Genomic DNA, 41,490 nt, shown 5'->3' on the forward strand with positions numbered 1-41,490 from the left:
GCTGCACTACCACAAGGTGGTCGATGGATTCTTCGCCATCCACTTCGTCCGCAATGAGGGCATTGCCTTCGGCCTGTTCCATTCCAATCCGTCGGCGTGGAAACCGGTGATCCTTTCCGTCCTGGCCGTCGCGGCGGCGGTCATGGTGTTGTATTACATCTGGACCAGCCCTCCCGAGGAAAGAGGCGTCCAACTGCTCATGGGGCTCCTGTTGGGAGGGATCCTGGGGAATTTCTGCGACCGGCTGTGGCGTGGGTATGTCGTCGATTTTTTGGATTTTCATTGGCAGGACCGTTTCGCCTGGCCAACCTTCAATCTGGCTGATGCCGCAATCACCTGCGGAGTCGCGGTGATTCTCTACCAGGGCTTTTTCGGAGCGGGCAGCGGAGACCGGGCATCGAGCCGGCCCAGCCGGAAAAACTCCGGCTCTTTGGGCGCGTTTCTCCTGGCGGGACTGCTCTCGGCGCCCCTGTTGGGAGAATCGGCCTCTCCCGGCGCGCTGGAAATCGTGGACCGGGTCCAGGCCCGGTACGATCGGGTCGAAAGCTTCTCCGCCGATTTCCGGCAGGTCTTCCAATCGCAGGGGGTCTTTTTCGAAAGCGACTGGGGCGAGGGGGTCCTGCTGATGAAGCGCCCTGGAAAAATGTACTGGGAGTACCGGCGCCCCACCAGGAAGCTGTTCGTGGCCGACGGCAAGCAGACCTTCTTCTACGTCCCCGCCGAGAACCAGGTGACGATCGCCGACCTGGACCCGGAGACTGCGGATACGCCGCTGCTTTTCCTGCTGGGACCCAAACGGATACGGGACGATTTCATGGTGGAGTTCGAAACCGGGGAAGGACCGTTGGAGGAATCCAACCTGCTCCTGCGGTTGACGCCCGTTCAGGCCCGGCCTGAATTCAGCTATCTGCTCTTGGAACTGTCCTCCCGGACCTGGCTCATCCAGAGATTGTCCGTAATCGAGCCCATCGGTAATCGCAACGACTACATCTTCAGCCGTTTCCGGGAGAACGTCAGGATTCGGGACAAACAGTTCCGCCTGGAGTTGCCGGATGGAGTGGAGATCATCCGAATCGGATCCGGCGCCGGCCGGAGGCCGGACGGGGAGCCGGGCCGGTTTCTTCATCGCAGCGGGATCGAGACCGCGCTGGAGTTCACAGTCCGTGACGACTTTTGCCACGGTCGGTTAAGGAGAGTGCCGAGTTGAGCGAAATTCGGGCGAACATAACGGCCGTGGGGATGTACGTTCCGGAGAAGCGCGTCACCAACCACGACTTGAGCCGGGTACTGGAAACTTCCGACAAGTGGATCCGAGAGCGAACCGGGATCTCGGAGCGCCGAATCGTCGGCAAGGACGAGGCGAACAGCGATCTCTCGGTTCGAGCCATCCGAGACGCTCTGGAAGGCACGCCACATCGTCCTGAAGACATCGATCTCATCATCGTCACCACCGTCACGCCGGACATGATGTTCCCTTCGACCGCTTGCCGGATCCAGGAGAAGATCGGGGCCACCAACGCGTGGGGGTTCGATCTTTCCGGGGCCTGCTCCGGATTCCTTTTCGGCCTCTCGACGGCTGCGCAGTTCATTCGGACGGGGACCCACAAGAAGGTCCTTGTGGTGGGAACCGATGTGATGAGCTCCATCATCGACTTCGAGGACCGGGCCACCTGCGTGCTCTTCGGAGACGGCGCCGGGGCGGTCCTCCTTGAGCCCACCGAAGAGGAGGATGTCGGCATCCTGGACGCGACCCTGGGATGCGACGGGTCAGGAGGCAAGTTCCTGTACATGCCGGCCGGAGGGAGCCAACGCCCGGCAAGCCATGAAACCGTGGACAAGCGGATGCACTATGTCCATCAGGACGGGAGGAACGTCTTCAAGTTCGCGGTTCGGGTCATGTGCGACACTTCCGTCGGATTGCTCCGGCGAAACGGCATTCCCACCGATCAGCTTTCGCTGTTCGTCCCCCATCAGGCCAACATGCGAATCATCAAGTCTTCCATGTCGCGCCTGAAACTGGGCGAGGAACAGGTTGCCGTCAACATCGACCGCTACGCCAACACCACGGCGGCGACCATCCCCACCTGTCTGGCGGAAGCTCACCGGCAGGGACGACTGAAGAAACGGGACAAAGTCCTCATGGTCTCCTTCGGAGCGGGATTCACCTGGGGAGGCATCCTGCTCGGCTGGGGAATGGATCCGCCGTAACTCGGAATACTTGGCGGGAGCCTCGTCAAAGAGACACTCCGGCCGGCGGCGTCAGATGAAGAGTTCCTCTTCGGGCGACTTGGTTGTGGTCTTTTTCTCTCGCCGCCCCAACAGAAACGACAGTCCCGACTGGATCCCCTTGAAGAAGGAACCGATTTCCAGAATGGGTTTCAAGACGTCCTTCTGAATTACTTCGCTGGTCTGCTCGAACTTCTCGACCGTGTCGGTGACCAGTCCGTCCACTCTCTGGGCCTGTTCATGCCCCAGACGGATCACGTCCTTCACCAACACGTCCACCTCTTCGGTGGTTCTCCGGAAGGCGCCCATCACGAAGCGGACGTTGTCGTTGAACTCGTTGCCGAGTTGCCGCACCGGCTCCAGGCTCTCGGACACCTGGGTCAACTTGGCGCTGACGGAATCGACGGCGGCTTGAAGGTTCCGGGTCTCCTTTTGCAGCTCCTCGGCCACCTTTCGAACCGTCTTGGCCGCCCGCCACACGGAGAGGGCCTGCAGGCTCATGGAGAGGGCGGTAATGCCGATGAACAGGATCAACAGGAGTTCAGCGCTCACGTGCATTCCCCGCGGTTGCGACTGGATTGCCGGAGGGCAGGCGCGCCCTCCCCGGAATCGGGAAGCTTGGCTTCTGTCCGGACCTCAGTCGGCGGACTCTTCCTGCGTCCGCGACTCGCCCCGATAGGTGCGTCGCGCGGCATCCAGGACGACTCCGAGTTGCTCCTTCTTCTTCCGGAGGCTCTCCCGTTCCCGGTTCAGGGTCTCACCGGCCCGGCCGGCAAGCTCTCGCCCCTTTTCCTCCAATGTGTCCCTGCCGTCCCGGAGCCTCCGGCCGACCCTGTCGGCACCCTCCCGGGCCTTGCCTTCCAACAGCTCCCGAGTCTGTTCACCCGATTGGGGAGCCAGCAGCAGCGCCGCACAGGCACCCACAAAGCTGCCGATGAGAAAATAGACCAGCTTGTCTCCACTTGAGGCCATAGCTGTTACTCCTTCCCGTCCCGGCCAGGATTCATCCGTTCAAGGTTATCATAGCCATGACGGGGCGTGGCGAACTCGGGCCGCGGCCCGGTTTGTGGAGGCGGACGGGTCTCGGGTAGAATACCCGGCTGTCAGGGAAGGATGCTGCGGTGATCAAGGATTTGCTGCCGAGACAGGTCGTGTGCAACGAAAAAAACGCCAAGGGCAAGGCCTGCCACGGCAAGTTGAAGCGATATTATCCGTTTGCCGGATACTACAACGAGCCCGATGAATCGCTCCGGCAGGAAATCGAGAGCGAGTTCGGAAAGAAAAAAACCTTGGTGCTGATCAAGTGCGAGGAGTGCGCCGTCGTCTTCCGGCTGCCGGTGGAATTGAAGGTCAAGTTCGGCTGAACGGAGTCCGGACCCCGCACCCAATTACTGCGTAGTACCGTTTCTGCCTCTATCAACCGGGACTGCTGGCCGGGTCTGCCGCCGGCCCGTGGCTTCATTCGCGCTCCAGATGAAGATCTACACCGATTTCGACGGAACCATCACCGATCGCGACTCCATCGTCCTGCTGGTTCAGGAATTCGGAGGGGGCGACGGCTATCGGCGAGACCTGCTGTCCGAATTCGAGAACGGCACGCTGTCGGCAGCCGAGGTGATTGCCGAGGAGATCGCCTCGGTTGACGCCTCCTGGGAAGAGGTCGCCGCCTGCCTCAAGGAAATGGTCCGAGTCGATCCTACGTTTCCCGGATTCGTGAACTGGTGCCGAGAATCATCGATTCCCCTCTGCGTCGTCAGCTCGGGGCTGGAGCAGATCATCGCCTTCATGATCGGAGACCTGGGGGTTCCGGTCGTGGCGCATACGGCCCGGATTGAGGGCCGGAGTTGGCGCTACCATCGGCGGCCGGAGTCGGAGAAGGAGTTGGTGGTGCGGGCGGCCAGCGAGGCCGATGAGGTCGCCTTCATAGGCGACGGCATATCGGACATCTGTGTTCTTCCCTATGTGGATCGCGTCTTCGCAAAACGCTACCTGGCGAAGTATTGCCGGAAGCGGGGCTTCGACTTTTTCCCCTACGATACCTTCCGGGAGGTCCGGAACCGGTTGCAGGACGAGTTGCAGGCGGACTGATTTCAGACCGGCCAATACGGGTTCAGGACGGGACGGATCTGATCCATATAGGGCCCTGAATTGGGACTGGATTCCAGTTCGGGACCCGCTTCCGGCGGATCCAGGCCGGCGGCCACCGTCGTCTCCACCGACGCCGCCAGGGCCTTCAGGTTGTAGCCCCCTTCCAGCACGTAGAGAATCTTGCCGCCGCAGATTTTCGCTGCCGCACGGTTCAGGTCCACTGCCATCCCGGCATAGCCCCGCTCATTCAACAGCATGCCGGCCAGGGGATCATCCCGGTGGGCGTCGAATCCCGCTGAGACCAGGATCAACCCGGGTTCGTAGCTGGCCAGGATGGGCAGCACCATGCCGGCCAGCAGGGAGGAATAGAAGCCGTTGGTCTGACCGGCGGGAATTGGGAAATTGACCGTCATCCCCTTGCCCTTTCCCACGCCCACTTCGGTGTAGTAGCCGGTTCCCGGGTAAAGCGGGTGCTGGTGCAGGGAGACGTACAGGACGTCGTCCCGGTGGTAGAAGGCGGCCTGGGTGCCATTGCCGTGGTGGACGTCGAAGTCGACGATGGCCACGCGCCGAACCAGGCCCTGGTCCAAGGCCCACTGGGCGCCCACGGCCACGTTGTTGAAGAGGCAGAAACCCATGGCCTTCCCCGGTTCGGCGTGGTGGCCGGGCGGCCTGATGGCCGCGAACCCGGAGTCGAGGTCTCCTCGAAAGAGAAGGTCGATCATTCGAATGACGCTCCCCGCTGCCAACAGCGCCACGTCGTGCGAGGCTCCGCCCGAATAGGTGTCCCAGTCCAGGGGATGGAGCGGCTGAAGCCGCGTTCCCCGGATGTGGGCCAAATGATCTCGTGTGTGGACCCGAAGGATGGCTTCCTCGGCGGCCGGAGCGGGGGACACCTTCACCAGCCGTTTGAACGACGCCTGGGCGGACAGTCCCTCTGAGATGGCTCGCAGCCGGTCCGGACGCTCGGGATGTTCAGGTGGGACCCGGTGTTCGAGGAAGACCGGATCCAGAACCAGGCCGTAACGCATCAGACCCCCTTTGCCTCGGCTCCCCAGAAGATCTTGTGCAGTTGCACCTGGATGCGGACGGGCAGTCCGTCCTCCAGGATCCAACCGGCCAGCCGGGCCGCGTCCATGCGGTTCCATTCCGGCGAAAACAGAACCAGGTGCCTCCTGGTCAGCTCCAGTTCCAGGGTCTTTTGCTTGGCCCACTCAAAGTCGCGCCGCGATGAAATCACGAACTTGATTTCATCGTGCGGTCTCAGGTGATTCAGGTTCTCCCACCGATTTCTTCCCTCCATGAGGCTGTCCGGACACTTGATGTCGTAAATCAGGACCGCTCTGGGATCCACCGGACGGATGTCCAGGCTGCCCCCGGTCTCGATCAGGACCCGCTTGCCCGCGTCCAGCAAGCTGCTGATGAGAGTGTGCGCCAGAGGGTGAAGCAGAGGCTCTCCTCCCGTAATCTCCACCAGGTCGGTGGGATACCGGTCCAATCGGGTTGTGATCTCCGCCAGGGACATGGGGACGCCCCCCTCGAAGGCGTACTCGGTATCGCAATAGCTGCACCTGAGGTTGCAACCGGTCAGCCGCACGAAGGCGCAGGGCTGTCCGCTGTAGCTGGACTCTCCCTGGATGCTGAAGAAGATCTCGGTGACGGGGAGAGTCCTGGCCAATCGGTCCGGTGCGGCGGTGCTCGTCATTGGTGGCGCCCGTAGTATACCTGGGAAGAAGAGGCGAGAGGAAAAGAGGATACGGGAAGAAGAGAACGGGAGAAGGCTCGGACGGGCTCGTGCAGTGACGGATTTCACCTCCGGCTGCTAGAATCGAATGAAAGAGGTCAAGGAGACACCGAGATGAAATGGACTGGCCGGGTGGCCGTCGGCATGGTAGCGGTCGCGGCGTTTTCGTACGTTTATCCCCGGGTCGCCCGGGAAATTCGGGACGAATACGTTCAACGCTTCGAGAACAAGGCGGTCTTTCTCAAGGTCCCGGTTCGGGGACTGCAGCAGGTGATCCATGTCCTGGATACCGGCGCCAAGCTGGACCGGGGGAACCTGAACCAGCCGGTGAGCTTTAAGGTCGGGGATCAGGTCCGGATCATCGACGTGAATTTCAGGGACAGAACCGTCCGGTTCCGGTTCTCATCGGTGGGCACGAACCGTGAGGGTTCGTTGGAATTCCGGTTTCCCGCCTCGACTCAACAGACCTTTCCCCAGAGAGAGAACTTCGAAAAAAGCTTGGCGAGCAGCCTGACCGAAGGGCTTTCCTACAAGGAATTGGAATCCGCCAAGGGAGAGTTCATCCGGGGACAGGTCAAGACTCTGGTCCGCGAATTCGCCACCACCACCAACACTTCGGATGAGGTGGTGCTGCGGACCATCGTGGAGGACAGCCCTCAGTACCAGGAACTGGAGCGGGAATTTTCTCAGCTCCAGAAGGAACACCGGACCCTCGATCGGAACGCGTCCCGTTTGGGACAGGCCAGCCGGGAGCAACGCGTGCAGATCACGGAAATGACGGTCGAACTCGACCGTCTCAGAACCCAGGTCCGAGAGCTGGAGCGGGACAAGACGCAGTCGGCCAGGACCCGCCGATCTCTGGAAGAGCAGTTGAAGGACACCCAGGTCAAGATGAGCGGGCTCTTGAGCAGCCTGAACGTCGAAGAGGCCTCGAACGCCGAGCTGGACAACAGGATGCAGTCGTTGAGTGAGGGCATCGAGTCGGCACGCCGGAAGCGGGAGGAGCTCTCGGAGGAGTTGGCGCAGGCCCGCGCCGACCTGAACGAGCGGGAAGCGGCCAATACGAGGCTCACCGCCGATCTGAAGAAGGTCCAGGGCCGCAACCGGCGGCTCTCCACGGAACTCCGGAGTCTGACCTCCAACAAGGACAGCATTCAAGCCCAGTTTCTCAAGGCCAAACGGCAGAGCGACGCCATGGAGATGGCCTCACGCCTGAGTGCCGGCTTGCGGCTGGAGCGATCGGTCCAGGAGCGGGACGGTCAGCCGTTGGATATTGCCGACCTCTATCTGCTTTCCAAGCGGGTCGGCCGGCTCCAGATCGAGACTCCGGAACACCCGGGACAGATCTGCCGGGTGAAGTTCCTATTGGAGTCTCCGGATCGGGTGGAATTCCAGGAGGAAGAGCGGGTCCTGTTTGATTCCCTCGGTGGCACTTTCAAGGTTGAGCCCTCCTGGACCTTCGACAGCGACCGGCTGAGGGCGGTTCTCATGGAGGGGGAGGTGGCCCGGGAGGCCAAGCCCCGGGAGGAGATCGAGTGGGCCTGGATCCTGGACGGTGAAATCCTGGAACCGGAGCGGGCTCAGTTGCGGGTTGAACTCGTCAACTCGGACGACCAGAAAATCTCTCTGGATCCCCATGAGTTCTACTTGACGCCGCCGGGCCTCATGTCCTACCTGATCCGGAGCTTTTCTCCCATCTCCCTGGGGGCGGGGGTGTTCGTGGGTCTGGTTTTCGCCGGGATTGCCGGGGTCTTTCGGAGACGGTCTTCTCGCCGGCCTCCCAGAACTTCCAGGCCTTCCAAGCGCAGGACGACTCCTCCACCGGATGCGGAAGAGCCGGATCGCGAATACGTGATCCAGAAGAAGCTCTAGTCCGGCGCACTATGATCAACCGAAAGGAAGCTCGCCGCGTCTTTGAGATCATCCGCCTCTTGGAGCAGGAGTACGGCGAGGCCACCTGCGCACTCCATCACGACGGTGCGTACCAACTCCTGGTGGCCACCATTCTTTCCGCCCAGTGCACGGACGCCCGGGTGAACATGGTGACCCCGGCCCTCTTTCGCCGATACCCGGACGCCCACGCAATGGCAGAGGCGGATCTGGACGAGCTCCAGGAGATCATTCGGAGCACGGGTTTCTTCCGAAACAAGTCCAAGAGCCTTCACGGGTCCGCCACGAAGCTGGTCGACGAGTTCGATGGAGAAGTCCCATCGAACATGCGGGATCTTCTGAAGCTCCCCGGAGTGGCTCGCAAGACGGCCAACGTGGTGTTGGGAACCGCTTACGGCATCGCCTCAGGGGTGGTGGTGGATACCCACGTGGGTCGTCTCTCACGGCGTTTGGGGCTGACCCACCAGAAGACGCCGGTGAAGGTGGAGAAGGACCTGATGGGCATGATCCCCCGGGACGAGTGGATCAACTTCGCGCATCGGCTGATCCACCATGGGAGACGCGTCTGTCAGGCTCGGCGTCCCCGATGCGAAGAGTGCGCGTTCGCCGACCTCTGCCCGAGAGTCGGAGTGACTGCCCCGAAATAAGAGAACATGAGGAGTGTTCCTCCTCGACTCTTCGACTATCGTTTCCCATCAGTTTCCCAATGCATGGAAATGTCCCAGTGGTCCGCTCCCGGTTCCCAGGCGCAGGGAATGGCGGATCGCCTCCGTGACGTAGTCCTTGGCGCGGCGAACCGATTCCTCCAGTCCGCTTCCCCTGGCCAGATGCGCGGCGATGGCGGAAGCGAAGGTGCAACCGCTGCCGTGGGTGTCCCGGGAGGAGAGGCGAGGCCCCTTCAACCGGACCCGGCCGGCGCCGGTGAAAAGCAAGTCGGTCGAGCTCTCCGGGTCCCGGAAGTGGCCCCCCTTGATGACGACGGCTCGGGGGCCCATGTCCAGCAGCAGGCGAGCCGCTTGGACGGCGTCTTCCTCGGAGCGGATCTCTCGTCCGGTCAGCAGCTCCGACTCGTGCCGGTTGGGAGTGAGGACCAGGGTGAGGGGAAAGAGGAGAGATTTCATCCGTGAAACGGCTTCCCCGCCGGCCAGCGCATGGCCGTATCCGCTCCGGATGACCGGGTCCACCACGATCCGCTCCAGGCGATGGAATCGGATCCTGTCCGACACCGCTTCCACGGCCTCGGGGGAGGGGATCATCCCGGTCTTGACGGAATCGACTCCCGGGTCCCCGACGGCGGCATCGATCTGGCGGGCGACATGGTCGGGAGGCAGGGGGAGAATCTCATGCACCCGGCGGGTGTCCTGCACCGTGGACGCCGTGATGGCGCTCATCCCGTGCACTCCCAGCGCCGCGAAGGTCTTCAGATCGGCCTGGATTCCGGCACAGCCGCCGCTGTCGGAGCCGGAGACCGTGAGTGCGCAGGGAATCGGCCTCACCGGGGCCGGTTCCCGGATCGCCCCCTGCCGCTGCGCAGCCGCAAGAGCCGGCGACGGGCCTCGGCCAACACGTCCATGGTCTTGCAGTAGGCGAAGCGGATGAGTCGTTTTCCCTGCTGCCTGCCGGGGCGGTAGAAGCTGCTGCCGGGGACGGCCGCGACCCCGTAGTCCCGGACCAGCTCGGCGGCGAAGGCCACGTCGTCCTTGTCGGTCACCTGGGAGATGTCGGCCATGATGTAGTAGGCTCCGGCCGGTTTCCAGACCCGGAAACCCAACTGGACCAGCGCCTCCATGAGGAAGTCCCGGCGTTCGAGATAGTCTCGGGCCAACTGGTCGTAGTAGCCGGATTCCATCGCCAGAGCCGTGACTCCCGCCTCCTGCAGCGGCGCCGGGGAACCGACCGTCAGGAAGTCGTGCATCTTCCGGATGGCTCCGGCGAGGTGGCCCGGTGCGATGGTGTATCCGACGCGCCACCCGGTCACGCTGAAGGTCTTGGAGAGGGCGCTGATGGTCACCGTCCGCTCTCTCATTCCCGGAAGCAGCGCGATGGGCTGGTGGACGTGCCCATCATAAAGGATGTGTTCGTAGATCTCGTCGGTGAACACATAGAAGTCGTAGCGGACCGCCAGCTCGGCGATCCGATTCAGCTCGTCGCTGTTGAAGACCTTTCCCGACGGGTTGTTGGGCGAGTTGAGGATGAGGGCCCGCAGCCGGCCCCGGTCGCAGGCATCGCGGATGGTTCGTTCCAGCACGTCGAAGTCCAGAGCCCAGTCCGACTCCGACTCCAGGGAAACATAGATGGGAGTCGCTCCGGCGATGATGGAATCGGGACCGTAGTTTTCGTAGAAGGGTTCGAACACCACGACCTGTTCGCCCGGATTGACCAGGGCCAGCATGGTGGAAATCATGCACTCGGTGGAACCGCAGGCGACCGTCACCTCCACGTCGGGATCGACGTCCCAGCCGTAGACGCGGCGGTACTTTTCGGCCACGGCCCGGCGAAAGGACGGGGCCCCCCAAGTGACGGCGTATTGATTGATGTCCTCCTGGATCGCCCGGCAAGCGGCATCCTTGACCACCTGAGGTGCGGCAAAATTCGGATAGCCCTGGGCCAGGTTGATGGCGCCGTGTTCGTATGCCAGACGGGTCATCTCCCGAATCACCGACTCGGTGAATCGGGAGGCCTTCTCACCGATGTATTTGTTCAATTCAACTGCCTCGAATCCGGACCACGCGGTCCCGAAAAGCGCCGCGCTCCGGGGACCTCCCGAAAAGAGTACGCTTGCAATGGTCCGTCCCGCAAGAGCCCGCCGGGCGAGTGCCCGCGGATGGGATCTGCCGCCGCCGAAACTTGACTAACCCTCGCCGGGTTGGCTATGTCATGGGCCGGAATACGCGGTCGCTTGAGTGGGTCTGCGGAGAAATGCCATGAGGAACCTGACGATTCTGGGGGGAGGGAATACCGCATTCGCCGCTGCCGCCAATTTGAGCCTGCGCGGCTTCCAGGTGACGATCTGCGAGCATCCCGACTTCGCTTACACGCTCGACCCGGTCCGGAACGGGGGCGGGATCGTGCTGGACGGCGTGGCGGCTCGCGGCCGAGCCCGCATACACGCCCTGACCACCGATTTCCAGGAGGGGCTGCAAAACGACCTGCTCCTGCTCATCGTTCCCGCGTATGCCCACCGCCCCTTCGCCCTGGCCTGCGCTCCCTACCTGAGAGAGAGCCATACCCTGGTCCTGCTTCCGGGAACGCTGGGGACGCTGGAGTTCCACACCCTGTTGCGGGAGAAGGGCCGGGATCCGTCGCGGATCACCCTGGCCGAGACCGATACGGCGCCCTACGTCTGCCGGAAGCTCACCCCCGACTCGGCCCATATCTGGGGAGTCGTCTCCGCGTTGGGTCTCGGCGTGCTCCCGGCGTCGGAAACGGGCCGGACCAGGGACCTGCTGCGGTCCATTTTCACTGTCGACGGTCTGGGTGAGCCGGACGGGGAGGACAACTCGGCCGTCTCCTGCTACGGCAACGTTTTCGAGTGCGGTCTGAGCGCCATGAACCCCGTGGTTCACCCTCCCGGAGTCCTCATGAACGCCGGCCGGGTGGAATATTCCAGAGGAGATTTCTACTTCTACGAAGAGGGCGTCACGCCGGGCGTGTGCAATGCCATTTACGGCGTCGACCGGGAACGCCGGCAGGTGGGCCGGGCACTCGGCTTCGAGCTTTCGGTCGTGGACGAGGCCTTTTTCCTCGCCGGTTTCGGTCCCCGGGGCGACCTCTGGAGCACCATCAACGGCAGTCGCATGCTGACCCAGTTGAAGGCTCCCGGCGAACTGAACACCCGCTGGCTGACCGAGGACGTGCCCTATGGACTGGGAGCATGGAGCTCTCTGGGCCGGCACTTGGGTGTGGCGACCCCACTCATGGATGGATTGGTGGCGCTCGCGTCAGCGGCGCTGGGTGAGGATTTCAGGGCCTCCAGCCGGACCGTCCGGCGGCTGGGAATCGCCGGGATGGGACGGGACCAGTTGCTCCGCTTCGCGGAAACCGGGGAGATGCCGGGATGAGAGCGTGCCGGATCGCCGAGTCCAGCGTCGGCGGGATCAAGAGCCTGGTCCTGGAGAACGGGCACCTGGAGGTGGTCGTCCTGGCGGGGAAGGGGACGGACATCTTCTCCTTTCGCCACCGGGCCAGCGGTACGGACTTTCTTTGGAAGGCTCCTTGGGGGGTGCGAGATCCCGCCACCACCATTCAGGACACGGCCAACCCGGCTTCTTCCTTCCTCGACTACTACTTCGGAGGCTGGCAGGAGCTCTTTCCCAACGCCGGGGCCGCCTGCACCTATCGGGGTGCCGAGCTGGGAGTTCACGGCGAGGCTTGCAAGGTGCCCTGGACCTGGCGGATCGTGGAGGAAACCTCTCGCAGGATCTCGGTCCAATTCCGGACCCGCATGGTGCGGACTCCCTTCTTGCTGGAAAAGCGGCTGACCCTGGAGGCCGGCCGGGCCACGCTCCTGATCGAGGAGACGGTGACGAACGAGGGTGCGGACGCCGCCGATTTCATCTGGGGCCACCATCCGGCCCTGGGGGCTCCCTTCTTGAGCGAACATTGCCGCCTTTTTACGCCGGCGCGGATGGTGGAGACGGATGACTCCAACCTCTTCCTGGCCCCCGGGCGGCGTTTCGAGTCTTATCCCATGGTCGAGACAGTGGACGGGGAGCCGTTTGACGTCTCCCGGATCCCGCCCCCGGCGGCGCGGGTCACCATGCAGAGCTTCCTGCGGGAGTTCCCGGAGGGTTGGTACGCCCTGGTCAACCAGGAGAGCGGACTTGGGTTCGCCATGTCCTGGGACCGGGAGGTGTTCCCCTGCCTCTGGCTCTGGGAGGAGCTGTGCGGTTCCGCGGACTATCCATGGTGGGGACGATGTTACGTGGCCGGGATCGAGCCCAACACCACGCCGGCGGGCGGAGGTCTGGCCGAGGCGGTGCAAAACGGGACCCAACACCGGTTGCCGCCGGGAAAATCGCTCCACTCCGTTCTGTGCGCCACGGCGTTCGAGGTCCAGGGAGAACCGCGGCGCGTCGACCCCGAGGGCCGGATCGAGTATTGAACCTGAGGCCGCCGCCCTGGAGGCCGGCATCAAGGCGCAACTAGGGAGGATCTGATGCAGAGCAGAACCGGGTTTCCCCTGCTGGCCGGCATATTCCTGTTTCTGGCCGGCTCGACCGAGGTTTCAGGCAGCGAAGTGCGGCACCTCGGCGGACGGCTGCAACTGTTTCTGGATGACTGGCTCGTCGAGTCTGCCGATAACGTTCGCCGTGTGCTCCACCGTCCCGAGCGCCGCGAGGCGGCGATTCGGGTCGACCGGCCCTGGGAAGACATCTACATGTACAACCCGGTGGTCATCAAGGACGGGCATCGCTACCGCATGTGGTACCGCGCCAAATACCTGGCAAGGCCCTTTCTGACCGCATACGCGGAGAGCCTGGACGGGATCCATTGGGTGAAGCCCAACTTGGGACTCATCGAATTCGACGGTTCCCGCAACAACAACATCATCTGGCCCATTGCCGGGGCGGACGGGAGGTCGTTCTCCGTTTTCAAGGACGAAAACCCCGATGCGCGGGCCGATGCGCGGTACAAGGCCATCACCAATCTGAACGAGATCACCGAGTCGGGGAAACGGCGGGCGGTGATCTACGGACTTGCTTCGCCCGACGGCTTGCAATGGCGGCATCTCCACAAGGAGCCCATGGTGAAGGCTCTGGTGGAAGACCCGCAGTTCGATTCCCACAACATCGCACTCTGGGACTCGGTGCGCCGGCACTATGCCATCTACGCGCGGGGCTGGTACCGGAAGGGCTTGCCTCCCCCGGGATCGGACCGGGTGGGCCGCACTGCGCACACGGTGACCATGAAGCTTCCGTCGGGCGAGACGCGGGAAATGACCCATATCCGGGACATTCGCCGGTACGTCTCCAAGGACTTCGCGAATTGGTCGCCACAGGAGTACATCGGATTGGGCGGAGCCCCGTTGGAGCACCTGTACAAGAACTCCGCGACTCCCTACTACCGGGACCCCGGCCTCCTGCTCATGTTCCCGAAGCGGTTTCTTCCCACGCGAAAAGCCGATCCGGACTGGGAACACGTCGGTCTTTCCGACATCGTCTTCATGTTCAGCCGGGACGGCCTGAACTTCGACCGCCGATACATGGAGGCTTTTCTCCGTCCGGGCCGGGACCCGTTGGCCTGGCACGAACGTTCCATCCACGTGGGCACCGGCCTGGTCCCCACCGGAGAACGGGAAATGTCCCTCTATTTCATCGAGCACGGCAAGACAGCTCGGATGTCCATCCGGCGGGGAGTGTTGAGAGTGGACGGCCTGGCATCGCTGCGGGCGCCCTATTCGGGAGGGACGGTCCTGACCCGTCCCCTGACCTTCTCCGGTTCCCGCCTGGTGCTCAACTACTCCACCTCGGCCGCCGGCCAAATCCGGGTTGAGGTCCAGGACGAAACGGGGGCGCCGTTGCCGGGATTCGGGATGGAGGACTGTCCCGAGATCTACGGAGACGAGATCGAACGGGTCGTCGCCTGGCGGACCGGTTCCGACCTGACCTCCTTGGCGGGGCGCACCGTGCGCCTCAGGATCGAGATGAAAGACGCCGAACTGTTCTCCCTGCGGTTCCGGTAGGCGAAAGGAGTCCTCAATGAATGCAGCGACGCGATTCCAACGCCGCCCTCTGGCCGGGGACCAGGCGACCGGCGCCGGAGGTTCCAGGGGGAGGAGGATCTTCCTGAAGGCCGCCGGACTCGGGATCTTCGGCGTTGCCGCCCGACGCCTGCGGGCTCAGGTTCGAGGCCACGAAGGACCGGCCTGGTTTCCGTTGGAGGATCTCTACCGCCGGATCCGGCGGTTGGGCCGCGAGCACGGAGACTTTCTGAGGCTGGAGGATCTGGGGAAGAGCGTCCAGGGCCGTCCCCTGGTGGCGGTCCGTCTGAGCGACTGGTCCATCTCCGGCGAGCACAAGGAGCACGTCCTCCTCACAACGCTCCATTCCGGAGGCGAGCGGATCGGCCCCAGCGCCATGTTGGAACTGGTGGAGTGGCTGCTCTCCGGCCATCCCCTGGCCCGGCGGATCCTGGCCCGCCAGGAGGTGGTATGCGTCCCCATCGTCAATCCGGACGGATACGTGAGCGGCAGCTTCCACAATGCCAACGATCTGGACCCGTACAACAACTGGACCCTGGACGGCCCGGTGCAGCCCGAGAAGCATCCGGAGGCTGTAGCCGTCCGGCGTCTCATGGATGAACTGCAGCCTGAAGTGCATGCGGACATGCACGGCTCCTTCCTCGAGTTCTACGGCTCCATCCACGCGGATACGGCGGCCGCCTACTCCAACGTCTCACTGCGTCCGTATCATCACGAAATCATGCGGCTCATGAACGAGGCGGCGTTGGAGGAGGGCTACCCGGCCGACTGGCTGGAGGAGGACTCGGAGCGCATGTTCTGGGGTCCCGATCTGGACGGGATGCGGGAGAAGACCTGGAAGGGCCGGCCCCGGGTCTATGCCGCCACCTATTGCTACAACCGGTACCACTCCCTGGTGACGGCCAACGAGAATGCGTGGGAACGAAGCGCCCTGCTCCGCTATCGCCGGCTGCTCCAAGTGGGGAACGAAGTCTGGCCTGGGGAGTACTATCCCGGTTATCCGACCCGGGTGATGATGGGCAACGACCTGCATCGCCTGACCGCCTACGGAACCACGGCGGGCGACCGCCGGAGGAGCCGGGTGGAGCTGTGGAACAAGCTGCGTCAGCTCAGCTTCGGGTTCGACTGGCCGGAGGTCGAGGGCATGGCGCTTTGCGTCTGCGCCACCTCCCGGGAAGCGGCCCGCAAATGGTTGGGAGACAACACGCTCCTGGACATGCTCTCCCGTATCGAGGGTCATCCCGGGATGAACCTGGAGCCCATCCGTAGCTTGGTCCATCGTCATCCCCTGGACGACGGCAAGCGCCCGGCGCGTTTTCTGGTGGAGGGGGGAGGCGCCAAGTTCTACCGGCAGGACTCGGGACCCGACCGCCTGGAGACCGGGGAGAGCGGCCCCGTTCGCCACGGAATCTGCGTGCGGCTGCGAATCCCCTACCAGAACGCCCGGATTCTCGACCTCAGGCTCAACGGGCATGTCGTGGACCCATCCGAAACGGATGGGTTCGTCACCTGGGTGGCCCGGGGGTTCACCCATGTCCAGGTCGCGATTCCTCCCCGCACGACACGAGCCGGGGAGATCTTCCTGGTGACCTGTGAATACGACCCCCGGGAGAGGCGCCGGCAGGGGAAGGTCCACTTCACGAACTGAAAATCACGAATAATGATGGGCGGAGAGACGAGACAGGTCATTGAGGAGAATGGAGTTCGAATATCCGGGGTGCACGGGGCGGTGCCTCGTAATCCGGAATGACCCTGAGATCCCGCGTCGATCCGCATGAGATGAACCCATCGAAGTAAAGGTTGAATCGTGGCTGCAAGCGAGTCCAAGAACGGCGTCATCGCCTTCCTCTTCGAAAACTCCCTCTTTCTGATCGCCGGAGCGTTCGGCGCGCTGGTGTGGGCCAATCTGGACCACGACTCCTACCACCACCTGGTCCACCTGAAGCTGTTCGAGGACACGTTGTTCGGGACGCTGAAACCCGACGGCACGCGTGTCTTCGACCTCCACTACCTGGTCAACGATGTGCTGATGGCGTTCTTCTTCGCCATTGCCGGCAAGGAGGTCTGGGAAGCCACCCTTCCCGGCGGTCCTCTCAGCAGTCCCAGGCGGGCCGCCGTGCCCCTCGTCGCAGCGGTGGGGGGAATGGTGGCGCCGGCCGTCCTCTACCTGTTGGGCGCGGCTCTGGTCGGTCGCTTCGATGAACTGGCCAACGGCTGGGCCATTCCGTGCGCCACCGACATCGCCTTCAGCTACATGGTGGCCAGGATCGTCTTCGGCGCCGGCCATCCCGCGATTCCGTTCCTGTTGCTCCTGGCGATCGCCGATGACGCCATGGGCCTGCTGATTCTCGCGGCCTTCTACCCGCAGGGGGAAGTGCAGATGCTGTGGATGTTCCTGGCTGTCGCGGGTGTGGGAGTCGCCTTCCTGTTTCAGCGCCTGCGCCTCCGCAGCTTCTGGTGGTACCTGGCCATTCCCGGCTCGCTGTCGTGGATCGGGTTCGCCATGGCCGGACTGCATCCGGCTCTGGGCCTGCTGCCCGTCATTCCCGCCATGCCTCACCACCACTCCGACCGGGGCCTCTTCGATTGGAAGGAACTGGAGGCGACGGACACGCTGAACCAATTCGAGCACTGGTGGCAGAAGCCGGTGGAGTTGATCCTGATGCTCTTCGGCCTCTTCAACGCCGGCGTGCTGTTGAGCGCCGTGGATTCCCCCACCTTCCTGGTCCTGATCGGGCTCCTGGCGGGCAAGCCCATCGGCATCTGGGGCGGAGCCATGCTGGTGGCCAGAGGGTTCCGGTTGGGACTCCCCGAGGGGATCGGCTCCCGGGATCTGGTGGTTGTGGGGTTCGCCGCCGCCATCGGGTTCACCGTGGCGCTCTTCGTGACCACGGTGGCATTCCCGCCGGGACAGATCCAGGACGCCGCCAAGATGGGCGCGCTGGGTTCCTTCGTCGCGGCCCTGCTCACATACGTCGTGGCCCGGGCCACGGGCATCAAGCCGAATCCGGTGAAATAGACGTCGTCCTGCGGCGTTCGGACTACGCCAGCAGGGGCTTCACCACTTCCCCGTGGATGTCGGTGAGCCGGTAGTGGCGTCCCTGGAACTTGAAGGTGAGCTGGGTGTGGTCGATTCCCAGGCAGTGCAGGACGGTGGCCTGGAAATCGTGGACGTGGACCGGATCCTTCACCACGTTGTAGCTGAAGTCGTCCGTCTCTCCGTAGCTGATTCCGGGACGGATGCCGCCTCCCGCCATCCACATGGTGAAACAGCGGGGGTGGTGGTCGCGCCCGTAGTTGTCGTCGGTGAGCTTCCCCTGGCAATAGACGGTTCGCCCGAACTCGCCTCCCCAGATGACCAGCGTCTCGTCCAGCAATCCCCTCTGCTTCAGGTCGGTGACCAGCGCCGCCGAAGCCTGGTCCGTATCTTCGCACTGCCCCCGGATCTGGGCGGGGAGGTCGTCGTGCTGGTCCCAACCACGGTGGTAGAGCTGGACGAAGCGGACGCCCGCTTCGCTGAGGCGGCGGGCCATGAGGCAGTTGGCGGCGTAGGTTCCGGGCTTTCTCGAGTCGGGGCCGTAGAGCTCGAAGATATGGTCCGGCTCGTTGGAGACGTCGGTCAGCTCGGGGACCGAGAGCTGCATCTTGTAGGCCATCTCGTACTGGCTGATCCGGGTCGTGATCTCCGGGTCGCCGAAGGCCTCGGCCCGCAGCCGGTTGATCTGACCGATCCCGTCCAGCATCCGTCTCCGGCTGCGGTGGTCCACGCCGGGCGGGTTGGACAGGTAAAGGACCGGGTCCCCGACGCCCCTGAACTTGACTCCCTGATGGTCGGAGGGAAGGAAACCGGAGCCCCAGAGGCGGGAGAAGATGGGCTGGGGATTGGTCTTGATCCGGCCGATGGAGACCATCACCACGAAGCTGGGAAGATCCAGGCTCTCGCTGCCGAGCCCGTAGCTGAGCCAGGCGCCCAGGCTGGGGCGGCCCGGCTGCTGGCTTCCGGTCTGGAAGAAGGTGATGCCCGGGTCGTGATTGATGGCTTCGGTGTGAAGCGTCTTGACGATGGCGATGTCGTCCACGATCTGCGCGGTCCGCGGCAGGAGTTCGCTCACCCAGGCTCCCGACTCGCCGTGCCGGGAGAACTTGAAGAGGGAGGGAGCCACGGGAAGGGTCTTCTGCCGCGAGGTCATGCCGGTGATCCGTTGTCCCCGGCGCACCGAGTCGGGCAGGTCCGTCCCCCGATGCTTCTCCAGTTGGGGCTTGTAGTCGAGCAGGTCCATCTGGGCCGGCGCGCCCGACTGGAAGAGGAAGATGACCCGCTTGGCCTTGGGAGCGAAGTGGGGCAGGTCGGGCCGGATGCCGTGAGGAATCCCATTGCCGGTCCGGCCTGAGAACAGGTGGGGATTCAGGATCGAGGCCAGCGCGGCCGTGCCGATGCCGGTGCTGGTCCGGCCAAAGAACTGGCGCCGCGTGATCTCCAGCGGCAATCGATTTTCCGGGTCCACGTTTCTCACTCCCGGGTAATGGTTTCGTCCAGGTTCAGAATGCTGCCGGTCACGGTGGTCCACGCGGCCAACTCCACCGGGTCCAGGCTCGGATCGAACGGGGATTCGCCCACCTCGATCAGACGCCGGGCCGCCTCGGGATCGGACCTGTAGTAGCTTCGCTGCTGTTGGAGGATCCGGTCCAGGATCGGGGCCTCTCGCGGGTCGGGCGCCCGTCCCGTCGCCAGACGGAAAGCGAGGCGGATCCGATCCTCCGTGTCCGAGGCCGTTCCCTTCAGAGTGCGTTGGGCCAGGGATCGGGCCGCCTCCACGTAAGTCGGGTCGTTCAGCAGGATCAGCGCCTGCAACGGAGTGTTGGTCCGCGGCCGCCGCATGGTGCAGGTTTCCCGGTCGGGGGCGTCGAATGCCATCAACGTGGGCGGAGGAATCGTCCGCTTCCAGAAGGTGTAGAGGCCACGGCGGTAGAGGTCCGGTCCCTCTCCCTGAACATATTCCTGGGCCGTGTACTTCTCGCCGTAGGCCATCTCCTTCCACAGTCCGGGGGGCTGGTATGGATAGACGCTGGGTCCACCGATCGTGTTCACCAGAAGGCCGCTGACTCTCAGGGCGTTGTCACGAACCAGCTCGGCCGGCAACCGAAAGCGGGAGGCCCGCGCCAGCAGCCGGTTTTCCGGGTCCCTCTCCAGCAGCTCCGCCGTGACGCGGGAACTCTGGCGGTAGGTGGCGGACGTGACCAGGAGCCGTTGCAGGCCCTTCACGTCCCATCCTGAGCCGACGAACTCGGTGGACAGCCAGTCCAGAAGTTCCGGGTGGCTGGGTTGATCTCCCTGGGAGCCGAAGTTCTCCGCCGATTTGACGAAGCCGTTGCCGTAGTACATCTGCCAGAACCGGTTCACCGTGACTCGCGCCGTCAACGGGTGGTCCGGGCCGACCAGCCAGCGGGCCAGGCCCAGGCGGTTGGGAGGCGCATCCTGCGGGAATGGCGATAGCGCGGCAGGAACACCCGGCTCGACCTTCTCCCCGCTATTGCGGTAGTCACCCCGATCCAGGACCATCGTGTCCCGCGGTTCTTCCATCTCCTCCATCACCATGATGGTGGGGACGGCCGCCTGCAGCTTCTGCTCGTTCCTGCGAAGCTCCTCCTGCTCCCGGTGCAGTTGACGATAGAGGGCGGGAGCGTCTCTATCCAGGTAAAACCGGAGCAGATCCTCCTGCTTCTGTTCGGTCCGATCCTCTTCCGGTTCCCGCAGGATGGCCCGGATGGGATGGTAGACGGCCAACTGCTCCACTTCGTTCGCCGACAGGGTCCGATCGTAAATGCGCACCTCGTCCATCCGGCCGTCGAACATCCCCTTGGCGTGGCGCCGGCCCAGCAACAGTGGGCGCTCGGACCGGATGGATCCGGTCAGGGTGTCGTTCAGGACCTCCACTTCCTGAAGCTTGCCGTCCAGGTAGAGGGCCACGCCGGAGGCTCTTCCGGAGCCGTCGTAGGTGAAAGCCAGATGATGCCATTCGTTCAAGGACACCGGGGTGAGCGAGCGGACCTTGATGGCGTTGTCCGGCCAGGCATGAACCAGGTGCGCCATGAGGAGGGGCCCGCTGTATTTGGGGCCCTCGTGCTCCTTGAAGTCTCCGACGAAGAGGTCGTAGCCGCGGAGACCGTCCAGATCATCCATCCGGGCGACGACGGCCTGGTCCCCCTCGTTCCTGAGCCGGACCCAGGCCAACAGAGAGAAGGCGTCGGTCCGCTCGAACCCGCCCAGGTCGCCCAGGTCCACATGGCTGCGAATGGTGAATTTGAGGGCGCCGCCGACCTTGCCCTCGGCCGGGACCAGTTCCTCGCCTCTGGGTTTTCCGTGACGGTAATGGCCGCTGGTGTCCGAGGTGTGGTGATCCAATTCGTAATGGGCCAGGAGGCCCTGGCGGGGACTCTCGGGAAGCTTGGCCGAGGTGGGAGCCTCCCACTCCCGGACCAGGGACTTCAAGCGGCTCTCCGGCATCTGGTTCTCGATGGCCTCCAGCCTCTCCCGCAACTCCTGCAGACGGCTTGCCTGGTCGGGATAGGGCATTTCCATGACCGGCGCCGCGTTGCCTTTCCGTCCGTCCAGGCCCTTTTCGGGGATGGTGTTGAAGAAGGCCGAAAAGCGGTAGAACTCCCGCTGCCGAATGGGGTCGTACTTGTGGTCGTGGCAGCGGGCGCACCCCATGGTCAGGCCCATCCAGACCGTCGACGTCGTGTTGACCCGGTCGACCACGTACTCCAGCCGGTACTCCTCGGGAATGGCGCCTCCCTCGAAGTTGATCATGTGGTTGCGGTTGAATCCGGTGGCCAGCTTCTGTTGGGACGTGGCCTTGGGGAGCAGGTCGCCGGCCAGTTGTTCGATGGTGAATTCGTCGAAGGGCTGGTTCCGGTTGAAGGAATCGATGACCCAGTCCCGCCAGAGCCACATGTCCCGGTGGCTGTCGATGTGGTAGCCGTGAGTGTCGGCATAGCGGCTGGCGTCGAGCCACTCCAGGGCCATCCGCTCACCGTAGTGCCGGGAGGCGAGGAGTCGTTCCACCACCTTCTCGTAGGCTCCGGAGCTCCGGTCCGCCAGGAAGGCGTCCACCTCCGCCGGTGTGGGCGGCAGTCCGGTCAGGTCCAGCGTCACCCGGCGGATCAAGGTGACGCGATCCGCTTCGGGTGACGGTTCGAGCCCCTCGCTTTCGAGACGGGCCAGGATGAACCGGTCGACAGGATTGCGGACCCAGGAGACGCGTTTCACCTGCGGGAGGGAGGTCCGGCGCGGCTTGACGAAGGCCCAGTGATCCCTGGCCTCGGCGCCTTCGCTGATCCAGCGCCGAATGAGGTCGACCTGGTTCCGGTCCAGCTTCCGGTCGAATTCGGGCGGCGGCATCCGCGCCGCCTCGTGGTCCGCCGAAATCCTCTGGTACAGGCGGCTCGAATCGGCGTCTCCCGGAGTGACGATCCTGTACCCGTCCCGGTCCTGGAACAGCGCTTCCTTCGAATCGAGGCGCAGGTCCGCCTGCCTCACCTTTTCGTCCGGGCCGTGGCAGGCGAAACAGTGGTCGGAGAGGATGGGGCGAATCTGGCGGTTGTAGTCGACGGCAGTGGCCGCCGGCTCGGCGTGGACCGGTGGCGCAATCGCACCGGAGACGAGCACGCCTGCCAGAACCACAGTTCTCGCCGTCCGTTTTGCGATGCCGGCCGTCACGTCTGATTGACTCATGATATTCAGACCCGAGTGTAGCCCAAATGGGTCGGCTCCGCTCCGGGCAATGGCCGGTCGATCTGTGCGGTGAGTGTACGCCGGGCGAAGACCGCGCCGCAACCTGTGGATACACCGAGATTTCAAGTGATCTTCGCGGCTCCTTGAATCCCGCAACTTATGCTCTGGACGGTTCTTCCCCAGGTCATTCGCGGCGTGCAGGTGGCAGTGGGCGAGGCGGCCTTCCGGGACGTGGCCTTCAATCCGTTGGGCGGCGTCGATCGGGGCGAGGTCACCGTGGTGGCCGAGGCCGGCCAGGACTCCGAAGCCGCCCTGCTGGTGGAACGAAAGACGGCCCCCACCGTGAGCGACGCCATCGGCGCACAGGAGATGTCCCGGATGGTGGGATCAGACGCCAGCGACGTGATGCAGCGGGTCACCGGCGTCTCCTTCGTGGACAGCAAGTACGCCCATATCCGCGGCTTGCGAGAGCGCTACAGCTCCACCATGCTCAACGGCGCCGCACGCTGAGCATCCGGAGACGCCGAATTTCGTCGCCGGGCGACCTCAACGGCACTGGGCGCTCGCACCTCCCAACGGTTTCATTTCCCAGTGACTCATTCCTCAATTGGTTCGGAAACCGCTGCCGCCTCACAGGCGACCAACGTCCAAAAGTACCGGCCGAATGAACTGCTCAGCCGGAAAGTTGCTCGCGATTCTGGTCCCCGGGGTGGACGGCAGGTATTCTCCAAGACTACCGGCCGCGTCATGAAGGGCTCGGGAGACGCCACGTCCACGCGTTCCAGGCTGCAGCAGGAATTTGCTTGATCAGTCTTCTACTCGGCTCATTTTCGAGTTCATTTTTGGCTTGGTGGCTGTTTTTCGCCCTCTCGCCGCCGCAAGCCGGCGGTCCCCCATCAGAGCATGGTCGCCGGGTGGACGGATCGATCGCCCAACAGGCGCAGGAACAGGAAGAGGCGGCTCTGTACTTTCCGGACTACGTGGACGGAGGCGGATGGTCGGTACAACTGGCGCTCAGCAACGTCGACCCGGACGCGGCAGCCGAGGTCCGGGTCGAAGTCTACGATCCCGAAGGACAACCGGTCCTGGATCTGTTCGATTCCGATTTGACGTTGGAGATTCCAGCGCTGGGCAGCCGAGTCATGAGAAGCGCCGGCTCCGGAGCCATTCGGCGGGGTTGGATCCAGGTCGGGGCCGACGCGCCCACGATCAGTGGACTGTTGACCTACCGGCACGCCGAATCCGGAGTCGAAGTCGGCGTCCAATCCGTCGAGCTGGGGAACGAATTTGCGCTGTTCGTCGAGGAATCGACGACGGTCGGCGCCGGAATCGCCATTTTCAAGCCGGACGCCTCGTCTGGGCTCGAGCTCAGAATCCGCGACGAGGAAGGGAACGATCCCCTGGAGGGCGGGTTCGCCCCCTGGGCGGATTTCCACCAATCGGCGCTCACGCTTCCGGAATGGTTCTCGGTGGAAGGAATCGATACGGAATTCCTGAATGACTTTCGCGGCCTGCTGTTGCTGGAGACCGGGGACGAGTCTCCGTTCGCCCCGCTCGGGTTGCGGTTCGGAAAGGGGACTTCTTCGCTCTCGGCAGTGCCGGCGGTCCGGACCCGGAGTCAGGAACCTAAGGAATCTGCCCTGATCTTCCCCGACTACGTGGATGGAGGCGGATGGTCGGTGCAACTTGTGCTCAGCAACGTCGGCCCCGAGGATGCAGCCGGCGTGCGCGTTGAAGTCTACGATCCCGAAGGACAACCGGTCCGGGATCTGTTCGATTCCGATTTGACGTTGGAGATTCCCGCGCTGGGCAGCCGAGTTTTTAAAAGCGCCGGCTCGGGGACCATTCGGCGGGGTTGGATCGAGGTCGAGACCGGTACGGCAGCGGTGAGTGGTTTGTTGACCTACCGGCACGCCCGGTCGGGGATCGAAGTCGGTGTCGAGCCCGCCCGTTTGGGGAAGCAATTCGCGCTGTTCGTGGAGGAATCGGGAACCGTCGGAGCGGGACTGGCCCTCTTCAAACCGGATGCAGAATCCAGGGTCGAGCTGAGAATCCGCGACGAGGAGGGGAACGATCCGTTGAACGGATTGTTCCTCCCCTGGAGAGACTTCCAGCAGTCGGCGCTCACGCTCCCGGAGTGGTTCGACGTGCCCGGGGTGGATGCGGGATTTCTGAGGAACTTTCGAGGTCTCCTGTTTCTACGGACGGAGGATGAATCCGGCTTCGCCGCGCTGGGGTTGCGTTTCGGGAAGGAATCCTCTTCGCTCTCGGCGGTGCCGGCGATTCGGATCCCGGACGGCGGCGGCATCGGCGGCGGCCATGCCCCCCCGCCGACGGTAACGCTGTCCGCCTCTCCGAGTTCCATCGAACGAGGCCAGAGCACGACGCTGACCTGGTCTTCGACGAATGGGGAAAGCGCTGAGATCGAACCGGACATCGGTAGGGTGCCGGCATCCGGGTCCCGAAAGGTGTCGCCGAACGTCACCACGACCTACCGCATCATGGTGACGGGAGCGGACGGACAGACGGCTGCGGCGTCGGTCACGGTGACGGTGGCCGTTTCCGAGCGAGCGGCATTGGGGGCGCTGTTCGAAGCGCTGGGCGGATCGACGTGGACCCGCAGCGAGAACTGGCTGACGGACGCCCCGCTGGAGGAATGGTATGGAGTCGAGGTCGACAGCCAGGGCCGGGTGATCGTATTGCGAATGGCCGCCTGGGTCGAGACCGAAGATGGCGGCCGCGAAAAAATCGGCAACGGCTTGACAGGATCGATCCCACCGGAACTGGGCTCACTCAGCCACCTGAGGATCCTGGATCTCAGTCACAACCAACTGGAGGGGCCGATCCCGGCGCAACTCGGCAACCTCTTCAGCTTGACGTCGTTGGACCTCAGCCATAACCAACTGGAGGGGCCAATCCCGGTTGAGTTGGGCGCGCTCGCCCGCTTGAGGCGACTGTTGCTTCAGTGGAACCGGTTGACGGGGCCGATCCCGCCGGAGCTGGGCGCACTTGCCCACCTCGGGGTCCTGGATCTTAATGCGAACCAACTGGAGGGGCCGATTCCCCTGGAGATCGGCAACCTGTCCAGCTTGGACTGGATGAATCTCGAGGGGAACAGGCTCACCGGCTCGATCCCGGTCGAGTTTGGCAACCTGACCAGCCTGGAGCGTCTGTTTCTCCGCCGCAATCTATGGCTGTCCGGTCCCCTGCCCCTGTCCCTGGTGGCGCTCACGGAAATGGAGGTCTTTCGCGTGGACGAGACCGGGCTGTGCGCGCCGCTCGACGCGGATTTCCAAGTGTGGCTGGAGGGGATAACCGACGCTTCCGTGATGAATTGCGGGGAGGTGCCGAACCCAGTGCTGTCCGGCACGGTGTGGCATTCGCCGGACGTGATCACCCCTGCCGACCCTTCGGCGCTGGACAGCGTGCAATACGTCGGGCGTGGAACGCGGGGGTTCTTCGATCCGTTCGTGAAGGATTGGCGGGATGACCTGAACCTCTACCTGTTCCGCGCACGCTTCGGGCAACACGTGATGGAGGTGCAGGCGCACCCGCGTTATGGGTCCGTGGAGTCCGCCCGTGACGCCGCCGAGGCGCTCACCCCTCCATTGGGGCGGATACCGTACGCGCTTCTCGCCGGAGGCAGTGAGTTAGAGATAAGCCCAACGGAAACCGTGGGGGCGGGGGGCAATGGCTGCCACGGTGGCATTTTCCACCTCAATGGCCCCACGAGCGACGTACTGACCGGGTTCGTGGAGGAAGTGCTGCTCCACGAAGGGGCGCACGTCTCCTTGGACGACTGCAATTTTCCGGAACCGCGCACGATCCCCCGGCACAGCGGCTCGGCCGGGTGGCTTGCGGCACAGAAGGCTGACGGCAGGTTCCTCACGGCGTACGCACGAGACTATCCCAACCGTGAAGATGTGGCCGAATCGATCTGGGGTTGGTTCGTGGTGCGCTGCGTTCCCGACCGGATGCCGCCTTGGGTCGCGGAAGCCATCAAGGCTGGCATCCCCCATCGGCTGGCATATTTCGACTCGCTGGATCTCGATATGTCGCCGTACTCCTGCACCATTCCCTCGGCAATCCGGGCCGAGTCCCTCCCCGAGCGACCAACCCCGCGTGGCGGGGAGGACGAATAGAGGAGAACGGCGGGAGCTTTCGTTCAGATCCTCTCCGGCAGCGTCCAAGGCTCCCGGTACGGTTTGGTGAGCATGGCATTCGCTTCCGAGTCGTGCGGGAAGGTCTCGGTCTCGGGGTCGAACTCCAGGACCCGACCGACCCGGTACGCGATCTCGGCCAGGTGAATGACGCCGCAACTGAGATGGGCGACGTCGGCCGGAGCATTGGGCGGCTTCCGGGTCTTGACGGATTCCAGGAAGTTGGCCAAGTGGGCCTTCGAATTCTGGGCGTACTCCCGTCCCGTGATGCCTGGTCCCTTCTCCTCCTTGCGGCCCATGTAGACCTGGAAGTGGCCGCGGCGGGAGAAGATCATGTATCCCTCCGTCCCGTAAAAGGCGTTGCCGTTGTCGTATCCATGGAGCCCATAGGGGGTCCACAACCGATCCTCGTAGAGCAGCACCTTCCCTTCCGCGTACTGGAGGGCCACTGTCATGTTGTCCGGGTACTCCCGTTCCCCTTCCAGATCGATGGTGCTGCCGTGGGCCGTGATCCGCACCGGATGGGTCGTCACCCCCAGGGCCCAGCGCGCCATGTCGATGTCGTGGGCGCCGTCGTCCCCCATGTCTCCGTTCCCATAGTCCCGGTAGACGCGCCAACTCCGGTGGAAGCGATTGGGGTTGAAGGGACGCTTGGGCGCCGGTCCCAACCACCGGTCGTAGTCCACCCCGTCGGGGACGGGACCGTCGGGCTTGGGCTCCAGGGCGTTGCCGCGCTGAACGTTCCAGGCCTTGGTCATCTTGATCTCCCCCAGCAGTCCCGACTTCAGGACCTCCGCGGCCCGCAGCGTCACGCTGGTGGAGCGCATCTGGGTCCCATGCTGGACGATCCGGTCGTACTTCCGGGCGGCCTCGACCAGAAGCCGGCCTTCCCGGAAGACGTGAGATGCGGGTTTCTCCACGTAGAGGTCCTTGCCCGATTGCAGGACCGGGATGGCGATGGGTATGTGCCAATGATGGGGCGTGGCCACCACCACGGCGTGGATGGAGGTGTCGTCCAGGAGCCGCCGGTAGTCCTTCACCAGCCGCGGTTTCTTGCGATTTGCCTCCTGGACCCTTCCGGACACCTGTTCCAGAACCGCGTCGTCCACGTCGCAGACAGCGGCGATATGGACGTCATCCCTGAGGAGAAGGTTTCTCAGGTGGCCGCGTCCCATGCCGCCGGTCCCGATGAGGCCCACGGATATCTGATCGTTCAACGATGCCCGGGAGGCCTTCAGGGCCGGCGCGGCAAACGCGCCGGCAGCCGTGGTTCCGGCCAAGGCGGTGAGGAATTCTCTTCGAGCTACGGATTTCATGCCGAGTTCCTTTCCGATTGCGAAGTTCAACGGACCACAGGGACGAACGGACGAAAGCATCCACGCCGGGATGCAACACCGGCTCCTGCCTATGCGGCCGAGATCAGACGTCGACGCCGGACGCCTGCAGCAGGGCCCGTTGCACCGCAAGATCGTGCTCCGGCGTGAAGAATTCGACCCCTCTGCCTTCGCGGATGGCGCCGGCCAGATCGTCCACGTCGGGCAGATAACGCGCCGAAGGCCCCACCGGTACGTCGTGGACCCCGGCGCCGAACTCGCCGTGGGGACGGCTCAGGGCCAGTCTCACCCTGGGCCGGTCGGGAGAGTCGATCTGGATGGAGCCTTCCTCTCCGAAGACGTAGAAATAACGGTTCCCGTTGAGGCTGTGGCTCTTGACCACGGCCACAGCGAGGTCGAACTCAAAGGTGGCCAGCACGTCGTCCTCCAACTGGTCCGGGACCGGGTCGCTGTGGCGCAGCACCGGACTCACGCGGTTGGGGGCGCCGAGGAGCCAGATCAGGGCGTCGATCATGTGTCCGCAGATCTCGAACATCTGGCCGCCGGGGTAGGTGTCCAGGCGCCGCCGCCCGGCCGGGCTCAAGGTGTCGTTCATCTGACAGACCGCGGATCGAATCCGGCCCAGCCACCCCTCCCGGATGGCCCGATGAGCCAGGCGGAAAGCAGGATTGTAGCGATACACGTACCCCATCTGAATCAGCAGGTTCCGGCGTCCGGCTTCCTGGAAGAGGCGCTGCAGGGCCGTCAGGTCGGCCCCCGGCGGCTTGTCGATCTTCAGGTGCTTGTTGGCCACGATCACCCGGTGGGAGTAGCGCAAGGCCTCCAACGGATCGGTTTCGATGCAGACCATCCGAACCCGGTCGTCTCTCAGGATCTGCTCGACGTTGGTCCAGGGAACGCCTTCCCAGCGGGGACTCTTCCCGGCCCGGGCGCGCAGCTCCGGATCGGGCTCCGCCACGCCCAGCACTTCGTAGTTGGAGGACTGGCGAAGCGTCCGCAGGTGGCCCACGGCGTGGGGATGGCTGGTTCCGATGATGGCGGCGCCGATGGGGTGGGACGCCGCCGCCGCCGCGGCCCGCGCCTCCATGGCCGCTACACCGGCCACCGCGGCCGTGTGAGAGAGGAACTGACGTCTTGCGATCCTGGCCATTCGATTGTCTCCCGGAACCAGTATCCACAAGCATAGTCCAGCGCCAATCCCGCATCAATCCCGCCTTTCCATGGTGTTGCGTCACCTCTACCAGTGTGGTTCTATTTGGGCCGATGAATGACTCTCCAGAACGGCCAAACCGCCGACGCTTCCTCTCCAGAACGGCCCTGACGGCGGGTTCGGCAGCCGCCGTTTCGCTGCCCGCCTCCCTGGCCTGCAATCCGGCTTCCGGCCCGGCCGTCGCCGCCCCCTTGGACCTGACCGTGGCGCGGACCGAGACGACGACGGTCGACGTTCCGTTCCGGCCGGTTCCGGCCCGGAACATGATCCGGGAAATCCCCCACTGGACCGTGTTCGAAATCTGCAAGGTGGAGCTCAAGTGCGGGGTGACCGGATTCGGCGAGACCATGGAGTACTACACCTGGGGCCGGGTCTCGGACGAGAGCCTCCAGCGGGTGCAGGGAAAAAACGCTGCCGAGCTCATGTGGGACGATTCTCTCGGCGCCGGCCTTCAGATGGCACTCTTCGACGCCGTGGGCAAGGCCTGGGATGTCCCCTGCCACCGTCTGCTGGGACACCGGGTTCGGGAGCGGGCGCCGGTCAGTTGGTGGGACATCGACATGCCGGGTTCCGACTGGGTCCTGGAGTGCGCCGAGGCGATGCGGCAGGGATACAAGGCCTTCAAGACCAAAGGGCGCCCGTGGTTCGACCTGGACCAGCAGTTGGCGACCCTGATACCCACCTTGCCGGACGATTTCGAAGTGGACATGGACTTCAACGGATTTCTCCTGGATGCCGACCGGGGCGTCGAGCGGCTCAAGCGTTGGGAGGCGTATCCGCAGATCGCCATCTACGAGACCCCCATCCCCCAGGGCGACATCCCGGGGAACCAGCGGCTCAAGGCGGCCACCCGGGTCCCCATCGCCATGCACTACGGGAATCCGGATCCGGCGGTGGCGGTCCGGGAAGAGGTCTGCGACGGATTCGTCGTGGGGGGCGGAGCCTCCCGGGTATTGAGAGCCGGCCACTTCTCCGCCGAGGTGGAGCTACCGTTCTGGCTCCAGTTGGTGGGGACCACCATCACGGCCACCTTCTCCCTCCACCTGGGAGCCGTCCTCAAGCAGGCGGTCTGGCCGGCGGTGAACTGTCACCAGCTCTACACTCACGCCATGCTGAGCCAGCCCATGAAGGTGGCCGAAGGGAAGGCCTCGATCCCGGAAGGTCCCGGCCTGGGCGTAGAGCTGGATGAGGACGCCGTGGAACGGTTTCGCATCGAGCCCCTCAAGGAAAGGCCGTACCCGTATCCCGGGCTCCTGATCGGCATCCGGTGGCCTTCCGGCCGCACCAGCTACTACGCCCACGCGCGCCAATACTGGGAGGACTTCAGCGCCGACAAGCTGCCCGTCTTCGCGTCCGGCGTGGACCTCAAGCACATCCCCGACGACGGATCGCAGGCGTGGAGCAACCTGCAGGCTCAGGCGCAGCAGGGGGGAGTGCACCTGGAGGAGCCCCGGTTGTGGTAGTGACGACGGACTGCAAGGAGGAGAACTCGTGTTGTTGCTGAGACTGGCCGCCGGCCTGTTGCTTTTGCTTTCGACGAACCTGCCGGCCAAGGACAAGGAGCCGCCGGCGCCGCTGGACCTGGGCTCCAGGCTCGAACTCTTCGTGGACGGCTTCCTCATCGAGTCCATGGACGGGCTGGAGCAGAGGCTGCACCATCCCGTGTCCGCAGGAAAGATCCTCACATTGGACAAACCCTGGGAAGGCATCACCTGCGATTACCAAGTGGTCTTCAAGGATGGGGACCTCTACCGCATGTACTATCGCGGAAGCAGTCACGAAGGCTACACCATCCCTTCGTTCCTGAAGCCGGGCGAGACGGTGGTGCGGGTGCATCCCCAGTTCGCGCTCTACGCGGAGAGCCCCGACGGCCTGACTTGGGCGCGGCCGGAACTGGGGTTGGTCGAGTTCGACGGTTCCAAGCGAAACAACATCGTCCTGGAGGGAGACGGGGCCCACAATCTGGCTCCCTTCCGGGATCAAAACCCGGATGCAACCGCGCCACAACGCTACAAGGCGGTCGGTTCCGGCGTGCGGGACAAGAAACCGGTGCTGTACGGGTTCGTCTCAACCGACGGCCTGAGATGGAGCAAGATCCGGGAGGAGCCCATCATCACCGACGGCAAGTTCGATTCCCTGAACGTGGCCTTCTGGGACACGATCCGCAAAGAGTACGTGGCCATCTACCGCGATTTCCAGCACGGGGTCCGAACCGTCAAGGCGGCCACATCTCCGGACTTCGTGAATTGGTCTCCGGGTGAATGGGGCCAGTTCGGAGACGTGGAGCGGGACCATCTCTACACCAACGGCACCACGCCCTATTTCCGCGCTCCCCAGATCTACCTGGCTTTCCCGCGGAGGTACATTCCGTGGAAGACCCGTCTCAGCGAGTCCCCTTGGCCGGGCGCGGCGGACACGGTCTTCATGACCAGCCGCGACGGCGTCCACTGGGACCGGCGTTTCATGGAGTCGTTCATCCGTCCCGGACGGCAGCGGCGGGCCTGGATGCATCGGACCAACCTGGCGTCTTGGGGCGTCGTTCCCACGGCTTCCGATGAGATCTCCCTCTACGTGCTCCGGGAGCGGGATTTCCCCTCGGTTCATTTCGAGCGCATGGTCCTGCGGACCGACGGATTCGTCTCCATTCGGGCCGGGTACCCGGGAGGCGAGCTGGTGACCCGTCTGTTCACCTTCGACGGCGGCGCGCTGGTGCTGAACTTCTCCACCTCCGCCGCCGGAAGCATCCGGCTGGAGCTTCAGGACATCAACGGACATCCCGTCCCCGGCTTCTCTCTGGCGGACTCCCCACTCATCTTCGGAGACGAGATCGAACACCGTGTCGAATGGAAGCGCCCCACGGGCCAGACCGACCGGGAGCCCTTGAGACACCTGGCGGGCAAGCCCCTGCGGTTGCGGTTCGTGATGAAGGACGCGGATCTCTATTCCATCCGTTTCCAGTGAGGTTTCCTGGCATTTTATGGAGAGGACGGACGGCAGCGCAGCCGAAAAAGCCCGGCGCGGATCAGGATTGAATTCGAACCGGAGAACTCCGGCGTTCATTGCAAGACGCGAGTTTCTCGGACGGAGTCTGATGGCGGGCGGGGCTGCCGCCGCCGGAGTTCGGGCGCGCCGGATGGTGGCCGCACCGGCTCCGGTCAGGGTCCTTTGCTGGTCGGAGCGAACGGAGCCCCAGGACGTCTACCCGGAGGGAATCAGCGGGGCCATCGCCCGGCACCTCCATACCCTTCCTGATGTGAAGGTCCGAACCGCCTCCATTCAAGATCCGGACCAGGGGCTCGCCTCGTCGGATCTGGACGGAACGGACGTTCTGATCTGGTGGGGACACAAGAAGCACAAGGAGGTCCTCTTCGACCGCGTCGCCGACGTGGTGGCCCGGGTGCGGGCCGGCCGGCTGGGATTCATCGGGCTGCACTCGGCCCACTGGTCCAAGATGTTCAAGAGCATCCTGGAATGCACCGGGAACCTCGGGGGCTGGAGGCACGAAGCCGGCCCCGAACGCCTGAAGGTGGTGGCTCCGTCGCATCCCGTCGCCCGGGGCATTTCGGACTTCACCATCCCCGAAACGGAGATGTACGACGAGCCCTTCGACGTGCCTCCGCCGGAGAAAACGGTTTTCTTCAGCTATTGGAAGACCGGGGAGCAATTTCGCAGCGGATGCGTCTGGACGGTGGGAAAGGGGAGGGTCTTCTATTTTCGTCCCGGGCATGAGACCGACCCGGTCTATTTCCATAAGGAGCCGCTTCAGGTGGTGGCCAACGCCGTCGGGTGGTGCGCCCGCCGGACCTGAGGACAGGCTTTTGGTCCGGGCTTCGAAGCGTCGCTTGAGGCGAATGCCCGATTGAATTCGGCGGGCATTGGAGGAAGAACATGGAATCGTGGAAACGGAAGCTGAGGATGGGGATGGTCGGAGGCGGCCAAGGCGCCTTCATCGGGGGTGTTCACCGCATGGCCGCCGTTCTGGACCAGCAGGTGGAGCTGGTGGCGGGCTGCTTTTCTCGAGATCCCGAGAATACCCGGATCACGGGAGAGCAGTTGTACGCGGACCCCGCCCGCTGCTACGGCACCTACCAGGAGATGGCGGCCCGGGAGTCGGTGTTGCCGGCGGACGAGCGGATCGACTTCGTCAGCATCGTGACCCCCAACGCCTCCCATTTCCACATCTCCAAGACATTTCTGGAGGCGGGCATCCACGTCGTGTGCGACAAACCCATGACCTACTCGCTGGCGGAGGCGGAAGATCTGTGCCGGCTGGTGGAGCGGACGGGCCTGGTCTTCGCCCTGACCCACAACTACACGGGACACCCGCTGATCCGGCACGCCCGGCAACTGTTCCGGTCCGGCGGGATGGGCACGGTCCGCAAGGTCATCGTCGAGTACCTGCAGGATTTCCTCTCGGTCCCCCACGAGAAGCTGGGGCAAAAGCAGGCCTCGTGGCGGGTGGACCCGGCCCAGGCCGGCGCGGGCGGCACTCTGGGCGATTTGGGAGTCCACTGTCTGAACCTGCTGGAATACGTGACCGGGGATCCGGTGACCTCGATCTGCGCCGACACGAGCCATTTTCTTCCGGACCGGACTCTGGACGAGGACGCCAATATCCTTTTGAGGCTCAGGGGAGGCGGCAAGGGCGTCTTGACCATCAGTCAGATCGCCACCGGCGAGGAGAATGGGTTGCGTCTCAGAGTGTACGCGTCGGAGGGGGCCGTCCTCTGGGCCCAGGAGGACCCGAACCAGATGCAGTTCTATCGATATGGCGAGCCCCGGCAAACTCTGACCCGCGGGCGCGGCGAGTACCTGGACGAAGCGGCCGGAGCCGTGACCCGAATCCCGCCGGGCCATCCCGAGGGGTACCTGGAGGCCTTCGCCACCATCTACTGCGGCGCCGTCGATGCCATCCGGCGGCACCTGGACGGTGCGCCGCTGACGCCTCGGGAGTACGGCTTTCCCAACGTCTATGATGGCCGCCGGGGACTGGAGTTCATCGAGAAGGCGGTGGAGTCCAGCGGCCGCGGCGCGGTCTGGGTGGAGATGTCCCAGTGAGGAAAACTCTGGTTTCCGGATTGCTGGGCCTGTTGCTTGGCCTACCGTCCTCTCCGGCCTTGCGCGCCGGAGACCCCGAACCGGGCTTCGTCTCCCTTTTCAACGGCCGGGACCTGACCGGTTGGAGGACGATCAGGCAGCGGAATCAGGGATGGCTGGTTCGGGACGGCCTCTTGATCTGCCCCGAAGGCGAGGGGGCCAAACTCCTCACGGAGAAGGAATACTCCGACTTCATCCTCCGTTTCGAGTTCAAGCTGACGCCGGGAGGCAACAACGGAGTGGGTGTCCGGACTCCCCTGGACGGACACGCTTCCATCGACGGGATGGAAATCCAGATTCTGGACAACACGGCGCCGAAGTATGCCGGGATCCAGCCCTATCAGGCGCATGGATCGGTCTATGGCCTGATACCGGCTCGCCGCGGCGCGTTGGCGCCGGTGGGGGAATGGAACCGGCAGGAGATCGCGCTCCTGGGCCGCCGGGTAAAGGTCACGCTCAATGGAACCGTGATCGTCAGCGCCGACCTGAATGACATCCGGGACGCCGAGGCGCTGCAAAGGCATCCGGGAGTGATGCGCTCCCGAGGGCACGTGGGTCTGCTGGGCCATTCCACTCACGTGGAGTTTCGCAACGTCCGCATCAAGGACCTGGGGGGAGAACAGCCGGACAATCTGGCTCCCGAGGGGTTCCAGGCCCTGTTCAACGGCATGGACCTGGAGGGCTGGAAGGGCCTGGTGGCCGATCCCAGGAAACGGGCCGCCATGGATCCGGCGGAGCTGGCGGCGGCCCAGCGCGAAGCCGATGTCAAAATGCGGAAGCATTGGAGGGTCCAAGACGGTGTCCTGCTCTTCGACGGGAAGGGCGACAGCCTCTGCAGCCGCCAGGACTTCAGGGACTTCGAGCTGTGGGTCGACTGGAAGATCGAGCCCGAGGGGGACAGCGGCATTTACCTGCGGGGGAGTCCCCAGATTCAGATCTGGACGGACCCCGAGGGATCAGGCGCCATCTGGAACAACAAGACCAACCCGTCCAAGCCCAAGTTGGCGGCCGACAATCCGGTGGGGGATTGGAACCAGTTCCGGATCCTCATGACCGGCGAGAAGGTAACCGTCTGGCTCAACCATCGCCTGGTGGTTCACAAGACCGTCATGGAAAACTACTGGGAGCGGGACAAGCCCATCTATCCCACGGGCGCCATCGAGCTCCAGGCCCACGGGAACCCCCTCTACTTCAAGAACGTCTACGTCCGCCGGATCGACTGAAATCAGGGTTCGGGCGCCACGGCGTCCCAAACCAGGGCGTGTAGGGATTCCGGCAGCGATCCGGCCACCGCCAGGGCGGCCTCACGCCCCTGCGGGGACATCTTCCGCCAGGTCTTTTGAAGGATGTCGGCCAGCTTGGCTTCGTCGTGCATCCGGGAGAATGCCTCGAACTCGTTCTCCAGGAAGACCAGGCAGACGGCGTCCTCCAGAAGCTGTGACTCGGGGTCCAGCTTGAGGCGCAGTTTCCTGAGCAGGGCCTGGACCCGTCCGATGGTGACCTCGTCGTATCCTGCCTCGCCGAGTATGCGTCCCGCCTCCTGGGCGTGGTACCGGGAGAGAGTCTTCCGCCAACGTTTGTATCCGGCTCGTCCCAGTGGATACCGGTCGCGGGGAATGGTCCAGCGGCGGAGGTGTTGGCAATGGGCCGCCAACAACAGAGCCTCCGACGCCTCCGGCTGCAACCGGCGGACCCAAGTCACCAGCCGGCGGTGGTAGTGGACCGACCAGGCGACTTGTTCATCTTCCGTCTCCACCGTGACCGGATCTTCACAGTGCGCCGCCTGGAATCGGGCGACGGCCAATTGAAATCGGGAGTCTTGGGCAGGCATTGCCCGATGACTATATCAGGCTCGCCTTCTCCTTCATCGAGGGGTGCAAATCCGCGCCCGGGCAGGCACTTCTGTCCGGATGCCGCCTCAATATGACACCAGGTGAGGCCGGAGGGCATCCTCGTCGAACTCCACCCCCAGACCGGGACGGTCGGGCACCAGCAGGGCTCCGTCCTGAAGGACCATGGGGTCCTTGAGGACGCCGTTGCGCCAGGGAATTTGGCTGGGGGCGATCCACTCCAGGATGAGCGGATTGGGAATGGCGGCCAGGACATGGGCGGCGGCCATGGTCCCGACCGGTCCCTTGGTGTTGTGCGGCGCGATGGAGACCTGGTGGGTTTCGGCCAGTGCGCAGACTTTCTTCATCTCCGTGATGCCGCCGACGTAAACGGGGTCGGGCTGCGCCACGTCGACGGCGCCGGCCCGGAAGAAGTCGTTGAAACGGTGCTTGCTGGTCAGGCGCTCGGAACCCGCGATTGGGGTCAGGGTTCCCTGCCGTACCTGTGCGTATCCGGCGGGATCTTCGGGGATGGTCGGTTCTTCCAGAAACAGCAGGCGATAGGGTTCCAGAAGACGGGCGACCTCCAGCGCGGCCCCGGGAGCGAAGGCGGCATGGGGATCGTCCATCAGCAGCACCTCTTCGCCCAGGGTCCGGCGAAGGGCGGCGTAGCGCCGGTCGATGTTCCTCAACTCCTGCCGGCTGATCCCGGGGCCGCGGGCCTCCTGGATGGTGATGCCCGACTTGAGCGCCTTGAAGCCTTCGTCCAGGACCCTCTGGGCGTGGGCCGCCAGCGTGTCCTCATTCCCCCCTCCGAAGTGGGAGTAGACGGGAATCCGGGCGGAGCGGGGACCGCCCAGAAGCGTGCAGACCGGGGCGCCCAGGGCCTTTCCCTTCAGGTCCCAGAGCGCCTGGTCGATGCCGCTGATGGCGCTGGTGAAGATGATTCCTCCGGTTCGATAGGCGGTGCCGCCGCCGGAGTAGAGATCCCGGTAGATGCTCTCGATGTCGAGAGCGTCCCGGCCCAGGATGTACGGTTTCAGTTCTTCGACCATGCGGGCGACCACGGTCTCCTTCCGGCTGTAGGTCGCCTCGCCGATGCCGGTGAGGCCTTCCGCGGTGTGGACCCGCACGTGGGTCCACTTGCGGCCGCAGTCCGACTGGACCAGTTGAACGCTGACGTCCCGGATCGGCATGGAGACGCCGGACTCGGCCGTTGAGGCCCGGCCGGGAGCCGCGCCGGAGGCCCGCTGGCCCAACCCCCACAGGCCGGACCCGAATCCGGCAGTCTGCATCAGAAACTGTCTTCGGTTCATGGTGGAAGTCTCTCCGGCCAATCGGTCAATGCCCGACGCCTCCAGCCGGGGTCACGACGGTTCGATACGGTCGGCCCCCTCGATCCCCTCGGGACGGGCAAAGCTCCGGTACCGGGTCCGGATCTCCACGCCGCTGACGAAGCGGGTCCAGCTCGCCGTCGGCGTCAATCTCCGGGCCAGGATCTCGACCCTGTTCTCCCCCTGTCTCAGCAGTTCCGGATCCAGCTTGGTCCGAAGCCAGTGGGCGGCAAACCCGGACGGCGCCTCGATGGGCCGGCGCAGCCGGACCGGAATTCGAAGCGCGCGTTCATCCGTCACCTCGAAGCGCTCCCAGGGCAGAAGACGTCCGTTGAGGCGGATCCGGATCTCGTCCTCGACCGAGAAGTTCTGGAGCCGGAGCGTGAGCCGGGGTTTCCTCAACTCGCCGTCGTTCGCCGCTTCCTCCAGATCGTCGGCGACCTGAAGCGTCAATCCGGCCCACTCGCCCTCCTTCAGTGCGAGCGGAAGCCTCCGGCCAGGCGGAGGATCGGTAAAGGTTCCGGCCCCTTCCGCCGGCTGGAGAAAATACCGCTTGCTCTCTCGCCGGTAGGTTTCCGGATAGGCCATCTCCCGGAGGATCTGATGCTCCTTTCGCGCCAGTGGCCAGCGCAGGTAGCCGAGATAGAGGCCGTTCGCACCCTGCGACCTGAGGGACTGTCCCAGGGCTCGATACATTTCGATGGTGGGGCGGGGCGTCCGTTCGTCGTAGACTCTCAAAGGAGGACGGACGTAGACTCCCGCCCGGCCGCCAGCCGCGTCAACCATCCAGCCCACGTCCACGGCCGGCTCGAAAAGTTGGTCCGAGACCTGGCCCACCACCAGGTCCACGTCCCCTTGCCGAAGCCAGGTTTCGACATCCAGCCCGACCTTGAGGTTCTCTTCCTTCCGGTGGAACACCCGCGCGCTCACGGTGATGGCCCGATTCCGGCTGCGGCCCACCCCGTCGGCCAGCTCCCGGACCTGGCGCACGAAGCGGTTCATGACGGGGAGGTTCTTTTCCACGTCCCGCTTCTTGAAGTAGGCGGAGAAGAACATGAAGTCCAACTCGATCCCGTCGGCGCGATAGTCCTTCAGAACCTCCCGGACCATGGCCAGCTTGTCTTCCCGGACGCTGTTCAACGAAAAGTCATAGCAGTACTCGAAACTCGGATGCCTCGGGTCCGGCTCGCCGATGCAGACCGACCTCCCCTGTTTCCACTTGAGCCACCCACAGCGCTGGGAGCCGGGCCGGTTCCCGTCCTGAAGCTTCAAGCTGGGAAGAACCGGCAGACTTTCCTCGCGTCCCCGGCGGATCACCTCGCGCAACTGGTCCGTCCCCAACTTCCTGGCGTCCCGCACCATGCACATGATTCGCCAGTCGATGATGTGTTCCCAGGTCTGCTTCTCCTGTCCCACGACGCGCCCGACCCTGCTGTCGTGGAAATACACGTCGCCGTAGCCCAACCCCAGGACCAGCATTCCCACCCCGGTCCCCAACACCTCGTCCACCGGACGCTGGAGCTGAAACCGGCTCACCGGGGGATCGATTCGCTTGGCGTGGAAGTGGTGGGCGTCGTTGTAGTAGATGAGGCGGGGCAGCTTCCGTTTCCCGCCATCCACTTGGGGCGCGGCCTCACGTTCCGGCGGTCCCGCGGAGGGCCGTCGCGACGCCGCCAGCGAAGAGGCCGCGACGCCGGGTCCGACGCCCACGAATCGTCTCCGGGTCCAGTTCGGTTTCATGATCTCGGGACTGCTGTCCGTAGGATCCCGCTATCCCTGAGGATCCCGTTTCCAGCCCTCCATCTGCTCCCGGTACCACTCTTCCCCGTGCACTTCCTTCTTGTTGAGATACCGGCTGATGTGAGGAAGGATCTTCAGTTCCCGGTCCCGAACCGGAAGCCGGACGGGAGCGTAGCCCTGACGGTGTGACTGGCGCAGGGCAATGCCCAATTCCAGGGCCAGCCGCAGGTCGTCACCGCTGGTTCGCGGCGGGATTCCCTGTTCCAGGGCGTCCACCAATGACTGGATTCCGGCCATCTGACGTGTTCCGGGATGCCGCCACCCCTCGTCGTCATAGACCCGGCGCCCGAGTCCCGAATCGGGGTACAGTTCCTGGATCTCCTCGAGGCTGTCCCGCCGCCGGGGATCCTTGGCGCTGGCCTTCATCCGGAAGAGGCGAAACGTATACCAGTCGCTCACGAAGACCCCTTTGCTGCAGAGCACCTCGATCCCCATGCGCGCCACCCGCTGGTTGTGAATAAAGCACTCAATGCCGTTGCTGAAGCGGACGGTTCCGCCCATGCCCTGGTCCTGGTCGCTGAAGGGGTCGCCTCGGGTCCAGCCGCATACCCACTCCACGGGCGCATCCCGGGCGAACAGCCTCATGACGCTCAGCCCCTGGCACCCGCCCCCGGAGATCTCGTTGGTGGATTGATAGAGGTTCAGACCGCGGACTTCTCCCAGTTCCCCGGATTCCAGGGCGTCTCGAGCTTGCCAGAACTGGGGAAAGTTTCGGTACATGTCGCCGCCGGCGAAGACGATTCCCTTTCTCTTGCAGGCTTCGACCATCTCGTCCGCCTGCCGGAGGCTCGCGGATATGGGCTTCTCGCAGTAAATCGCCTTGACCGGGAACCCGGTGCATCCCAGAACCACGCCGGGATTGGCTTTTACCGGAAGGATCGGGGAGACGATGTCCACCTTCTCCCGGGCCAGCATCTCCCGGTAGTCCTTGTAACCCGGAACGCCGAACCTTCTGGTGAACAGTTCCAGGTTCGCCGGGTCGATATCGGCGGCGGCCACCACCTCGGTCCGGGGGTGGAGCACATAGCCCCTGGCATAGCCGGTCCCCTTCCGGCCGCATCCCACGATGGCGGCCCGGTACGGGGACCGCGCCGCAGGCGCAACAGCCTCGACGGAGGCCTCTTGAGAGGCGACCGCGAACAGGGAGACTCCTCCGGCCCGGAGAAATTCACGCCGGTTCTGACCCGAAACCTCCCGGAATAAGGTCTTGACGGGTTGAGAACCGGTTCCGCCAACGACTGAGAAATCTTTCGGCCTCATCGATGCACTCCGTGTTGGATCAATCCCTCGCCGTAACGTCTGGAAATCGATGCCGGACTGGAAATCCCGGCTGGTTCAAGAGAGTACCCATGGGCCTGGCCTGTTGGCAAATCGCGGGGTGCGGGCTGTGGCGCGATTCTGGAGAACGGCCGGACTATGCCTGCGGAAACGGCGGATGCGGTTCAGGGAGATTTCTTGAGTGCCTGAAGGGCGAGGGGCGTGATCAATCGAGCCGTCAGGGCCGGCGAAAGGCGGTTCAAGCCGATTATCAACCGGCCCAGCCCGGTCAGATGCACTTCCCGGCGCCGCCGGCGAACCGAATCCACAATGGTTCGAGCTACGGATTTCGAGGTCGCCGGCCGGAACAGCGTCAGGGCGGGCGTGGCACTTGCGGCGAGTCGAGCCACCTTGTGAAACTCTGTCTCCGTCAGGCCGGGACAGATGAGGCTGACCCCGACGCCGCTCCCTCTCAGCTCACCCCATAGTGACTCGGCCAGGGCCGCTTGCGCGAACTTGGTCACGCAGTATGCCGAAAAATAGGGCATGGCCCTTCTGCCCACCACACTGCTCACCAGGACGATATGCCCGCTACCTTGCTGGAGCAGCCCGGGAAGGGCGGAATGGATGGTCTCGTAACCGGACTGGAAATTGACCTGCCAGATGCGGGCCACCTCTTCAGGCGGAACCTCACCGACCGGACCCACGATGCCGTAGCCGGCGTTGGCCACGACTACGTCCAGACCCTGCAGGGTCCGCCGGCATTCGCCAACGATCTCCGTCCCGCGGCCCGGCCGGCTCAGATCGTGGGAGGCCCAGACGGCCCTTCGCGCGCCCCTGCGGAGGCACTCGTGGGCCACCTGCTCCAATCGCCCGCTCCGGCGAGCCACCAGGAAGAGTTCACAGGATTGAGCGGCGAATGCGTAGGCGGTGGCTTCCCCGATACCGGACGACGCCCCGGTAATAAGGACTTTCCCGCCCTTCATCAATCAGCCCGGTATTGGTCGCCGGGGGCGATGTGAAATGCGGGCCGTTATTCCTCGTCCAGTTCTTCCGGCATGAGCACGAACTCGGGATAGGCTT

At 64.2% G+C, this 41,490-nt stretch carries 33 protein-coding genes (1 of these 33 only partly in view); 18 read left to right on the forward strand and 15 right to left on the reverse strand.

Going from position 1 to position 41,490, the window contains the following annotated elements:
* Together lspA and OXT71_22260 are read left to right on the forward strand one after the other, a co-directional pair.
* On the forward strand, positions 1-1,207 hold the 3' portion of the coding sequence (gene lspA, locus OXT71_22255; GenBank protein ID MDE2929119.1) for a signal peptidase II. It extends 83 nt beyond the left edge of the window; only the last 1,207 of its 1,290 coding nucleotides appear in the window; its start codon lies off the left edge, out of view; it ends in the stop codon at positions 1,205-1,207.
* A gap of 5 nt (positions 1,208-1,212) precedes the next feature.
* Positions 1,213-2,208, forward strand: a complete 996-nt coding sequence (locus OXT71_22260; protein MDE2929120.1) for a ketoacyl-ACP synthase III — start codon at positions 1,213-1,215, stop codon at positions 2,206-2,208.
* A 51-nt stretch (positions 2,209-2,259) separates the two neighbouring features.
* Here the strand turns inward: OXT71_22260 and OXT71_22265 are convergent, their stop codons facing one another.
* Together OXT71_22265 and OXT71_22270 are read right to left on the reverse strand one after the other, a co-directional pair.
* Positions 2,260-2,778 carry a hypothetical protein gene (locus OXT71_22265; protein MDE2929121.1) on the reverse strand — a complete coding sequence of 173 codons (519 nt, stop codon included), beginning with the start codon at positions 2,776-2,778 and terminating at the stop codon, positions 2,260-2,262.
* A gap of 84 nt (positions 2,779-2,862) precedes the next feature.
* Positions 2,863-3,198, reverse strand: a complete 336-nt coding sequence (locus tag OXT71_22270; protein ID MDE2929122.1) for a YtxH domain-containing protein — start codon at positions 3,196-3,198, stop codon at positions 2,863-2,865.
* A 149-nt stretch (positions 3,199-3,347) separates the two neighbouring features.
* Between OXT71_22270 and OXT71_22275 the strand changes: the two genes are divergently transcribed.
* Both OXT71_22275 and OXT71_22280 read left to right on the forward strand, forming a co-directional pair.
* A complete protein-coding gene (locus OXT71_22275; protein MDE2929123.1) occupies positions 3,348-3,590 on the forward strand; it encodes a hypothetical protein in 243 nt (80 codons plus the stop codon).
* A 109-nt stretch (positions 3,591-3,699) separates the two neighbouring features.
* Entirely contained in the window at positions 3,700-4,314 is a 615-nt protein-coding gene (locus OXT71_22280) for an HAD-IB family phosphatase (GenBank protein ID MDE2929124.1), read from the forward strand.
* A 2-nt stretch (positions 4,315-4,316) separates the two neighbouring features.
* Here OXT71_22280 and OXT71_22285 read toward each other — a convergent pair whose 3' ends face one another.
* Positions 4,317-5,345: a histone deacetylase gene (locus OXT71_22285; GenBank protein MDE2929125.1), complete on the reverse strand. Its 1,029-nt coding sequence runs from the start codon at positions 5,343-5,345 to the stop codon at positions 4,317-4,319.
* Positions 5,345-6,019 carry a radical SAM protein gene (locus tag OXT71_22290; GenBank protein MDE2929126.1) on the reverse strand — a complete coding sequence of 225 codons (675 nt, stop codon included), beginning with the start codon at positions 6,017-6,019 and terminating at the stop codon, positions 5,345-5,347. Before OXT71_22290 ends, OXT71_22285 begins: the two co-directional genes overlap by 1 nt.
* Positions 6,020-6,172: 153 nt before the next feature.
* On the opposite strand from OXT71_22290, the gene OXT71_22295 reads away from it, so the two are divergent.
* Entirely contained in the window at positions 6,173-7,930 is a 1,758-nt protein-coding gene (locus OXT71_22295; GenBank protein ID MDE2929127.1) for a hypothetical protein, read from the forward strand.
* A gap of 11 nt (positions 7,931-7,941) precedes the next feature.
* Positions 7,942-8,595, forward strand: a complete 654-nt coding sequence (gene nth / locus OXT71_22300) for an endonuclease III (GenBank protein MDE2929128.1) — start codon at positions 7,942-7,944, stop codon at positions 8,593-8,595.
* A 48-nt stretch (positions 8,596-8,643) separates the two neighbouring features.
* On the opposite strand, the gene thiD is transcribed toward nth, so the two are convergent.
* Positions 8,644-9,444 carry a bifunctional hydroxymethylpyrimidine kinase/phosphomethylpyrimidine kinase gene (gene thiD / locus OXT71_22305; protein ID MDE2929129.1) on the reverse strand — a complete coding sequence of 267 codons (801 nt, stop codon included), beginning with the start codon at positions 9,442-9,444 and terminating at the stop codon, positions 8,644-8,646.
* The gene (locus tag OXT71_22310) at positions 9,441-10,652 is read right to left on the reverse strand and encodes an aminotransferase class I/II-fold pyridoxal phosphate-dependent enzyme (protein ID MDE2929130.1); all 1,212 of its coding nucleotides are present in this window, start codon (positions 10,650-10,652) and stop codon (positions 9,441-9,443) included. Before OXT71_22310 ends, thiD begins: the two co-directional genes overlap by 4 nt.
* Positions 10,653-10,872: 220 nt before the next feature.
* Between OXT71_22310 and OXT71_22315 the strand changes: the two genes are divergently transcribed.
* From OXT71_22315 to OXT71_22335, 5 genes are all read left to right on the forward strand, one after another.
* On the forward strand, positions 10,873-12,009 hold the full coding sequence (locus tag OXT71_22315; GenBank protein ID MDE2929131.1) for an NAD/NADP octopine/nopaline dehydrogenase family protein: 1,137 nt from the start codon (positions 10,873-10,875) through the stop codon (positions 12,007-12,009).
* Positions 12,006-13,052: a DUF4432 family protein gene (locus OXT71_22320; protein MDE2929132.1), complete on the forward strand. Its 1,047-nt coding sequence runs from the start codon at positions 12,006-12,008 to the stop codon at positions 13,050-13,052. Before OXT71_22315 ends, OXT71_22320 begins: the two co-directional genes overlap by 4 nt.
* 54 nt (positions 13,053-13,106) lie before the next feature.
* Entirely contained in the window at positions 13,107-14,633 is a 1,527-nt protein-coding gene (locus OXT71_22325) for a hypothetical protein (protein MDE2929133.1), read from the forward strand.
* A gap of 16 nt (positions 14,634-14,649) precedes the next feature.
* Entirely contained in the window at positions 14,650-16,299 is a 1,650-nt protein-coding gene (locus OXT71_22330; GenBank protein ID MDE2929134.1) for a M14 family zinc carboxypeptidase, read from the forward strand.
* Positions 16,300-16,458: 159 nt separating this feature from the next.
* Positions 16,459-17,670, forward strand: a complete 1,212-nt coding sequence (locus tag OXT71_22335; GenBank protein ID MDE2929135.1) for a Na+/H+ antiporter NhaA — start codon at positions 16,459-16,461, stop codon at positions 17,668-17,670.
* A 22-nt stretch (positions 17,671-17,692) separates the two neighbouring features.
* On the opposite strand, the gene OXT71_22340 is transcribed toward OXT71_22335, so the two are convergent.
* Together OXT71_22340 and OXT71_22345 are read right to left on the reverse strand one after the other, a co-directional pair.
* A complete protein-coding gene (locus OXT71_22340; protein ID MDE2929136.1) occupies positions 17,693-19,165 on the reverse strand; it encodes a DUF1501 domain-containing protein in 1,473 nt (490 codons plus the stop codon).
* Positions 19,162-22,386 carry a DUF1553 domain-containing protein gene (locus OXT71_22345; protein MDE2929137.1) on the reverse strand — a complete coding sequence of 1,075 codons (3,225 nt, stop codon included), beginning with the start codon at positions 22,384-22,386 and terminating at the stop codon, positions 19,162-19,164. The genes OXT71_22340 and OXT71_22345 overlap by 4 nt, the downstream gene beginning before the upstream one ends.
* 159 nt (positions 22,387-22,545) lie before the next feature.
* Between OXT71_22345 and OXT71_22350 the strand changes: the two genes are divergently transcribed.
* Both OXT71_22350 and OXT71_22355 read left to right on the forward strand, forming a co-directional pair.
* A complete protein-coding gene (locus OXT71_22350; protein ID MDE2929138.1) occupies positions 22,546-22,896 on the forward strand; it encodes a hypothetical protein in 351 nt (116 codons plus the stop codon).
* A 332-nt stretch (positions 22,897-23,228) separates the two neighbouring features.
* Complete coding sequence (locus tag OXT71_22355; GenBank protein ID MDE2929139.1) at positions 23,229-26,528, forward strand: hypothetical protein; 3,300 nt, start codon at positions 23,229-23,231, stop codon at positions 26,526-26,528.
* Between the two features lie 23 nt (positions 26,529-26,551).
* Here OXT71_22355 and OXT71_22360 read toward each other — a convergent pair whose 3' ends face one another.
* Together OXT71_22360 and OXT71_22365 are read right to left on the reverse strand one after the other, a co-directional pair.
* A complete protein-coding gene (locus OXT71_22360; protein ID MDE2929140.1) occupies positions 26,552-27,862 on the reverse strand; it encodes a Gfo/Idh/MocA family oxidoreductase in 1,311 nt (436 codons plus the stop codon).
* A 103-nt stretch (positions 27,863-27,965) separates the two neighbouring features.
* A complete protein-coding gene (locus OXT71_22365) occupies positions 27,966-29,030 on the reverse strand; it encodes a Gfo/Idh/MocA family oxidoreductase (GenBank protein ID MDE2929141.1) in 1,065 nt (354 codons plus the stop codon).
* Between the two features lie 113 nt (positions 29,031-29,143).
* On the opposite strand from OXT71_22365, the gene OXT71_22370 reads away from it, so the two are divergent.
* The 5 genes from OXT71_22370 (at position 29,144) to OXT71_22390 (ending at position 35,410) form a co-directional block, all read left to right on the forward strand.
* Positions 29,144-30,553, forward strand: coding sequence for a mandelate racemase/muconate lactonizing enzyme family protein (locus OXT71_22370; protein ID MDE2929142.1), 1,410 nt, complete (start codon positions 29,144-29,146; stop codon positions 30,551-30,553).
* Between the two features lie 28 nt (positions 30,554-30,581).
* On the forward strand, positions 30,582-32,051 hold the full coding sequence (locus OXT71_22375; protein MDE2929143.1) for a hypothetical protein: 1,470 nt from the start codon (positions 30,582-30,584) through the stop codon (positions 32,049-32,051).
* 130 nt (positions 32,052-32,181) lie between these two features.
* Complete coding sequence (locus OXT71_22380) at positions 32,182-32,898, forward strand: ThuA domain-containing protein (protein ID MDE2929144.1); 717 nt, start codon at positions 32,182-32,184, stop codon at positions 32,896-32,898.
* Between the two features lie 80 nt (positions 32,899-32,978).
* Positions 32,979-34,148, forward strand: a complete 1,170-nt coding sequence (locus OXT71_22385; protein ID MDE2929145.1) for a Gfo/Idh/MocA family oxidoreductase — start codon at positions 32,979-32,981, stop codon at positions 34,146-34,148.
* On the forward strand, positions 34,145-35,410 hold the full coding sequence (locus tag OXT71_22390) for a DUF1080 domain-containing protein (protein ID MDE2929146.1): 1,266 nt from the start codon (positions 34,145-34,147) through the stop codon (positions 35,408-35,410). The genes OXT71_22385 and OXT71_22390 overlap by 4 nt, the downstream gene beginning before the upstream one ends.
* A gap of 2 nt (positions 35,411-35,412) precedes the next feature.
* Here the strand turns inward: OXT71_22390 and OXT71_22395 are convergent, their stop codons facing one another.
* The 5 genes from OXT71_22395 to OXT71_22415 all read right to left on the reverse strand — a co-directional run bounded on the left by OXT71_22395 (position 35,413) and on the right by OXT71_22415 (position 41,393).
* Positions 35,413-36,018: a DUF4202 domain-containing protein gene (locus tag OXT71_22395; protein MDE2929147.1), complete on the reverse strand. Its 606-nt coding sequence runs from the start codon at positions 36,016-36,018 to the stop codon at positions 35,413-35,415.
* A gap of 87 nt (positions 36,019-36,105) precedes the next feature.
* The gene (locus tag OXT71_22400) at positions 36,106-37,332 is read right to left on the reverse strand and encodes a mandelate racemase/muconate lactonizing enzyme family protein (GenBank protein ID MDE2929148.1); all 1,227 of its coding nucleotides are present in this window, start codon (positions 37,330-37,332) and stop codon (positions 36,106-36,108) included.
* A gap of 51 nt (positions 37,333-37,383) precedes the next feature.
* The gene (locus tag OXT71_22405) at positions 37,384-39,090 is read right to left on the reverse strand and encodes a hypothetical protein (GenBank protein ID MDE2929149.1); all 1,707 of its coding nucleotides are present in this window, start codon (positions 39,088-39,090) and stop codon (positions 37,384-37,386) included.
* Positions 39,091-39,120: 30 nt separating this feature from the next.
* Positions 39,121-40,410, reverse strand: a complete 1,290-nt coding sequence (locus tag OXT71_22410; protein ID MDE2929150.1) for a Gfo/Idh/MocA family oxidoreductase — start codon at positions 40,408-40,410, stop codon at positions 39,121-39,123.
* 182 nt (positions 40,411-40,592) lie between these two features.
* Positions 40,593-41,393 (reverse strand): SDR family NAD(P)-dependent oxidoreductase, encoded by an 801-nt coding sequence (locus OXT71_22415; GenBank protein MDE2929151.1) that lies wholly within the window; start codon positions 41,391-41,393, stop codon positions 40,593-40,595.
* Positions 41,394-41,490: the final 97 nt, after the last annotated feature.

The organism is Acidobacteriota bacterium, from assembly GCA_028874215.1.
Classification (GTDB): domain Bacteria; phylum Acidobacteriota; class UBA6911; order RPQK01; family JAJDTT01; genus JAJDTT01.

Excerpts from the sequence above, each read along its gene's own strand:
- OXT71_22270 (MDE2929122.1), bottom strand. The coding sequence starts at position 3,198 with ATGGCCTCAAGTGGAGACAAGCTGGTCTATTTTCTCATCGGCAGCTTT.
- OXT71_22280 (MDE2929124.1), top strand. The coding sequence starts at position 3,700 with ATGAAGATCTACACCGATTTCGACGGAACCATCACCGATCGCGACTCC.
- OXT71_22285 (MDE2929125.1), bottom strand. The coding sequence starts at position 5,345 with ATGCGTTACGGCCTGGTTCTGGATCCGGTCTTCCTCGAACACCGGGTC.
- OXT71_22290 (MDE2929126.1), bottom strand. The coding sequence starts at position 6,019 with ATGACGAGCACCGCCGCACCGGACCGATTGGCCAGGACTCTCCCCGTC.
- OXT71_22295 (MDE2929127.1), top strand. The coding sequence starts at position 6,173 with ATGAAATGGACTGGCCGGGTGGCCGTCGGCATGGTAGCGGTCGCGGCG.
- nth (MDE2929128.1), top strand. The coding sequence starts at position 7,942 with ATGATCAACCGAAAGGAAGCTCGCCGCGTCTTTGAGATCATCCGCCTC.
- OXT71_22315 (MDE2929131.1), top strand. The coding sequence starts at position 10,873 with ATGAGGAACCTGACGATTCTGGGGGGAGGGAATACCGCATTCGCCGCT.
- OXT71_22320 (MDE2929132.1), top strand. The coding sequence starts at position 12,006 with ATGAGAGCGTGCCGGATCGCCGAGTCCAGCGTCGGCGGGATCAAGAGC.
- OXT71_22325 (MDE2929133.1), top strand. The coding sequence starts at position 13,107 with ATGCAGAGCAGAACCGGGTTTCCCCTGCTGGCCGGCATATTCCTGTTT.
- OXT71_22330 (MDE2929134.1), top strand. The coding sequence starts at position 14,650 with ATGAATGCAGCGACGCGATTCCAACGCCGCCCTCTGGCCGGGGACCAG.
- OXT71_22345 (MDE2929137.1), bottom strand. The coding sequence starts at position 22,386 with ATGAGTCAATCAGACGTGACGGCCGGCATCGCAAAACGGACGGCGAGA.
- OXT71_22350 (MDE2929138.1), top strand. The coding sequence starts at position 22,546 with ATGCTCTGGACGGTTCTTCCCCAGGTCATTCGCGGCGTGCAGGTGGCA.
- OXT71_22360 (MDE2929140.1), bottom strand. The coding sequence starts at position 27,862 with ATGAAATCCGTAGCTCGAAGAGAATTCCTCACCGCCTTGGCCGGAACC.
- OXT71_22365 (MDE2929141.1), bottom strand. The coding sequence starts at position 29,030 with ATGGCCAGGATCGCAAGACGTCAGTTCCTCTCTCACACGGCCGCGGTG.
- OXT71_22370 (MDE2929142.1), top strand. The coding sequence starts at position 29,144 with ATGAATGACTCTCCAGAACGGCCAAACCGCCGACGCTTCCTCTCCAGA.
- OXT71_22380 (MDE2929144.1), top strand. The coding sequence starts at position 32,182 with ATGGCGGGCGGGGCTGCCGCCGCCGGAGTTCGGGCGCGCCGGATGGTG.
- OXT71_22385 (MDE2929145.1), top strand. The coding sequence starts at position 32,979 with ATGGAATCGTGGAAACGGAAGCTGAGGATGGGGATGGTCGGAGGCGGC.
- OXT71_22395 (MDE2929147.1), bottom strand. The coding sequence starts at position 36,018 with ATGCCTGCCCAAGACTCCCGATTTCAATTGGCCGTCGCCCGATTCCAG.
- OXT71_22400 (MDE2929148.1), bottom strand. The coding sequence starts at position 37,332 with ATGAACCGAAGACAGTTTCTGATGCAGACTGCCGGATTCGGGTCCGGC.
- OXT71_22405 (MDE2929149.1), bottom strand. The coding sequence starts at position 39,090 with ATGAAACCGAACTGGACCCGGAGACGATTCGTGGGCGTCGGACCCGGC.
- OXT71_22410 (MDE2929150.1), bottom strand. The coding sequence starts at position 40,410 with ATGAGGCCGAAAGATTTCTCAGTCGTTGGCGGAACCGGTTCTCAACCC.
- OXT71_22415 (MDE2929151.1), bottom strand. The coding sequence starts at position 41,393 with ATGAAGGGCGGGAAAGTCCTTATTACCGGGGCGTCGTCCGGTATCGGG.